The sequence below is a fragment of the Psychromarinibacter halotolerans genome (assembly GCF_029168315.1).
GTDB classification, from domain to species: domain Bacteria; phylum Pseudomonadota; class Alphaproteobacteria; order Rhodobacterales; family Rhodobacteraceae; genus Psychromarinibacter; species Psychromarinibacter halotolerans.
The window spans coordinates 340,463-394,718 of record NZ_JARGYD010000004.1 but is presented as its reverse complement, the minus strand read 5'-3'; the positions used below and the strand labels follow the sequence as shown (position 1 = coordinate 394,718).

Annotated in this window: 61 protein-coding genes (2 of these 61 cut by a window edge); 11 read left to right on the top strand and 50 right to left on the bottom strand. The window is 65.3% G+C overall.

All coding sequences use genetic code 11. The features are described from left to right. The 4 genes from P1K30_RS13035 to P1K30_RS13020 all read right to left on the bottom strand — a co-directional run. Window positions 1-759, bottom strand: partial view of a Hint domain-containing protein gene (locus tag P1K30_RS13035; RefSeq protein ID WP_275633181.1) — the 5' portion only. The gene continues 315 nt to the left of window position 1, outside the view; the window shows 759 of its 1,074 coding nt (coding positions 1-759); its start codon is at window positions 757-759; the stop codon falls past the left edge of the window. 284 nt (window positions 760-1,043) lie between these two features. Further along, window positions 1,044-1,298 carry a DUF7218 family protein gene (locus P1K30_RS13030; RefSeq protein WP_275633180.1) on the bottom strand — a complete coding sequence of 85 codons (255 nt, stop codon included), beginning with the start codon at window positions 1,296-1,298 and terminating at the stop codon, window positions 1,044-1,046. A 76-nt stretch (window positions 1,299-1,374) separates the two neighbouring features. Further along, window positions 1,375-3,093: a Hint domain-containing protein gene (locus P1K30_RS13025; RefSeq protein WP_275633179.1), complete on the bottom strand. Its 1,719-nt coding sequence runs from the start codon at window positions 3,091-3,093 to the stop codon at window positions 1,375-1,377. Between the two features lie 218 nt (window positions 3,094-3,311). Then, window positions 3,312-4,373 carry a Hint domain-containing protein gene (locus tag P1K30_RS13020; protein ID WP_275633178.1) on the bottom strand — a complete coding sequence of 354 codons (1,062 nt, stop codon included), beginning with the start codon at window positions 4,371-4,373 and terminating at the stop codon, window positions 3,312-3,314. A 189-nt stretch (window positions 4,374-4,562) separates the two neighbouring features. Between P1K30_RS13020 and P1K30_RS13015 the strand changes: the two genes are divergently transcribed. Both P1K30_RS13015 and P1K30_RS13010 read left to right on the top strand, forming a co-directional pair. Then, window positions 4,563-6,182 (top strand): peptide chain release factor 3, encoded by a 1,620-nt coding sequence (locus P1K30_RS13015; protein ID WP_275633177.1) that lies wholly within the window; start codon window positions 4,563-4,565, stop codon window positions 6,180-6,182. A 207-nt stretch (window positions 6,183-6,389) separates the two neighbouring features. Then, window positions 6,390-6,863: a copper chaperone PCu(A)C gene (locus P1K30_RS13010; RefSeq protein WP_275633176.1), complete on the top strand. Its 474-nt coding sequence runs from the start codon at window positions 6,390-6,392 to the stop codon at window positions 6,861-6,863. Window positions 6,864-6,909: 46 nt separating this feature from the next. Here the strand turns inward: P1K30_RS13010 and P1K30_RS13005 are convergent, their stop codons facing one another. Both P1K30_RS13005 and P1K30_RS13000 read right to left on the bottom strand, forming a co-directional pair. Then, window positions 6,910-7,413, bottom strand: coding sequence for a hypothetical protein (locus P1K30_RS13005; RefSeq protein ID WP_275633175.1), 504 nt, complete (start codon window positions 7,411-7,413; stop codon window positions 6,910-6,912). A gap of 74 nt (window positions 7,414-7,487) precedes the next feature. Beyond that, window positions 7,488-7,634: a hypothetical protein gene (locus tag P1K30_RS13000; RefSeq protein WP_275633174.1), complete on the bottom strand. Its 147-nt coding sequence runs from the start codon at window positions 7,632-7,634 to the stop codon at window positions 7,488-7,490. Between the two features lie 409 nt (window positions 7,635-8,043). On the opposite strand from P1K30_RS13000, the gene P1K30_RS12995 reads away from it, so the two are divergent. Together P1K30_RS12995 and P1K30_RS12990 are read left to right on the top strand one after the other, a co-directional pair. Next, window positions 8,044-9,492 carry a DEAD/DEAH box helicase gene (locus P1K30_RS12995; protein ID WP_275633173.1) on the top strand — a complete coding sequence of 483 codons (1,449 nt, stop codon included), beginning with the start codon at window positions 8,044-8,046 and terminating at the stop codon, window positions 9,490-9,492. 117 nt (window positions 9,493-9,609) lie between these two features. Then, the gene (locus P1K30_RS12990; protein WP_275633172.1) at window positions 9,610-9,930 is read left to right on the top strand and encodes a PilZ domain-containing protein; all 321 of its coding nucleotides are present in this window, start codon (window positions 9,610-9,612) and stop codon (window positions 9,928-9,930) included. A 442-nt stretch (window positions 9,931-10,372) separates the two neighbouring features. On the opposite strand, the gene P1K30_RS12985 is transcribed toward P1K30_RS12990, so the two are convergent. The 36 genes from P1K30_RS12985 to trhA all read right to left on the bottom strand — a co-directional run bounded on the left by P1K30_RS12985 (window position 10,373) and on the right by trhA (window position 42,322). After that, window positions 10,373-10,792, bottom strand: coding sequence for an OsmC family protein (locus P1K30_RS12985; RefSeq protein WP_275633171.1), 420 nt, complete (start codon window positions 10,790-10,792; stop codon window positions 10,373-10,375). Window positions 10,793-10,868: 76 nt separating this feature from the next. Further along, window positions 10,869-12,533 (bottom strand): ribonuclease J, encoded by a 1,665-nt coding sequence (locus P1K30_RS12980; protein WP_275633170.1) that lies wholly within the window; start codon window positions 12,531-12,533, stop codon window positions 10,869-10,871. After that, complete coding sequence (locus tag P1K30_RS12975) at window positions 12,530-13,303, bottom strand: type III pantothenate kinase (protein WP_275633169.1); 774 nt, start codon at window positions 13,301-13,303, stop codon at window positions 12,530-12,532. The genes P1K30_RS12980 and P1K30_RS12975 overlap by 4 nt, the downstream gene beginning before the upstream one ends. A 10-nt stretch (window positions 13,304-13,313) precedes the next feature. Beyond that, complete coding sequence (locus P1K30_RS12970; protein WP_275633168.1) at window positions 13,314-14,081, bottom strand: biotin--[acetyl-CoA-carboxylase] ligase; 768 nt, start codon at window positions 14,079-14,081, stop codon at window positions 13,314-13,316. Then, window positions 14,071-15,510, bottom strand: coding sequence for an NADH-quinone oxidoreductase subunit NuoN (gene nuoN, locus P1K30_RS12965; protein ID WP_275633167.1), 1,440 nt, complete (start codon window positions 15,508-15,510; stop codon window positions 14,071-14,073). Before nuoN ends, P1K30_RS12970 begins: the two co-directional genes overlap by 11 nt. A 3-nt stretch (window positions 15,511-15,513) precedes the next feature. Beyond that, window positions 15,514-17,082: an NADH-quinone oxidoreductase subunit M gene (locus P1K30_RS12960; protein ID WP_275633166.1), complete on the bottom strand. Its 1,569-nt coding sequence runs from the start codon at window positions 17,080-17,082 to the stop codon at window positions 15,514-15,516. 14 nt (window positions 17,083-17,096) lie between these two features. Then, window positions 17,097-19,217: an NADH-quinone oxidoreductase subunit L gene (gene nuoL / locus P1K30_RS12955; RefSeq protein WP_275633165.1), complete on the bottom strand. Its 2,121-nt coding sequence runs from the start codon at window positions 19,215-19,217 to the stop codon at window positions 17,097-17,099. 6 nt (window positions 19,218-19,223) lie between these two features. Then, window positions 19,224-19,529: an NADH-quinone oxidoreductase subunit NuoK gene (gene nuoK / locus P1K30_RS12950; RefSeq protein WP_275633164.1), complete on the bottom strand. Its 306-nt coding sequence runs from the start codon at window positions 19,527-19,529 to the stop codon at window positions 19,224-19,226. A gap of 179 nt (window positions 19,530-19,708) precedes the next feature. Then, window positions 19,709-20,269, bottom strand: a complete 561-nt coding sequence (locus tag P1K30_RS12945; RefSeq protein WP_275633163.1) for a hypothetical protein — start codon at window positions 20,267-20,269, stop codon at window positions 19,709-19,711. Beyond that, window positions 20,266-20,679 (bottom strand): hypothetical protein, encoded by a 414-nt coding sequence (locus P1K30_RS12940; RefSeq protein ID WP_275633162.1) that lies wholly within the window; start codon window positions 20,677-20,679, stop codon window positions 20,266-20,268. The genes P1K30_RS12945 and P1K30_RS12940 overlap by 4 nt, the downstream gene beginning before the upstream one ends. Before the next feature lie 23 nt (window positions 20,680-20,702). Next, window positions 20,703-21,317 carry an NADH-quinone oxidoreductase subunit J gene (locus P1K30_RS12935; protein ID WP_275633161.1) on the bottom strand — a complete coding sequence of 205 codons (615 nt, stop codon included), beginning with the start codon at window positions 21,315-21,317 and terminating at the stop codon, window positions 20,703-20,705. Continuing rightward, a complete protein-coding gene (locus P1K30_RS12930) occupies window positions 21,314-21,724 on the bottom strand; it encodes a carboxymuconolactone decarboxylase family protein (RefSeq protein ID WP_275633160.1) in 411 nt (136 codons plus the stop codon). The genes P1K30_RS12935 and P1K30_RS12930 overlap by 4 nt, the downstream gene beginning before the upstream one ends. Before the next feature lie 88 nt (window positions 21,725-21,812). Beyond that, window positions 21,813-22,307 carry an NADH-quinone oxidoreductase subunit NuoI gene (nuoI, locus tag P1K30_RS12925; protein ID WP_275633159.1) on the bottom strand — a complete coding sequence of 165 codons (495 nt, stop codon included), beginning with the start codon at window positions 22,305-22,307 and terminating at the stop codon, window positions 21,813-21,815. A gap of 61 nt (window positions 22,308-22,368) precedes the next feature. Then, on the bottom strand, window positions 22,369-23,406 hold the full coding sequence (gene nuoH / locus P1K30_RS12920; protein WP_275633158.1) for an NADH-quinone oxidoreductase subunit NuoH: 1,038 nt from the start codon (window positions 23,404-23,406) through the stop codon (window positions 22,369-22,371). An 8-nt stretch (window positions 23,407-23,414) separates the two neighbouring features. Further along, complete coding sequence (locus P1K30_RS12915; protein WP_275633157.1) at window positions 23,415-23,837, bottom strand: hypothetical protein; 423 nt, start codon at window positions 23,835-23,837, stop codon at window positions 23,415-23,417. Between the two features lie 10 nt (window positions 23,838-23,847). Then, window positions 23,848-25,866 carry an NADH-quinone oxidoreductase subunit NuoG gene (gene nuoG, locus P1K30_RS12910; RefSeq protein WP_275633156.1) on the bottom strand — a complete coding sequence of 673 codons (2,019 nt, stop codon included), beginning with the start codon at window positions 25,864-25,866 and terminating at the stop codon, window positions 23,848-23,850. Window positions 25,867-26,286: 420 nt separating this feature from the next. Continuing rightward, on the bottom strand, window positions 26,287-26,697 hold the full coding sequence (locus P1K30_RS12905) for a DUF5333 domain-containing protein (protein ID WP_275633155.1): 411 nt from the start codon (window positions 26,695-26,697) through the stop codon (window positions 26,287-26,289). A gap of 196 nt (window positions 26,698-26,893) precedes the next feature. Next, window positions 26,894-27,310: a hypothetical protein gene (locus P1K30_RS12900; RefSeq protein ID WP_275633154.1), complete on the bottom strand. Its 417-nt coding sequence runs from the start codon at window positions 27,308-27,310 to the stop codon at window positions 26,894-26,896. Between the two features lie 2 nt (window positions 27,311-27,312). Further along, entirely contained in the window at window positions 27,313-28,608 is a 1,296-nt protein-coding gene (nuoF, locus tag P1K30_RS12895; RefSeq protein WP_275633153.1) for an NADH-quinone oxidoreductase subunit NuoF, read from the bottom strand. Between the two features lie 6 nt (window positions 28,609-28,614). Then, window positions 28,615-28,845 carry a DUF5337 family protein gene (locus P1K30_RS12890; RefSeq protein WP_275633152.1) on the bottom strand — a complete coding sequence of 77 codons (231 nt, stop codon included), beginning with the start codon at window positions 28,843-28,845 and terminating at the stop codon, window positions 28,615-28,617. Window positions 28,846-28,853: 8 nt separating this feature from the next. Then, complete coding sequence (locus P1K30_RS12885) at window positions 28,854-29,636, bottom strand: hypothetical protein (RefSeq protein ID WP_275633151.1); 783 nt, start codon at window positions 29,634-29,636, stop codon at window positions 28,854-28,856. Window positions 29,637-29,674: 38 nt separating this feature from the next. Continuing rightward, window positions 29,675-30,922 carry an NADH-quinone oxidoreductase subunit E gene (locus P1K30_RS12880; RefSeq protein ID WP_275633150.1) on the bottom strand — a complete coding sequence of 416 codons (1,248 nt, stop codon included), beginning with the start codon at window positions 30,920-30,922 and terminating at the stop codon, window positions 29,675-29,677. Between the two features lie 9 nt (window positions 30,923-30,931). Further along, window positions 30,932-31,600 carry a hypothetical protein gene (locus tag P1K30_RS12875; protein ID WP_275633149.1) on the bottom strand — a complete coding sequence of 223 codons (669 nt, stop codon included), beginning with the start codon at window positions 31,598-31,600 and terminating at the stop codon, window positions 30,932-30,934. Then, on the bottom strand, window positions 31,597-31,749 hold the full coding sequence (locus tag P1K30_RS12870; protein WP_275633148.1) for a hypothetical protein: 153 nt from the start codon (window positions 31,747-31,749) through the stop codon (window positions 31,597-31,599). Before P1K30_RS12870 ends, P1K30_RS12875 begins: the two co-directional genes overlap by 4 nt. Beyond that, window positions 31,749-32,990 carry an NADH-quinone oxidoreductase subunit D gene (locus tag P1K30_RS12865; RefSeq protein WP_275633147.1) on the bottom strand — a complete coding sequence of 414 codons (1,242 nt, stop codon included), beginning with the start codon at window positions 32,988-32,990 and terminating at the stop codon, window positions 31,749-31,751. Before P1K30_RS12865 ends, P1K30_RS12870 begins: the two co-directional genes overlap by 1 nt. Next, a complete protein-coding gene (locus P1K30_RS12860; RefSeq protein WP_275633146.1) occupies window positions 32,987-33,592 on the bottom strand; it encodes an NADH-quinone oxidoreductase subunit C in 606 nt (201 codons plus the stop codon). The genes P1K30_RS12865 and P1K30_RS12860 overlap by 4 nt, the downstream gene beginning before the upstream one ends. Window positions 33,593-33,595: 3 nt before the next feature. Further along, on the bottom strand, window positions 33,596-34,129 hold the full coding sequence (locus P1K30_RS12855) for a NuoB/complex I 20 kDa subunit family protein (RefSeq protein ID WP_275633145.1): 534 nt from the start codon (window positions 34,127-34,129) through the stop codon (window positions 33,596-33,598). Next, window positions 34,120-34,485: an NADH-quinone oxidoreductase subunit A gene (locus P1K30_RS12850; protein WP_275633144.1), complete on the bottom strand. Its 366-nt coding sequence runs from the start codon at window positions 34,483-34,485 to the stop codon at window positions 34,120-34,122. The genes P1K30_RS12855 and P1K30_RS12850 overlap by 10 nt, the downstream gene beginning before the upstream one ends. Before the next feature lie 259 nt (window positions 34,486-34,744). After that, on the bottom strand, window positions 34,745-35,413 hold the full coding sequence (locus P1K30_RS12845; RefSeq protein WP_275633143.1) for a glutathione S-transferase family protein: 669 nt from the start codon (window positions 35,411-35,413) through the stop codon (window positions 34,745-34,747). A gap of 106 nt (window positions 35,414-35,519) precedes the next feature. Beyond that, complete coding sequence (locus P1K30_RS12840; RefSeq protein ID WP_338052363.1) at window positions 35,520-36,500, bottom strand: NAD(P)H-dependent flavin oxidoreductase; 981 nt, start codon at window positions 36,498-36,500, stop codon at window positions 35,520-35,522. Further along, a complete protein-coding gene (locus tag P1K30_RS12835; RefSeq protein WP_275633142.1) occupies window positions 36,497-37,204 on the bottom strand; it encodes a hypothetical protein in 708 nt (235 codons plus the stop codon). Before P1K30_RS12835 ends, P1K30_RS12840 begins: the two co-directional genes overlap by 4 nt. Window positions 37,205-37,302: 98 nt before the next feature. Next, the gene (locus tag P1K30_RS12830; protein WP_275633141.1) at window positions 37,303-38,118 is read right to left on the bottom strand and encodes an EcsC family protein; all 816 of its coding nucleotides are present in this window, start codon (window positions 38,116-38,118) and stop codon (window positions 37,303-37,305) included. Window positions 38,119-38,169: 51 nt separating this feature from the next. Continuing rightward, window positions 38,170-39,327 (bottom strand): acyl-CoA dehydrogenase family protein, encoded by a 1,158-nt coding sequence (locus tag P1K30_RS12825; protein ID WP_275633140.1) that lies wholly within the window; start codon window positions 39,325-39,327, stop codon window positions 38,170-38,172. 245 nt (window positions 39,328-39,572) lie between these two features. Beyond that, a complete protein-coding gene (locus P1K30_RS12820) occupies window positions 39,573-40,235 on the bottom strand; it encodes a DUF1236 domain-containing protein (RefSeq protein ID WP_275633139.1) in 663 nt (220 codons plus the stop codon). 180 nt (window positions 40,236-40,415) lie between these two features. Then, a complete protein-coding gene (locus P1K30_RS12815; protein WP_275633138.1) occupies window positions 40,416-41,627 on the bottom strand; it encodes a DegT/DnrJ/EryC1/StrS family aminotransferase in 1,212 nt (403 codons plus the stop codon). 47 nt (window positions 41,628-41,674) lie between these two features. Beyond that, window positions 41,675-42,322, bottom strand: a complete 648-nt coding sequence (gene trhA / locus P1K30_RS12810) for a PAQR family membrane homeostasis protein TrhA (RefSeq protein ID WP_275633137.1) — start codon at window positions 42,320-42,322, stop codon at window positions 41,675-41,677. A 305-nt stretch (window positions 42,323-42,627) separates the two neighbouring features. Here trhA and P1K30_RS12805 point away from each other — a divergent pair, with 305 nt between their 5' ends. After that, window positions 42,628-42,891: a YjhX family toxin gene (locus P1K30_RS12805; protein ID WP_275633136.1), complete on the top strand. Its 264-nt coding sequence runs from the start codon at window positions 42,628-42,630 to the stop codon at window positions 42,889-42,891. A 114-nt stretch (window positions 42,892-43,005) separates the two neighbouring features. Here the strand turns inward: P1K30_RS12805 and P1K30_RS12800 are convergent, their stop codons facing one another. The 4 genes from P1K30_RS12800 to P1K30_RS12785 all read right to left on the bottom strand — a co-directional run bounded on the left by P1K30_RS12800 (window position 43,006) and on the right by P1K30_RS12785 (window position 46,142). Then, the gene (locus P1K30_RS12800; RefSeq protein ID WP_275633135.1) at window positions 43,006-43,188 is read right to left on the bottom strand and encodes a zinc-finger domain-containing protein; all 183 of its coding nucleotides are present in this window, start codon (window positions 43,186-43,188) and stop codon (window positions 43,006-43,008) included. 145 nt (window positions 43,189-43,333) lie between these two features. Next, a complete protein-coding gene (locus P1K30_RS12795) occupies window positions 43,334-44,086 on the bottom strand; it encodes a hypothetical protein (RefSeq protein ID WP_275633134.1) in 753 nt (250 codons plus the stop codon). Between the two features lie 102 nt (window positions 44,087-44,188). Further along, complete coding sequence (locus P1K30_RS12790) at window positions 44,189-44,557, bottom strand: histidine triad nucleotide-binding protein (protein WP_275633133.1); 369 nt, start codon at window positions 44,555-44,557, stop codon at window positions 44,189-44,191. A gap of 7 nt (window positions 44,558-44,564) precedes the next feature. Beyond that, window positions 44,565-46,142 (bottom strand): DUF5928 domain-containing protein, encoded by a 1,578-nt coding sequence (locus P1K30_RS12785; protein WP_275633132.1) that lies wholly within the window; start codon window positions 46,140-46,142, stop codon window positions 44,565-44,567. A 148-nt stretch (window positions 46,143-46,290) separates the two neighbouring features. On the opposite strand from P1K30_RS12785, the gene P1K30_RS12780 reads away from it, so the two are divergent. Further along, entirely contained in the window at window positions 46,291-47,109 is an 819-nt protein-coding gene (locus P1K30_RS12780; RefSeq protein WP_275633131.1) for a sulfotransferase family protein, read from the top strand. Between the two features lie 120 nt (window positions 47,110-47,229). On the opposite strand, the gene P1K30_RS12775 is transcribed toward P1K30_RS12780, so the two are convergent. Next, entirely contained in the window at window positions 47,230-47,397 is a 168-nt protein-coding gene (locus P1K30_RS12775; protein WP_275633130.1) for a hypothetical protein, read from the bottom strand. Between the two features lie 267 nt (window positions 47,398-47,664). Here P1K30_RS12775 and P1K30_RS12770 point away from each other — a divergent pair, with 267 nt between their 5' ends. Further along, window positions 47,665-48,135 (top strand): NUDIX hydrolase, encoded by a 471-nt coding sequence (locus P1K30_RS12770; protein ID WP_275633129.1) that lies wholly within the window; start codon window positions 47,665-47,667, stop codon window positions 48,133-48,135. A 66-nt stretch (window positions 48,136-48,201) separates the two neighbouring features. Further along, complete coding sequence (locus tag P1K30_RS12765; protein ID WP_275633128.1) at window positions 48,202-49,677, top strand: inorganic phosphate transporter; 1,476 nt, start codon at window positions 48,202-48,204, stop codon at window positions 49,675-49,677. Window positions 49,678-49,690: 13 nt separating this feature from the next. On the opposite strand, the gene P1K30_RS12760 is transcribed toward P1K30_RS12765, so the two are convergent. The 3 genes from P1K30_RS12760 to P1K30_RS12750 all read right to left on the bottom strand — a co-directional run bounded on the left by P1K30_RS12760 (window position 49,691) and on the right by P1K30_RS12750 (window position 51,711). Continuing rightward, window positions 49,691-50,200, bottom strand: a complete 510-nt coding sequence (locus tag P1K30_RS12760) for a cupin domain-containing protein (RefSeq protein WP_275633127.1) — start codon at window positions 50,198-50,200, stop codon at window positions 49,691-49,693. 127 nt (window positions 50,201-50,327) lie between these two features. Next, on the bottom strand, window positions 50,328-51,119 hold the full coding sequence (locus P1K30_RS12755; RefSeq protein WP_275633126.1) for an SseB family protein: 792 nt from the start codon (window positions 51,117-51,119) through the stop codon (window positions 50,328-50,330). Next, window positions 51,112-51,711 (bottom strand): uracil-DNA glycosylase family protein, encoded by a 600-nt coding sequence (locus tag P1K30_RS12750; protein ID WP_275633125.1) that lies wholly within the window; start codon window positions 51,709-51,711, stop codon window positions 51,112-51,114. The genes P1K30_RS12755 and P1K30_RS12750 overlap by 8 nt, the downstream gene beginning before the upstream one ends. A 104-nt stretch (window positions 51,712-51,815) precedes the next feature. Between P1K30_RS12750 and P1K30_RS12745 the strand changes: the two genes are divergently transcribed. The 3 genes in view from P1K30_RS12745 to P1K30_RS12735 are tightly spaced (at most 32 nt apart) and all read left to right on the top strand, a layout consistent with a single transcriptional unit that may run on beyond the window. Next, window positions 51,816-53,246 carry an FAD-dependent oxidoreductase gene (locus tag P1K30_RS12745; RefSeq protein ID WP_275633124.1) on the top strand — a complete coding sequence of 477 codons (1,431 nt, stop codon included), beginning with the start codon at window positions 51,816-51,818 and terminating at the stop codon, window positions 53,244-53,246. 32 nt (window positions 53,247-53,278) lie between these two features. Next, window positions 53,279-53,623 (top strand): ArsR/SmtB family transcription factor, encoded by a 345-nt coding sequence (locus tag P1K30_RS12740; protein WP_275633123.1) that lies wholly within the window; start codon window positions 53,279-53,281, stop codon window positions 53,621-53,623. After that, window positions 53,616-54,256: the 5' portion of a permease gene (locus P1K30_RS12735; RefSeq protein WP_275633122.1), read on the top strand. The gene runs 406 nt beyond the window's last position; 641 of the gene's 1,047 nt are visible here — the first part of the coding sequence; it begins with the start codon at window positions 53,616-53,618; the stop codon falls past the right edge of the window. The genes P1K30_RS12740 and P1K30_RS12735 overlap by 8 nt, the downstream gene beginning before the upstream one ends.

The following is a 54,256-nucleotide window of genomic DNA, read 5'->3' as shown; positions in this document are numbered from 1 at the left end:
GTTCACGACGCAACCATCCAACAGCAAGCCGTGATCCGCCGTGACGTCCAGCGCGCGGACGGGAAGCCCCTGCCCCAGCGCACCTGCCGCGATCCGAACCGGCGCCATCTCTTGCGGCACCATTCCGATCCGGCGGCGCAGCGTCTGCCGGCCGACCCAAAGGACGCTGATCGCTCGACCATCGTGGGTTAGCACGATGTCACCCGGCGAAAGGTCTTCGACGGCACAGGCACCGTCGGGTGCCGCAATGGCAGTCCCGGCCAAGAAGCAGTCCGCGCTGCCGAGGGTCGAGAAGTCGGCGGGCGACACGACGGTGAACTCGGAAAGGCCGCCACCGTTCATGTTCGCCGTCCCGTTGACCGGCGCCGGATCACGCGTGGTCAGGCCCACATAGCTTGTATTTTCCGTGAACGCAGGACCACCTTCGCTTCCGACGTGGTCAATGATGGTCGTGTAACCGCCGTCACTGATGGCGACGCCAGTAAAGGTATAACTTCCGTTGTAGTAAATACTGTCAATAACCGAGGCCGCGTACTGGACGCCCGAAATAGCCGAATGCCCTATGACAAAGGATTGCCCCGGCAACATCGTATCGGGTACGCCCATGTAGTCGAACGTATTCCCGACGCCCGACGGTGATCCGGGCGTGTAGATCCACACATCGGAAACGTCGATTGTATCGGTTGTGCTGGTGTTGGTAACTTCGAAGGCGAACCGCCCAAACTCGTCAAAAACGATCTCTGTAATCAAGAGTGCCATGACCTGCTCGAACCTTTTTTGATTTCGGATATCAAATCGCTAGGGTCGAGCGGCACAGCCGTCAAATAGTTAAGAAAGCAATCAAAAAGGAAATTTCTGGAGAAGCCTTCGGGAAATATCCGCTTCCGACCGGAAGCGGGAAACTCGTCCTGCGACCACACGGCCTTTGATCCTTATGGAACGTTCAAAGGATGGCCGCAGGGCCACGACGACACAGTGCCATAGCCTTTCTTGCAGTAGCCCGGAATGCGCCAAAAATACCACGCGCACCCGTCTGGGGCTGCCTAATCCTCGCGCAGCGCCTCGATCAACTCGTCCTTCGTCATCTGCGAGCGGTTCTCGATCTCCAGCTCTTGCGCCCGGGAATACAAATCGTCTTTCGACCACTGTTCATACGGCGGCTGCTTGCCACCTTTCTTCGACGGATGCATGTCCGGGTTCGCCTTCGCGTTCGAGATGCGGGCGGCTTTCTCTTTGCGCATCCCCTCGTCGCGCAGGTCGTCGTAAAGCTTTTCGTTCTTGATGCTGGATCCAGCCATGAGTGGTCTCCTTTCGGAAACCGAACGCCCGGTCGCGCCGGGGGTTCCGTGGCACGGGTCCGGCGGGGCGCCGCCCCTACCCGCGACGCAACCGCATCGCCCCGGGCGCAAGCGGTAGAAGGCGGGCAGAGCCAAGCCGGGGCAGATCCATCTCGGGGATCGTGCGGGCGTCGCCGGGACGGGTGGACGGGCCGGCATAGCTTTCGGCGGGCGCGCCATTGGCCAGCAGCACCTCGTGCGCGTCGGTTTCAATGTGGAACACGTCGAACGCGGGCGGCAGGTCGGACAGTGGCACCCAGTCGATGCCCGGCATCCCCACCAGCGCGGACGCGACCACGATGACGTCGTCCAAGATCAGGCCGTGGTCCCCGGTCACGACAAGGTCGCGCGATGGCACGTCCTGCCCCAAAGCACCGGCTGCGACCCGCACCGGCATCGTTTCCGGGCTGGACCGCACCGATTGCCGCCCGACCCAGCGCAACGAGACGCCGCGGCCGTCCGCCGTCAGCACCCGGTCGCCGGGCATCAGCGTCTCGACCGGGACCGCGCCGTCCGGACAGGCGATGGCGGTTCCGGCGGCGAAGCAATTCACGTTGGTGTTTGCCGCCGACAGATCGTCTGCCGTCACCCCCGCCAACCGAAGCACACCTGCATCGCCGCCTTGCGACAGGTCGATTTCCAGCGTGTCGCCGTCCATCCCGGCGGCGGCCAGCAGATCGTCGAACGCACTGAAATGCGTGGACAGATCCACCACGTCCAGAGCCGCGTCGAAATCGGTGATCAGGTCGGTCGCGCCACCGCCGAACCCGGCGGACGCGAACCAGTCCGCCCCCGCCCCGCCGGTCAGGGTGTCGTCGCCCGCCCCACCGTCCAGCGTGTCATCGCCGTCTCCGCCGGACAGGAGGTCGTCGCCGTCGCCACCCGACAGGTTGTCGTCATTCACACCGCCATAGATGTTCTCGTGAAAGAACTGCCCTTGCACGGTGGTGTTGTCCGACCCGGCGGTCTGCGCCGACAAAAGCGTCATACGGGCGAAGTCGTCTGCCGTCCGCACATCGTCCCCGCTCAGACCTTCGATGGCGGCGGCGATGTCCGCATAATGCGGCGAGAACGCCGCCGACTGTACCTGCGACACGCCGGGGATCAGGCTGCCGCCGCCCGCCTCGAACACGCGCGAGGTCGCGCCGATGGCATAGGTCTCCGTCTCTCCGTCGCCGTCCGCGTCGTAGTCGATGAAGTTGCCGCCGCCGCTCATCCCGCCAACCACGTCAGCGCCTCGGATCATGAAGTACCCGCCCTCGTCCCCCGAGATCGTCTGCGACGAATACCCCAGCAGCGAGCCCGACGTCTCGTGAAGCGTGCCAGAGGTGTTATCCAGCGAGTCCTCGGCGTTGGGATAGCCGGTGATCGTTACTGCGCCGTCCAGATCCGAAGGATCGTTGGCGATCAGAAGCGAGATGGCCGGACCGTCGTAGAAGGTCCCGGTGCTGGTCAGCGGCGCGCCCACATGCATCCCGATGTCGAAGCCGGTGGCGATGTAGCCGGACTCGTCAACATATGGATCCCAGTCCGCCGGATCGGCGGGCAGAGTCACGTCGATCTCTGACGTCGCGTGGGCCTCGGCTTCGCCGTTCAGACTGCGCTGCGGCACGGCCGTATAGGCGCCACCCGCGTTCGGGATGTGGTTGGCGGAAAAGTAGATGCCGCCGCCGATGTGGATGCCGGAGAACTTGACGTCGACGGACGCAAGGTATTCGAGCCCGGTGGCGGCCGGGTCGACAATGGTGAGAGACATGGGGAAAACCTGCCCGGTACTCGTTGAAACGCGTTTCTAGGGCGGAAACCTAAAATTCGTCCTAACGATGTTAAAGACGCCCGGGGTCAAGGCGACGTAAGGGAACCTTGGAAAACAACCTTCTTAAGGTGCATCAGAGGCTTGGCGGGACCGCCAGGGTTGTGCCGAAGCGGGGGCCGGTCGCGCAGCCCCCGTTGCCGCATTTGCACGGTGCCGACTTAACCGGTCGCCTCCAGCGCCGAAACGTCGTCCAAGCCCAGCCGGTGCCGCAGGGCCGCTGGCAGCAACCGCGCCGATGCGATGCGCGGCATCCGCATCTCGGGTACGATCCTTTCGACGCCGAAGAGCTCAAGGTATTCCGCGTGATTATCGAATGCCACCCGCTCTGCCGCGTCAACGAAGGTCTCGGTCGGCGCGCCGTTGGCAAGGATCACCTCGTGGGCATCGGTTTCGACGTGGTAGACGGTGAAGGCACGCGGCAGGTCGGCCAGCGGAACAAGGTCGATCCCCGGCAGGCCCACCAGCGCGCCCGCGTTCACCACGCAGCCGTCCAGCACCATGCCGTGATCCGCCGTCACCCGCAGTTCGGCCAGCGGCAGCCCGCCGCCCAGGGCGCCGGCCGCGATCCGCACCGGGCGGCGTCCCTCGCCCATGCCACCGATGCCGCCACGCAGGGTCTGGCGGCCGATCCATTTCACCGCGACCGCCCGGCCGTCGGCCGTCAGGACCTCATCGCCGATGGCAAGCGTTTCGACCGCAACCGCTCCGCCCGGTACAGAAATGGCCGTTCCCGCGCAGAAGCACACGGCGGTGCCCAGCGTGTTGGTCGAGAAGGGTTGCGTAAGGGTGAATTCAGAGAGCGGCTCACCGCCGTCCGAAAAATTGCCGGTCGCGGCATCCCGGGTCGGGTCGCCCTGATAGGAGGAGTCCGCCACGAATGCCGGTCCGCCGTCGCCACCCACGTTGTCGACGGCTCCAAATGGCTCGTAGTCCAGAATAAACACGTTGTTATCTGTGGGGGCCAATTCGTACGCGCTCGAAAAGCCAGACGGGAAGTTGTAGTCCAGCCCCGGGATATCGCTATGGCCGACCGTGATCACTTCGCCCGCCGCGATCGTCCCGACCCCGGCACTGGATAAAGGCTGCCCGGTGGCAGACGCGTCTTCCCCCATGAATATGGGGTTATCGCCAATGTCGACTGCGATGCTTCCGGCATTCATAATCTCAAAGGCGGCGTAGCCTTCGGCTGTGAAGGCGATTTCGGTAATGATGATGGCCATTAGGTTTTCCGTAATTGAGAAGGGGACGACAAGACCAATCGAACGATTTGGGGACACCGTCCCTGCGCGCGATAGTTAACAAATGATGCTTTCCCTGTCTTCCCATTCAGGATCGCGCCAGCGCGGCGTGCCCTTCTCGCAACGCGCGCACGATTGCCCTTGGCCCCGCGCTCGCCTATATCCCGCGCCATGCTGGACCGTGCTCATAACGCCCCCGACCTGCCCGCCGAGATTGCCCGGCGGCGCACCTTCGCCATCATCTCGCACCCGGATGCGGGTAAGACGACGCTGACCGAGAAATTCCTGCTGTACGGCGGCGCGATCCAGATGGCCGGACAGGTGCGCGCCAAGGGCGAAGCGCGGCGCACGCGGTCGGACTTCATGCAGATGGAAAAGGACCGGGGCATCTCGGTCTCTGCCTCGGCCATGTCGTTCGATTTCGCCAGTGGCGACGCCAATTATCGCTTCAACCTTGTCGACACGCCCGGCCACTCGGACTTTTCCGAGGACACCTACCGCACGCTGACGGCAGTGGACGCGGCGATCATGGTGATCGACGGGGCAAAGGGCGTGGAAAGCCAGACGCAGAAGCTGTTCGAGGTTTGCCGCCTGCGCGACCTGCCGATCCTGACCTTCTGTAACAAGATGGACCGCGAAAGCCGCGACACGTTCGAGATCATAGACGAGATCCAGGAAAACCTTGCGATCGACGTCACCCCGGCCAGCTGGCCGATCGGCGTGGGGCGCGAGTTCGTCGGGTGTTATGACGTGCTGAACGACCGGCTGGAAATCATGGACCGCGCCGACCGCAACAAGGTGGCGGAATCGATCAAGATCGCCGGTCTGGATGACCCCAAGCTGGCCGATCACGTTCCCGCCCACCTGCTGGACCAGTTGCGCGAAGAGCTTGAGATGGCGAAGGAACTGCTGCCCAAGTTCGACGCGCAAGCCTTCCTTGACGGGACGCTCACGCCGATTTGGTTCGGCAGCGCCATCAACTCGTTCGGCGTCAAGGAACTGATGGACGGCATCGGCCGGTACGGCCCCGTGCCGCAGCCCCAATCGGCCGAGCCGCGCCACATCGGCCCGGATGAAAACAAGGTGATGGGCTTCGTGTTCAAGGTGCAGGCCAACATGGACCCCAAGCACCGCGACCGCGTAGCCTTTGTCCGTCTTGCCTCGGGTCACTTCACGCGCGGGCAGAAACTGACCCATGTGCGAACCAAGAAGCCGATGGCGATCTCGAACCCGGTGCTGTTCCTCGCCTCGGACCGCGAGCTTGCGGAAGAGGCGTGGGCGGGCGACATCATCGGCATCCCGAACCACGGGCAGCTGCGCATCGGCGACACCCTGACCGAGGGCGAGGCGATCCGCGTCACCGGTATCCCGTCCTTCGCGCCAGAGCTTTTGCAGAACTGCCGCGCGGGCGATCCGATGAAGGCCAAGCACCTTGAGAAGGCGCTGATGCAATTCGCCGAGGAAGGCGCGGCCAAGGTGTTCAAGCCGAACATCGGGTCGGGTTTCATCGTCGGCGTCGTCGGCGCGCTTCAGTTCGAGGTGCTGGCCAGCCGGATCGAGATGGAATACGGCCTGCCGGTGCGGTTCGAGCCGTCGCAGTTCACCTCAGCCCGCTGGGTGTCCGGCCCGAAGGCGGCGGTCGACAAATTCGTCAACGCCAACAAGCAGCACATCAGCCACGACAACGACGGCGACATCGTTTTCATGACCCGGCTGCAGTGGGACATCGACCGGGTGGAACGCGACTATCCCGAACTGACGCTGTCCGCGACCAAGGAAATGATGGTCTAAGACGGTGCCCGGCGGCGAAAGACCGCCGGTATCGTCCGATGCGCCGGACCGGGGCTTGCTTGCAAGGCCCCGCGTCATACCTGCTTGGGCCAAGGCCCGTGCGTGTACTGACATCTGCGGGCGTCCATTCACCCATGCGCCCGCGTCCCTGAACGGACCGCGCGGCGCCAGACCGGCCCGCGCCGACACGAGACACGGACGTTAACGATGCGCAAAACCGCCTTCCCGCTTCTTGCCCTGCCCTTCCTTGCCCTGCCGTTCTCGGCGCTGGCACAGGATACCGCCCCCAGCGTTTCCGAAGTCGACGGCGCACGCATCCTGCAGCCGTGGGCGGTTCTCGAGGATGGCGGGCTGCAGGTCTACATGCGGATCGAAAATACCGGCAGCGTCGGGCTGTTGCTGTCGGGCGGCGAAACCGCCGACGGCGCCAAGCTGACGCTGCAAGGCACCGAGATGAACGCGACGACAGCCGTGGCGATGGAGGAATTCCCGATCGCCCCTGGCGTGTCCATCGAACTGGAACCGGGCGCGATGTACCTTGGGATGACCGACGCCTCTGACGTATCCGAAGGGGATCGCATCGAGGCCCGCATCTTCCTCGACACCGTCGAGGACGTCGAAGTCGAGATCGAGGTTCTCGCCGCAGGGACAAAGATGCACCCGTCCGACGCGGAAGAGTAGGCCCTGCCACCGGTCGGGAAGTTAGTGCCCAAACCGTGCGACCGGGTCAGCAGCCTGTGGCGATCTCGAACGGGCCAGCCTGCGAGACTGCGCCGGTCTGATCCACCGCCTCGACCTTCAGAATGCCGGTGAAGGGCGCTTCTGTCGCCAAGCTTAGCACCACGCTGTTGCGGATTGCGCCCGGCACCTCGGGTCGGAACAGAACGCGGATCTGTTCGTCCCCCGGCCCACCGCCTTCCATCAGGGTAATATCGCTGCCCGCCGGGGTCATCTGCGTGCCGTCCGCCAAAGCGCCGGACCACGTCAGTCGGGCGCTGTCCAGCCCGTCGGCATCGTACAGGCTGACGCCGATCCGCGCGGGCCCGTCTGCCGTGCTGCAGCCGCGCATGGGCGCCGGGCGGCCTTCGGCATCTGGCATCGTGACGGCAATGGCCGGGCCATCCCCCCGCGCGCCCGGCGCAAGCCCGGACAGCAGCCCCTCACCCCCGCCGGAGCAAGCGGCCAACATCAGCGGCAGGACTGACACGAAGCGTTGCATGAGCGGCAGCATAGCATGGCGCCGTGTCTCTGGCGAGAATCGCGCAGGCTTCTGCGGTACCTGACCAAGGCGCCGCCGGAGCGATGTCAGAGTTCGGCGCCCTCTGCCTGTTCGCGGGCGGACAGCTGTTCGGCGCGGCCCGGACGTCGGGTCCAGAACACGAAGACAAGGTAGACGATCGCAAGCACGGCCATCGTCGCGGCGCCCGGCACAAGATAAGGGGAAAATTCCATGACATCCTCCGATTACAGTCTCACGATGCAATCATTGCGGGTATTCACGGCTATTATGTGTCGATTCTCTGCCCGAGAAGGGGTGACCCGCGTAACAACCACCCCCTAGAGGCGGCTGGAAGCAAGACTTGGCACCGTGCGAGAATCATCGCGAAGATCGCGTAACTTGCGCGATGACTTGCCAGTTCATGAACAGCGCAAGCATCCGCCAGAACGCCCGCCCGCCACGCAGCAACTGCATTGCCCTTCAAAGACGGAACGTCGAAACCGTTAATGCCTTTGGGGAAAACTTGACCATGTTGCCCGTTTCCCTTATGTCACGGCCTCGTCGAAGACAGGCAATCCGGCCTGTCGGGCCGCTCGAGTTACGCGGCCGTTGTCACAGCCGCACCAAACTCGAAAGGGCTACATGACCGACTTCTCCGAACTGGGGCTTTCCCCGAAAGTTCTTCGCGCCGTCACCGAAGCGGGCTACGAAAAACCGACTCCGATCCAGGCTGGCGCTATTCCGCCCGCGCTGAACGGCAAGGACGTTCTCGGTATCGCCCAGACCGGCACCGGCAAGACCGCCAGCTTCACGCTGCCGATGATCTGCAAACTGGCCCGTGGCCGTGCGCGCGCACGTATGCCCCGGTCGCTGGTCCTGTGCCCGACCCGGGAACTGGCGGCGCAGGTCGCAGAGAACTTCGATACCTATTCCAAGCACGTCAAACTGACGAAAGCGCTGCTGATCGGTGGCGTTTCCTTCAAGGAACAGGACGTGCTGATCGACAAGGGCGTCGACGTTCTGATCGCCACGCCCGGCCGCCTTCTGGACCATTTCGAGCGGGGCAAGCTGCTGCTGACCGGCATCGAGATCATGGTCGTCGACGAAGCCGACCGGATGCTGGACATGGGGTTCATCCCCGACATCGAACGCATCTTCTCGCTGACGCCGTTCACGCGCCAGACGCTGTTCTTCTCGGCCACGATGGCGCCCGAGATCGAGCGGATCACCAACACCTTCCTCTCCGCCCCCGAGCGGATCGAGGTTGCCCGCCAAGCCACCGCCTCGGAAACGATCGAGCAGGGCGTGGTGATGTTCAAAGGCTCGCGTCGCGACCGTGCCGCCAGCGAGAAACGCGCCGTTCTGCGCGCGCTGATCGAGGCCGAGGGCGACAAGTGCACCAACGCGATCATCTTCTGCAACCGCAAGGTCGACGTCGACATCGTCGCCAAGTCGCTGAAGAAGTACGGTCTTGATGCAGAACCGATCCACGGCGATCTGGATCAGTCGCAGCGGACCCGCACGCTGGACGCCTTCCGCGCCGGCTCGCTGAAGCTGCTGGTGGCGTCGGACGTTGCCGCGCGCGGCCTTGATGTGCCGTCGGTAAGCCACGTCTTCAACTACGACGTCCCCTCGCATTCCGAGGACTACGTGCACCGCATCGGCCGCACTGGCCGGGCCGGTCGCGATGGCAAGGCCGTCATGATCTGCGCGCCGTCGGACGAAAAGAACTTCGACGCGATCGAGAAGCTGATCAACCGAGAGATCCCGCGGATCGAGAACCCGGTGAAATCCCGCGCAGCGGACCCGAAGCCCGAGCCGAAAGCCAAGGCGAAAGCCGAACCGAAGGCAGAGGCCAAGGTCGACGCGCCGGTCGAGGACGCACCCGCCCAGCAGGCCGCCGAAGAAAAGCCCGCGCGCAGCAGCCGCAGCTCGTCCTCGCGGCGCAGCCGTGGTGGCAAGTCCGGTGGAAACTCGGGCAACGCCTCGGGCGGTCAGTCTTCGCGCCAGCGGGACGATGCCGTGGTCGGCATGGGCGATCACATGCCGCAGTTCATTGCGATGAGCTTCGAAGAGCGGCGCGCCAGCTAACGCGCCGCCGCGAGACCCCGGCCGCGTTCATATTGAAATGCGGCCGGTTTTAACGCGCCCTTCACCCCTGCCCCGCTAGAACCGCCCCCGAATTGGGTGTCAGGATTCAGTCAGGGCATGAAACTTAGCGACTTCATGGATGACCGGCGCGTACCGCTCGCGCTTTCCGCCCGCCTTGAAACCGGCGAAGGCGGCTATGATGCGACGGTCACCGACCTGTCCTATGGCGGCGCCTGTCTTGAGGCGCCGGACACACCCGAGGCTCTGCCAAAAGGCACCCTCTTTCTGACCATCGACGATCTTGGGACATTCGATGTCCTGTTCCGCTGGCGCAAAGACCGCCGCATCGGCGTGTCCTTCGTCCGCGAACACGATGCACGCCCCCGGCTGGAAGCGTTCTTCGCCAGCCGCGGGATCAGCCTTGGCGCGGGGGACTGACGCTCCACGGTGAATGACGCCCCAGGGCGGGCGCGCGGGCAGAAGGCCGCATCCGACATGCAACCGGCGTTGACTGGCCGGGGATTCCCGACCACCCAGGCGGGCCCCGTCCGGACACCTTGCCCGCCCAATCCGGCTGGCGCGCCGCAGGGTCCTGTTCGTCATCCCCTATCGGACGGACCAGACTGCGGCGCGCCGCCTTGTTCGGATCTTCCCAACGCGCGGACCGACCAATCCCGATTACACCACGAAAAAGGCCGACGCCCTGATGGCGTCGGCCAAAAACTCGTACTCTGATTTGCGCACACACGGCGCGCCAGCCTTGGACAAAACACGTAATTTGTTATCTTCTCACCGCAAAAGCGGACGTGTTCTTGTTCAAAGCCTGCAATCTATACGCCAGATCCGCCGCTCCGGATCACTTCCGGACCGGCGGCATCGCTTAGGCGAGCTTTGCGTCGAGCGTGATTTCCGCGTCGAACAGCTTCGACACCGGGCAGCCTTCCTTGGCTTTGCCGGCGGCTTCCTGAAACTTGGCGTCATCCCCACCGGGGATCGAGGCCGTCAGATCCAGATGAACCTTGGTGATCGTCAGGCTGCCGGGATCAAGCGTGACCTTGGCGGTCGTCTCGATGCTGTCGGCAACCATGTCGTAATCGCCAAGGATGTTCGACAGCGCCATCGAGAAGCACGCCGCGTGTGCCGCGCCCAGCAGTTCTTCGGGGTTGGTGCCCTTGCCGTCCTCGAACCGAGTGTTGAACCCATAGGGCTGGTCGCTGAGGACGCCCGTCTCTGTCGAGATAAAGCCCTTGCCGTCTTTCAGACCGCCGGACCATTTCGCGGAACCGGTTTTGTGGATCATGTCCATCCTCCTGTCATGTCGCCAAACAGGTAGGCTGGCGGGGGCGTTCGTCACCCCCGCCGCCGGGAATTTTCCGTCAGGAGATCCGGCTGAGGACGATGGTGACCTCGGGCTTCTTGCCGATCTCGTCCTGCGCCGTCTTGCGCACGATCCGGCGCATCGCCTCGTCCAGCTTGTCGTCGTTGCGCAGGGTCTTGGCATCGGCACGGTTCAGGAACTGGCTTAGGTCCTCTTCCATGACATCAACCAGCGGCGACCGGCTGATACCGGTTTCCGGCAGGCCCGTAACCTCGCACCACGGGTCGCCGACCGGCTCGTCATCCTCGAGGATGGCAGTCACCGTAACGTGGCCGTACAGGGCCATCCGGATACGGTCGCGGATGATGCCGTCCAGCGCACCGATCAGGACGATCCCGTCCTTATAGGTGCGTCCGGCCTCGACATAGCCCGCGATCTGGGGCGCGTCGCCGGTCAGATCCACCATCGTGCCGTTCGGGGCGATCACCCCCGGCAGGCCGGACTCTTGCCCCAGCGCGACATGGGCCCTCAGGTGGCGGTGTTCGCCGTGCATCGGGACCAGCATCTTGGGCTTGATCAGACCGTGGACGAAGGCCAGATCCGGCCGGTTCGCGTGGCCGGAAACGTGATACAGACCGCCGCTGTCATCGACCACGTCGACGCCCATCTCGCTGAAGGCGTTCACGATCTTGGCCACACCGCGTTCGTTGCCCGGAATGACCTTGGACGAAAACAGGAAGGTGTCGCCCTCTTTCAGTTCTAGACCAAGGTACTTGCCGCGCGACAGCTGCGCCGAGGCGGCGCGATGCTCGCCCTGGCTGCCCGAGGTCAGAAGCATCAGGTTCTCACGCGGGATCGACGCGGCATCTTCTGGGCTGACGACCGTGGGGAAATTGGTCAGCACGCCGGTCTCGATCCCGGCTGTCACCATGCGCCGCATGGCGCGGCCCAGCAGGACGATGGACCGCCCCGCCGCCTGCCCCGCCTCGGCCAGCGTTTTGAGGCGAGCGATGTTGCTGGCGAAGGTGGTCGCCGCGACCATGCCGGGCGCCGCCGCGACAAGGTCACGGATGGCGTCGGGCAGATCGGATTCCGACCGGCCCGGTTTAGGGCTGAACACGTTGGTGGAATCGCAGACCAGCGCCTGCACCCCGTCCTTCGCGATGTCGGCCCACATGTCGTCGTCGAACGGCTCGCCCACGCCGGGCGCGCGGTCCAGCTTGAAGTCGCCGGTGTGCACAACGCGGCCATGCGGCGTGTCGATCACCAGCCCCGAGCTTTCGGGGATCGAGTGCGAGATCGGCGCGAAGCCCACCGTGAACGGCCCAGCGGTCACGGTTTCCGGCCACGGCGACACGGTGATCACGTCTTCCGGGTCAAGCCCGGCCTCTTCCATCTTCATACGGCCAAGGTGCGCGGTGAAGGCACGGGCATAGACCGGCGCCTTGATCATCGGCAGCAGCATCGCCAGCGCGCCGATGTGATCTTCGTGCGCGTGGGTGATGAACACGGCCTCGACGCGGTCGGCGCGCTCTTGCAGCCATTCGACATCGGCCATGATCAGGTCGACACCCGGGGTGCTGTCCATGTCGGGGAACGTCACGCCAAGGTCGACGACGATCAGCCGTTCCTCGTCCTCGGGACCGACGCCGTAGACATAGGTGTTCATCCCGATCTCGCCGGCGCCGCCGAGGGGAAGATAGATCAGCCGGCTCTGGCTCATGCGTTTTCCTTGTTGTAGCGATGGATCACGGTCAGGCCGTGCATCGTCAAATCATCTTCAATATCGTCGAACAGCACCTCGCCGCTCGCGAACAGGGGCGCAAGCCCCCCGGTGCCGACGATCCGCATCTCGCGGTCGTATTCGCCCTTGATCCGGGCCGTAACCTCTCGGACCAGACCGATGTATCCCCAGAACACACCTGTCTGCATGCACGCAACCGTATTCGTGCCAATCACCTTCTGCGGCCGCGTCACGTCGACGTGCGGCAGGGCCGCCGCAGCCATGTGCAACGCCTCAAGCGACAGGTTCACACCGGGGGCGATCACGCCGCCGACATAGGCGCCGTCATGGGCCACCACGTCGAAAGTCGTGGCGGTGCCGAAGTCGACCACGATGATGTCGCCGCCATGCCTGTCGAAGGCGCCGGCCGTGTTCACCAGCCGGTCCGGCCCCACCTGCGTGCCCGCATCGACGCGCGGCTGAACCGGCAGCAAGCAGTCGGGCTTGCCCACCACATAGGGCCGCGTGTCGAAATAGCGATCGCACAGGACGCGCAGGTTGAAGACCACGCGCGGGACGGTGGACGACACGATGACGTCGCCGATTTCGATCGGAACGCCGCGATGTTCCATCAGCTGGCTGAACCAGACCCAGTACTGGTCCGCGGTGCGCTGGTGTTCCGTCGCGGTGCGGAAGGTGGCGACGAACTCGCTGCCGTTCCAGACCGAGAACACGGTGTTGGTGTTGCCGCAGTCGATGCAAAGAAGCATGGCCGCCTCCCTAGAAGAACACGTCGGCCGCCGCGATGTCGCGCGGTCCGGCGGAGGTTTGCAGGATCATATGGCCCGCGTCGTCGATACCAAGAAACCGCCCCGTCAGTTCCGTGTTCGGAAGACGCGCGGTCACCGTCTCGCCCATCCGCGCCGCGCGCTGCAGCCACGCGGTGCGGATCGGGCCGAAGCCGTAGGTGGTGAACTGATCCTCCCAGCGGGCGAAGGCCGGGGCCAGCGTGCCGAGGAAGGCCTGCGGCGGCACCAGCGTGTCGCACTCTTGCGCAAGGCAGACGGGCGGCGTCGCGCCGGGCTCGACCAGTTCAGCCGTCGGTGCCTGCGACAGGTTCACGCCGATGCCGATCGACAGGGCGCCGCCCGGAAGCGATTCCAGCAAGATGCCCGCAACCTTGCCGCCGTTCAGCAGCACGTCGTTGGGCCATTTCAGGGCGAACTGTCCCCGCGTGCCGCACCGCGCGACGAAAGCGTCGTGCAGGGCCAGCGCCGTGGTGAAGGACCTCAGCGCGGCTTGCGCGGGGTCGCCCGCGTGGGGAAGTACAAGGGTGGCCGCGAAATTACCGGGGGGGTGCTGCCAAGCGCGGCCGCGCCGACCGTGGCCCGCCGTCTGGTGGCGCGCCAGGATCCAGGCGGGTCCGGCCAGGTCGGGGGCGCGCCGCCGGGCCTCGGCCATCGTGCTGTCGGTTTCCTCCAGCAGCACGCGGTCGTATCCGTCGGGCCAGGCGCTGCCCGCCCCGACGGTGGCGGGATCAGTGGACAAGGGCCGCTGCCGCTGCCGCTGCCGGGCCCTCGATGCCGAAGAGGTTCACGACCCCCAGCAGCATCACCGCGGCCGCGATCATCAGCAGTGCCCATTGCGGGGCCGGCATCGCGCCGTCCAGCGCCTCGCCCTCTTCGCCGAAGTACATGTAGTACACGATGCGCAGGTAGTAGAACGCGCCGATCACCGAAGCGATCACGCCCGCGACCGCCAGCCACGCCATGTTGGCGTCGACCGCCGCGCGCAGCACATAGAACTTCCCGAAGAAGCCCACCAGCGGCGGCACACCCGCCATCGAGAACATCAGGATCAGCACCGCCAGCGCCTTCAGCGGCTCGCGTTTGGAATACATGTTCAGCGCGCGGATGTCGGTGACGATGCGGCCATCGCGTTGCATCGACAGGATGAAGGCGAAGGTGCCGACGTTCATGGTGATGTAGATCGCCATGTAGACCAGCATCGCCTGCACGCCGAACTCGGTGCCGGACGCAAGGCCGATCAGGGCAAAGCCCATGTGGGTGATCGACGAATAGGCCATCAGCCGCTTGATGTCGCGCTGGCCGATCGCCGCGACCGAACCAAGGAACATCGACGCCACCGCAAGGAACGCCACGATCTGCCCCCAGTCGCCGGTGGCAGAGCCGAAGGCGTCATGCACCAGCCGCGCGAACAGGGCCATCGCGGCCATCTTGGGCGCTGTGGCGAAGAAAGCGGTGATCGGGGTCGGCGCGCCTTCGTAGACGTCGGGCGTCCACATGTGGAACGGCACGGCCGAGACCTTGAACGCCAGACCAGCCAGAAGGAACACAAGGCCGAACAGCAGGCCCAGCGGCATCTCACCCTCGCCAGCGGCCTGGATGATGCCCGCGAATTCCGTGGTGCCCGAGAAACCATAGGTCAGCGACGCGCCGTACAGCAGAAGACCGGACGACAGCGCGCCCAGCACGAAGTACTTCAGGCCCGCCTCGGTCGACTTGACGCTGTCGCGGCGCAGCGAGGCGACGACGTACAGCGCCAGCGACTGCAGCTCCAGCCCCATGTACAGCACGATCAGGTCCCCGGCCGAGACCATGACGCACATGCCCACGGCGGCCAGCGCCACCAGCAGCGGATACTCGAACCGCAGCAGGTCGCGTTTCTGCATGTAGTCCTGGCTCATGACCAGAACGGCTGCGGCGGAGACAAGGATCACGATCTTCGAGAACCGCGCAAAGGCGTCGTCGCGGAACAGCCCGTCGAACGCAAGGTTCGCGCCCTCGCCGTTCAGGCCGATGTACAGGGCGAGGATCAGGAAGATACCCGCGGTGCCCCAGACCATCATCGGCGCGGTCTTGTCCTTGCCGGTGTAGACGGCGAACAGCAGGGCCGCCATCGCGAAGATCGCCAGGATGATCTCCGGCAGGAGGATCGAGAAATCGGCAGAGGTCATGGCTTAGTGCCCCGCTTCTACGTTGGCTGTGCTATCGGCGACGGCCGTGGTGCCGCCGTCCCAAGCCGCGACGGCGGCCTGGTTGTCGGAAATCAGCGCCTCGACCGAGGGGCCGATGATATCGGTGACAAGGCTGGGATAGACGCCCAGCAGCAGGGTCATCACCACGAGCGGGGCAAAGATCGCCTTCTCGCGGCGGGTCATGTCGGTGATCGAGCGCAGACTTTCCTTGATCAGGTCGCCCATCACGACCCGGCGGTACAGCCACAGGGCATAGCCAGCCGACAGGATCACGCCGGTACAGGCGATGACCGCGACCCAGGTGTTGGCCTGGAACATGCCCATCAGGGTCAGAAACTCGCCCACGAAGCCAGAGGTCCCCGGCAGGCCGACGTTCGCCATCGTGAACAGCATGAAGATCAGCGCATAGGCCGGCATCCGGTTCACCAGACCGCCATAGGCGTCGATGTCGCGGGTGTGCATCCGGTCATAGATCACGCCGACGCACAGGAACAACGCGCCCGACACGAAGCCGTGGCTGATCATCTGGAAGATGGCGCCGTCGATGCCCTGCTGGTTCGCCGCGAAGATCCCCGCCGTGACATAGCCCATGTGGGCCACGGACGAATAAGCGATCAGCTTCTTCATGTCCTGCTGCGCCAGCGCCACCAGCGACGTGTAGACGATGGCGATGGCCGACATCCAAAGCACCAGCGGCGCGAGCAGGTCGGAGGCCACCGGGAACATCGGCAGGCTGAACCGCAGGAAACCGTAGCCGCCCATCTTCAGCAAAATCGCCGCCAGCACGACCGACCCGGCGGTCGGCGCCTGAACGTGCGCGTCCGGCAGCCAGGTGTGTACCGGCCACATCGGCATCTTCACCGCGAAGCTTGCGAAGAAGGCGACCCAAAGCAGTGTCTGCAGCCCGCCCACGATCTGAACGCCCAGCAGGCTGAACGTGTCCGACCCGAAGTTATGCGCCAGAAGCGTCGGAATGTCGGTGGTGCCCGCGTCGACATACATCGCGATCATGGCCACCAGCATCAGGACCGACCCGAAGAAGGTATACAGGAAGAACTTGAACGACGCGTAGATCCGGTCCTTGCCGCCCCAGATGCCGATGATCAGGAACATCGGGATCAGGCCGCCTTCGAAGAACAGGTAGAACAGGATCAGGTCCAGCGCGACGAACACGCCCAGCATCAGCGTTTCCAGCACGAGGAACGCGATCATGTATTCCTTCACCCGGTGCGTGACGCCCCAGCAGGCAAGGATCGTCAGCGGCATCAGGAAGGTCGTGAGCATCACGAACAGCACAGAGATGCCGTCGACGCCGACCTTGTAGGTCAGGCCCACCAGCCACGCGTGTTCCTCGACGAACTGAAAGCCGGTGTCCGACGGATCGAACTGGGCGATCAGGAAGATCGAGATCAGGAAGGTGATCGACGTCGCGATCAGCGCAAGCCACTTGGCGTTCTTCTGCGCCGCTTCATCTTCCCCGCGCAGGAACAGCGCAAGGATCGCCGCCCCAAGGAGCGGGATGAAGGTGATCATGGAAAGAAGGTTGTCCATACCTCAGGCCCCGCTCAGCTCAGCACCATCCAGGTGATGAAGATGACAATCCCCAGCACCATCGTGAAAGCGTATGTAAAGATGTACCCGGACTGCGCCCGGCCCGCGAGGCGGGTAAAGAACGGCACCACGCCCATCGCCAGCCCGTTCAGCGCGCCGTCGATGGTGCCCTGATCGCCGCGCCGCCACAGCAGCCCGCCAAGGGCCTTCGCCGGGCGCACGAAGACGAAATCGTAGATCTCGTCGAAGTACCACTTGTTCAGCAAGAACAGGTACAGCGGGCGCTGGTTCTCGGCCAGCCGCTTGGGCAGCGAAGTGTCGCGGATGTAGAACAGCCACGCCCCGAACAGACCGATCAGCATCGCGATAAAGGGCGACACCTTCACCCAAGCGGGCGAGTGGTGCGCGTCGTCCATGACGTGATTGTCCGGCGCCATGTAGATCGCGCCAGCCGTCCAGCCGCCCGCAACCTCGTGGCCGCCCTCGCCTTCCGCGACCTCGCCGTGATCCTCGGCACTTTCGGCCGCGACGGCCTCTTCGCCGGTGGTCTCGGTTTCGGCCTCTGCATGGTCGTCGCCTGCCACGGTGTCTTCGTGGTGCGCCGGGATGCCGAAGAAGCGGTTCACACGGTCATGGTCGCCGAAGAACGGCCCGTACCAGACCATGCCGGCGAGCACCGCACCCACCGCCAGAACGCCGAGCGGGATCAGCATGACCTTCGGGCTTTCGTGCGCGTGTTCGTGCGTGTGCTTGTCGCCGCGCGGCGTACCGAAGAAGGTCAGGAACATCAGCCGCCACGAATAGAAGCTGGTGAACATCGCCGCGATGACCAGCATCCAGAAGGCATAGGTGCCGACGCCGGTATGCGCGCCGAACGCGCTTTCGATGATCGCGTCCTTCGACAGGAAGCCTGCAAAGCCGATGTGGGTCAGCGGGATACCGACGCCGGTGATCGCCAGCGTGCCGATCAGCATCGCGTAATAGGTGTAGGGGATCTTCTTTCGAAGCCCGCCATAGTTTCGCATGTCCTGCTCGTGGTGCATCGCGTGGATGACCGAACCGGCGCCAAGGAACAGCATCGCCTTGAAGAAGGCGTGCGTGAATAGGTGGAACATCGCCGCCGAATAGACGCCGACGCCCGCCGCCACGAACATGTAGCCCAGCTGCGAACAGGTCGAATAGGCGATCACGCGCTTGATGTCGTTCTGGACCAGCCCGACGGTCGCCGCGAAGAACGCGGTGGTCGCGCCCAGCACGACGATGAAGGCGGTCGCCGCGGGGGCGAATTCGTACAGCGGCGACATCCGGCAGACCAGGAACACGCCCGCGGTCACCATCGTCGCGGCGTGGATCAGCGCCGACACCGGGGTCGGGCCTTCCATCGCGTCCGGCAGCCACGTGTGCAGCAGCAGCTGTGCCGACTTGCCCATCGCGCCGATGAACAGCAGCACGCCGATCAGGTTGGCCGCGTTCCATTCTGTCCACAGGAAGGTCAGGTTGGTCTGCGCCAGTTCCGGCGCCATGCCGAAGATGATGTCCATGTCGACGCTGTCGGTCAGGAAGAACAGCGCGAAGATGCCCAGCAGGAACCCGAAGTCACCGACGCGGTTGACGATGAAAGCCTTCATCGCTGCCGCGCCCGCGCTGGGTTTGCGGAAGTAGAAACCGATCAGCAGGTAGGACGCGACGCCCACGCCTTCCCAGCCGAAGAACATCTGGATCAGGTTGTCGGCTGTCACCAGCGACAGCATCGCGAAGGTGAAGAACGACAGATAGGCGAAGAACCGGGGACGGTAGCTTTCGCCTTCCTTGAAGTTCTCGTCATGCGACATGTAGCCGAAGGAATACAGGTGCACGAGCGCCGACACGGTGGTTACGACGATCAGCATGATCGCGGTCAGGCGGTCCAGCCGGATCGCCCATTCGGTCGCCAGCGTGCCGCTTTCGATGAAGCGGAAGATCGGGATCTGCTGCGCCTCTCCGTCGAAGGACAGGAACACCGCCCACGACAGGATACAGGCCAGAAACAGCAGGAAGGTCGCGGTCCACTGCGCGGCGTACTCGCCGATCAGCCGCCAGCCGAACCCGCAGATGATGGCGCCCAGCAGGGGGGCGAACAGGATGATGGGTTCCATCGCGGATCAGCCTTTCATCACGTTGACGTCTTCGACGTCGATGGTGCCCCGGTTGCGGAAGAAGCAGACCAGGATCGCCAGCCCGATCGCCGCCTCGGCCGCGGCGACCGTCAGCACGAACAGGGTGAACACCTGCCCGACCAGGTCGCCCAGGTAGGACGAGAAGGCGACGAAGTTGATGTTGACCGACAGCAGGATCAGTTCCAGCGACATCAGCAGGATGATCACGTTCTTCCGGTTCAGGAAGATGCCGAAGATGCCGATGACGAACAGTGCCGCGGCGACCGCCAGGTAGTGTTCAAGTCCGACCATTGCGTCCCTCAAGTCTCTTTTTCTTTTCACGCCGCCGCCGGATGGCGGTGACGCACAGTGCCACCAGTCCCAGCAGAGGCAGAAGCGGAGCGAACTGGTTCATCACCCCGCCCCCCTTCGTGTCCTGCCGGCCGTCGCCGTCCCGTCGCGCCGCACGGACGCCGCCGGAACCGGCCGGATCATTTCGCCCCCGCCGAACCGGGGTAATACGCCTTGCACCCGCACCCAAGGTCGAACCGTCGATCGGACGGCGCCCCGTGGTTCGAGATGCCGATCGCCCGGCCCGAGACCGGTACGATCGCCGCATTTTTCAGTCCGCTTGCGCGCTCCACGATCTCGGTCAGTGGCAGCGGTGCCCCGGCGGCAGAGGCCGCTTCGACGGCGTTCTGCAGGTCTGTCCACTGGCCCGGCGGGATCGGGGCGGGAAATTCGATCAGGCCGGACGGCCCGAAGATCGCGGCCTGATCCGCGTTGCAGTCGACCACGATGGTGGTCTGACGCGCCGCGCAAGCGTGGCCGTCCCAATACACTTTCTGGACGTAGCCTTTGCCCAGATCCACGGCGGCAGAGACACCTTCGTCCTCGATCCCGTCGTCGAAATAGGTGATCCCGCAGGTGCCGAACCGCATATTCTCGCGGCCTTCCATGTACACCATCTCGCACGCCCCGGCAGCGCCGGCGACCAGAGCCGCAGCAGCCGCAAAGACCGGAAGGGTGACATTGAGGGCCGCAGCGGTCATTCCGCCCACCCCGCCATCAGATCGCAGGCACAATCACCGAACTCGTTGCGCGACATGCGGACGCCGGCGCCTTGCAGGGCCATCTCGTCGCCGATCTGGCGCATCGTGTACCGACCCGCGCCGAATACCATATCCTCGAACCGGGACCGCGCCGGTTGCTGGTCGCCCCGCGGCAGGACCACCAAAAGTTCGCTGCCAGAGCGGCAGTGCTGCAGCACGTAGCGATCCGGCTTGCCAGTGTCCGAGTGGAACACCTCGAGCACGGCGAAACCATCGCCAGCCTCGCTCAGGAAAGCCGGGTCCATCGTCGCCGTTTCTTGGCCAAGCGGCACGAACCGACCGGCCGCGCCGTCCCAATAACAGGGCGGCGGCGGCGCCAGCGCGTCCGCGGCGGTGGCCGCAAGGGCCATCAGGGATATGGAGGCCAGAAGCCTCAAAGGCCCTGCCCCGGTTTCACGTCGCGCACTTCCATCGCCTTGGCCGGGTCGCGGTACATCTGCGCCAGCACGTTCTGGCGCTTGACCCATGTGCGGTGGCGCAGTGTCAGGACGATCGCCCCGACCATCGCGACCAGCAGGATCAGGCCCGCAAGCTGGAACATCAGGATGTATTTGTCGTAAACCAGCGCGCCCAAGGCCGCGGTGTTGTGCAGTTCGGCCACGTCGGGCGCCACGGCGGCCCGCAGGCCCATCGCGCCATCGGCGAAGGTCCAGCTGCCGTAGACCAGCCCCAGTTCCATCAACAGGACGACGCCGATCAGCAACGCCAGCGGCATATAGCGCGCCATCTCGGCCTTGAGCTCGGCAAAGTCGACGTCCAGCATCATGACCACGAACAGGAACAGCACCGCCACGGCGCCGACGTAGACGATGATCAGAAGCATCGCCACGAACTCGGCCCCCAGCAGGACGAACAGCCCGGCGGCCGACAGGAACGCGAGGATCAGCCATAGAACCGAGTGCACCGGGTTGCGGCTGACCACGGTCATCAGGCCCGAGGCCAGCACCGCGATGGCGAACACGTAGAATGCGAAGTCGGCGACGGTCATGCTTGTCCCTCCTGCCCCGCGCTCATGACCTCGCGGGCGAGGTTCATCGCCTTGGTCATCGCGGGAACGCCGCCGAACATGCCGGCCAGCGAGATGGTCTCGGTGATTTCCTGCTCTGTCGCGCCGGCCTCAAGGGCATGGCGGACGGTCAGCCGGATCTGAGCCTCGGCCTGCGCGCCGAGGATGGTCAGGCCCTGAAGCGTCAGAAGCAGCTTGTTCTTCGCGCTCAGGCCTTCGGGATTCCATGTCTTGCCCCAGAACGCTTCCATCACGTCCTTGGGCATCACCGGCCACATCTTCTCGATCGCGGCGGGGGTGAAGGATTCCATGATCGGACCCATCGCCTTGGACCAGTCCTGCCCCATCTTCATGAGGTCCTCGAACGGGTTCTTCGGTCCGTCGGTCATGCGAAACCCTCCGTGACGCCTGCGACGGCGCCCGAATGCTCTGTGCAAATCCGCCGGCTGGCGCCGGGATATGTCAGGCCCCGGCGGGTCATCGGTAAGGTGCGTCCAGTTCCAGGTTGCGGGCGATCTCGGCTTCCCAGCGTTCGCCGTTCTCCAGCAGCTTTTCCTTGTTGTAGTAAAGCTCTTCGCGGGTTTCGGCGGCGAACTCGAAGTTCGGTCCCTCGACGATGGCGTCCACCGGGCAGGCTTCCTGACAGAAACCGCAGTAGATGCATTTCGTCATGTCGATGTCATAGCGCGTCGTCCGGCGGCTGCCGTCCTCGCGCGGTTCGGCGTCGATCGTGATCGCCTGCGCCGGGCAGATCGCCTCGCACAGCTTGCAGGCGATGCAGCGTTCCTCGCCATTCGGATACCGGCGCAGCGCGTGCTCGCCGCGGAAGCGCGGCGACAGCGGGCCCTTTTCGTGCGGGTAGTTGATCGTCTCTTTCGGCGCGAAGAAGTACTTAAACCCCAGCCGGAAGCCGGCGATGAAATCCGACAGCAGGAAGTACTTGGTGGCGCGGTTCCAGTCGATCTGGGTCATTGCAACCCTCCGGTCGTTTGGGCGGCAGCGACCGCCCGGAATTTAGCAAGCATCCGCATCCTCAGCCCCCGATCGCCCAGCGGGCATAGGCGCCGCCAAACCAGCCGAAGTGCGCGGCGAAGGACACGAACACCACCCAGCCCAGCGACAGCGGCAGGAACACCTTCCAGCCGATCCGCATCAGCTGGTCATAGCGGTAACGGGGGGTGATCGCCTTCACCATCGCGAAGAGGAAGAAGAAGAACAGCATCTTCGCGACCATCCACAGCGCGCCGTCCGGCAGGCCGGGGATCGGCGACAGCCAGCCGCCGAAGAACAGCAGCGAGGTCAGCGCGCAGATCAGGAAGATCGCAAAGTATTCACCGGCCATGAACAGCAGGAACGGCGTCGACGAGTATTCCACCTGATAGCCGGCGACCAGTTCCGATTCCGCTTCCGGCAGGTCGAACGGCGGACGGTTGGTTTCGGCAAGGCCAGAGATGAAGAACAGGAAGACCATCGGCAGGTGCGGCAGCCAGAACCAGCTGAACAAGCCAAAGCTGCCATCCTGCGCCGCGACGATCTCGCCAAAGTTCAGCGACCCGGCCGAGATGACGATGCCGATGATGATCAGGCCCAGCGACACCTCATAGCTGTTCATCTGCGCGGCGGACCGCAGCGAGCCGAGGAATGGGTATTTCGAGTTCGACGCCCAGCCGCCCATGATCACGCCGTACACTTCCAGCGACGAGATCGCGAAGACGTACAGGATGGCGACGTTGATGTCCGACAGCACCCAGCTGGTGTTGAACGGGATCACGGCCCACGCGGCCATCGGCAACGCGAAAGACAGGATCGGGGCGATGAAGAACACCGCCCGGTCGGCGCCCGCGGGCACGACAATTTCCTTCAGGACCAGCTTGAGCATGTCGGCGGCCGACTGCAGCAGCCCCCAAGCCCCCACCACGTTGGGACCGCGGCGCATCTGGACGGCGGCCCAGATCTTGCGGTCCGCGTAGAGGATGAAATAGGCCGACAGAAGCAGGAAGACCGCCATCAGCAGGCACTGCGCCAGGATGATGATCGTTATGCCAAGCCCGGTCGAAAAGAAGTCTGCCATATGTCCACTCACACCGTCGGTATGCCGGTTTCCGCGCAGTTCGCCACCGTGACCTCTGCGTCTATGGTACTGAGTCCGCGCGGTAGTCCGGGTGAGACGGTGTAAACCGCATCTCCCTTCCAAACGCCACCCTCTTCGGCGACATTTGTGCGGACATGCCGCGCAAAGCCGAAGCCACGGATCAATGCGTATTGTGCCGCGGCACAGTCGGCGTAGGCCGTCACGTCCTCGCCGGTCCGCGCGCCGCGCATGGCGACTTGGAACTCGACAAGGTCATCCTCCAGAAGCCGGGTCTCGATGCCGCGGTATTCGGGGTTGAACGGAGCGCGGTCGACGGTCTCGGGGCGCGGCCCGTCCCCGGTCGAGGCACCGGCACAGGCGGCAAGCCCGCCCAGCCCGATGACCCCTGCTATGACCCTTGCGCCGACCACCGTCCCGGCCCTATTCCGCCGCCACCGCCGTGGTGGCACGCGCCTTGGCCCGCGCGCTTAGCTCGGCCATCAGCGCCGAGGCCCGCGCGATCGGGTTGGTCAGCCAGAAGTCGCGGATCGCCGGGCGGAAGCTGGCATCGCCCAGCTTGCCCTGCTCGACCGCCTGCCATTCGTTGGCAGGGACTGCACCCACGGTTTTCAGCACCGGCGCCGCCTCGATCAGTGCGCGGCGCAGTTGCGCCAGACTGTCGTAGGGCAGCGTCGCGTCCAGTTCTGCCGACAGCGCCCGCAGGATGGCCCAGTTCTCTTTCGCCTCGCCCGGCGGGAAGCTGGCGCGCATCGCAAGCTGCGGCCGACCCTCGGTGTTGACGAACAGGCCGTTCTCTTCGGTATAGGCGGCGCCCGGCAGGATGATGTCGGCGCGGTGCGCGCCCCGGTCGCCGTGGCTGCCCTGGTAGATCACGAAGGGACCGTCGGCGATCTCGACCTCGTCCGCACCAAGGTTATAGACCACCTCGGCCCCGTCCAGCGCGGCGTCCATGCCGCCTTCGGTCACGGCACCCACGTCCATCGCGCCGACACGGCCAGCGGCGGTGTGCAGCACCATGAACTTCGACTCGGTCAGTTCGGCGACCTTCATCGTGGCGCCCAGCACGGCAGAGCCGTCAGCCTCGGAAAGCGCGCCCTGGCCGATGATGACCACGGTGTCCTTGCCCTTGGCGTTCTTGTGGTCCTTTTCGACCAGCGCCTGCAGGTCGGACCGCTGATTGCCGTAATGGGTGTAGTCATAGGTCAGGTCGGCCGCCTCGCCCACCATCGCAACGCGTGCGCCGTTCAGCCACGCCTTGCGGATGCGGGCGTTCAGCACCGGCGCTTCCTCGCGCGGGTTGGTGCCGATCAGCAGGATGACGGCGGCCGTGTCCACATCCTCGATCGAGGCGGTGCCCACATAGCCGGACCGGTTGCCCGCCGGAAGCTTCGCGCCGTCGGTGCGGCACTCGACGTTGCCGCCCAGCCCCTCGACCAGACCTTTCAGCGCAAAGGCGGCCTCGGCCGGGGCAAGATCGCCCACAAGGCCCGCGACCTTCTTGCCCTTCATCGCGGCGGCGGCTTTCGACAGCGCCTCTCCCCACGTGGCGGGGCGCAGCTTGCCGTTCTCGCGCACATAGGGCTTGTCCAGCCGCTGGCGGCGCAGGCCGTCCCAGACGAAGCGGGTCTTGTCGCTGATCCACTCTTCGTTGATGCCGTCGTGGTTGCGCGGCAGGAACCGCATCACTTCGCGGCCCTTGGTGTCGACCCGGATGTTCGACCCCAGCGCGTCCATCACGTCGACGCTTTCGGTCTTGGTCAGTTCCCACGGGCGGGCGGTAAAGGCATAGGGCTTCGACACCAGCGCGCCCACCGGGCACAGGTCGATGATGTTGCCCTGCATGTTGGAATCGAGCGTCTGGTTCAGATAGCTCGTGATCTCGGCATCCTCGCCCCGGCCGGTCTGGCCCATCTGGCTGATGCCCGCCACCTCGGTGGTGAAGCGGACGCAGCGGGTGCACGAGATGCAGCGCGTCATATGCGTTTCGACCAGCGGGCCGAGGTCCAGATCGTCCACCGCGCGCTTCGGCTCGCGGAAGCGGCTGAAGTCGACGCCGTAGGCCATCGCCTGATCCTGCAGGTCGCATTCGCCGCCTTGGTCGCAGATCGGACAGTCCAGCGGGTGGTTGATGAGCAAAAACTCCATCACCCCTTCGCGGGCCTTCTTCACCATCGGCGAATTGGTCTTGATGACAGGCGGCTCGCCATCCTTGCCGGGGCGCAGGTCACGCACCTGCATCGCACAGGATGCGGCCGGTTTCGGGGGTCCGCCCACCACTTCGACAAGGCACATCCGGCAGTTGCCTGCGATCGACAGCCGCTCGTGATAGCAGAACCGGGGGATCTCGATCCCGGCCTGTTCGCAGGCCTGGATCAGCGTCATCGCCGGATCGACTTCTATCTCGTTGTCGTCAATGATGATTTTCCGAAGATCGGTCATGGGTTGGTTCCCTTCGGATCGGCCTGCCGCTGCAGCGACTAGCTTATCGGTTGGTGCGAGACGCACGGCCCCGCCATTCTGCCTTTGGCTATTTCCTCCAGCCCGGTATTGCAAGACCTTAGCGCCCGTGATCGCCGCAGCGCAGCGCCCAAAAGCACCAACTCCGTCGCGGAAGCCGCGCTTTCGGGCTATCCAAAGAAACTTGCCGTTTCATGAAGGAATGCCGCTTCCAAGCTCCGTTGACCGCAGCAAAGGCGCCGCCCCGCGGTCAGGGCACCAAATCGCGGCGGTCGACGCGACGTCGCAACGGGGTTCAAGATGCCGGGCACCCGAACGCGACTCGGCCGCCTCGCGTCATGCGGGCGGCCGGTCGCTTAAGAAAATGTGATGAAGGGCGGCGGCCCCGGGACGCGGTGCGGGTCAGTTCGCGCGCAGCAGGTATCCCGTCAGGGTGTTCTTCTCGATCTCTGCCAGTCCCAGCCGGCAATAGCTTTGCGCGTCGCCCTCTGTGACGCCGTTCTTCGCAAGGTAGGCATCGCGCATTTGCTTCAGCTTTTCCTTGGCTTCCGGGCTTTTGCGCATCGCGGTGATGTCGTCCTGCGAATAGCCCAGTTTCAGGGCATAGCTTTCCAGCTCTTTCACCCGCACCACAACGCGAAACATCCGCGCGCTGATCGAAGGGCAGTTGTTCCGGATCTCGTCGCCCACGGCGGCGGCGAAGAACTCGCGCACGACGCGGGGATCGTCCTCTAGCGGCGGCAGGGCCATCGCGGCGCCCGCGCTGGCCGTGACAAGGACGGCGGCAAGGGTTGTCTTCAGGATCTTCTGCATCGGTCTACTCCGGGCCTGTACGTACCACACGCCCCGCAGGACGTTGCCTGCACTCCGGTTCGGACGGGGCGGTCGGATCACTAGGCCCGACTTCCCCCATCCGGTCCAGACACGAGGGCTTGAACGATAAGGTTGGGCGGCACGTCGCCGTTTTCCAGCCCTTCCGGCCCACAATCGATCACGAAAAGTTACGCAATCAGCGTGCCGTACACGATCCGCGCAAGGTCACCGAGTCGTCGGTGATCGGAAGTTGGTCCAGCGGTGTGTCGGGGCCGATGGCCCACGCGGTCTCGGAGCTGCCGAACCGGCGCAGGCAATAGACCGTCGCGCGGTAGCGCCCGGCTTCCAGTGCCATTTCGGGGTCGGCCCGGAACGGCCGCACCGTGATCGTCAGATCGCGCCGCGCCTCGCCGTCGATGTCCAGCCGCGACCGATAGGTCACGCCGTTCACCTCTAGCCGGTTGGACCCGCGCGCGCTGGCGCTGCCGATCCCGACCGCGCCGCCGACATTGCGGGCAACACCGCAGCCAGCCACCGCGACAAGAAGCGAGCCGATGACAAGGCCGCGCACAAGGCGACCGGCGGCGGGCGAACTGATCGTCTTGAAGGTCATGCTTACTCCGCCGCGACCGCGCTGACGCGTCCGGTTTTCTTGGCCTTGATGCGATCCTCGATCTCTTCGCGGAAGTGACGGATCAACCCCTGGATCGGCCAGGCCGCCGCATCGCCAAGCGCGCAGATCGTGTGGCCCTCGACCTGCTTGGTCACGTCGAACAGCATGTCGATTTCTTCGATCTCGGCGTCGCCTGTCACCAGACGGTCCATCACGCGCATCATCCAGCCGGTGCCTTCCCGGCAGGGCGTGCACTGGCCGCAGCTTTCGTGCTTGAAGAACTTCGACAGCCGCCACACGGCCTTCACCACGTCGGTCGACTGGTCCATCACGATCATGCAGCCGGTGCCGAAGCTGGACTTATTCTCGCGCATCCAGTCGAAATCGAAGATCGCGTCGTCCAGCGCCTCTTTCGGCAGGACCGGGCAGGACGCGCCGCCGGGGATGATGGCCTTTAGGTTGTCCCAGCCGCCGCGGATGCCGCCGCCGTGGGTTTCGATGATCTCGCGCACGGACATCGACATCGATTCCTCGAACACGCAGGGCGTGTTCACATGCCCGGTCAGGCCCATCAGCTTGGTGCCCGCGTTGTTCGGACGGCCAAAGCTGGAAAACCAGTCCGGCCCGCGCCGCAGGATGGTCGGCACGACGGCGATGGATTCCACGTTGTTCACCGTGGTCGGGCAGCCATACAGGCCCGCGCCCGCCGGGAACGGCGGCTTCATGCGCGGCATCCCCTTGCGGCCTTCAAGGCTTTCCAGCAGCGCCGTTTCCTCGCCGCAGATATAGGCGCCCGCGCCGTGGTGCAGGTACAGGTCGAAATCCCAACCCGAGCCGGCTGCGTTGCCGCCCAGAAGGCCGGCTTCGTACGCCTCGTCGATGGCAGCCTGCAGCGCCTCGCGCTCGCGGATGTATTCGCCGCGAATGTAGATATAGGCCGCGTTCGCCCCCATCGCGAAGGACGCGATCAGCGCCCCCTCGACCAGCGTGTGCGGATCATGGCGCATGATCTCGCGGTCCTTGCAGGTCGCCGGCTCGGATTCGTCCGCGTTGATGACAAGGTAAGCCGGGCGACCGTCGCTTTCCTTCGGCATGAAGGACCATTTCAGGCCGGTCGGGAAACCCGCCCCGCCCCGACCGCGCAGGCCAGAGGCCTTCACCTGGTCGATGATCCAGTCCCTGCCCTTCTGGATGATTCCCGCAGTGCCGTCCCAGTGACCGCGCTTCTTCGCGCCGTCCAACGTGCGGTCGTGCATCCCGTAAAGGTTGGTAAAGATGCGGTCCTTGTCGGCAAGCATGTCCGGTTACCCTTCGTTGTCCCGGCGTTTCCGCCAGATCTGATACGTCACGATGAATGCCCACAAAAAGGCGGCAAGCGCCAGCAGGTCGAACAGCAGGACGGTGCGGGCCGTCAGCCCGAACCGCGCCCCTGCGAACTGGGCGCCCATCCACAGCACGAGCGTCGCGATGATCACCACCGCCACCGTCCGAGACTGTCTTGCCTGCGCCTTCTGCCTGCCCGTGGGCTCTGTCATCGTCACTCCTAGTAGACCTCGCCCTTGTCGACGCGGCTAGAGAACTCTGTGTCTCCGCCCGCGGCGAGGATCTTTGCCTGTTCCACCCAGTCATCGCGGCTGACGCGGCCACGAAACCCTTTCAGGTTCTGGTCCATCCATGCGACCTGGGAAGGTCCCCAGCCCGCGATCTGGTCGAAGTGATAGACACCAAGCGAGTGCAACAGCTCTTCCAGCTTGGGGCCTACACCCTTGATTTCCTTCAGGTTGTCCGCACCGCCATCGCGCGGGGCCGGCATCATCTCGGGCTGTTCGCCCTCTCCCTCGTCCGCCGGGTCCGCCGACGTCTTCGGGCTTTTGTCCAGTGGCGCCTCGGCCGGGGCCGTGGCGACGGTCTGTTCCGGCGCGGCCGAAATCGGTTCCGGCGCAGGCTCGGGGTCGGGCTCCGGCGCGGGCGCGGGCGCGGCTTCGGGCGTTGGCGCAGGCTCTGGCGTCTTCTCCGGCTGGGCGGCGCGGAACGGCGCGGGATCTTCCGCCATCGCGTTCAGGCCGGTGCCGGCGCCCGTGCTGTCGGTCTGCGGACCGGACGTGCCGGACGACGCCGGGGCGGCCGTGGCGCTGTGCGCCGTCGTGCCGCCGTACCCGTAGTACAGGATCAGGAACACCATGCCCCCGACGACCAGCCCCATCAGCAGCGCGCCGATGAAGGCGTGGGTCACCAGCAGCCAGAGGCCCAGCAACACGAGCAGCCCAACAACGCCGGAAATCACCAGCATCGCTTCGGTAGAAAGTCCTTTACGTCCGTCAGCCATATCGTCCCTCTCCCATGTCGCGTTACGCGTGCATGGGATCAGTATTTAGCGCGTTTCGAGAATTCTGTCTCTCCCCCGGCGGCAAGCACCTTGGCCTGCTTGACCCACTGGTCGCGGGTCACGCGGCCTTTGAACCCTTCGAGGTTGTCGTCCACCCACGCGATTTCCTCGGCGGTCCAGCTGGCGACCTGATCGTAGTGGTAGAAGCCCAGCGAGTGCAGAAGCGACTCGAGCTTGGGGCCTACGCCTTTGATTTTCTTCAGATCGTCCGCCTTGCCCTCGCGGGCGCCGTCCAGTGCTGCCGGGCGCTTCGCGTCCTCGGGCTTGACCTTCTTGGCGGCCTCGGTCACGGCATCGGCCTCTGCATCGGTGTCAGCAGGAGACTCCGACGGGGTCGCCGCGCCCGGAGCCTTGGTGTTCGGCACGTTGCCGGACACGTCGGATTCGGGCTTGGCCGCGCTATCGTCGCTGGAAATCTCGCGCGCGTCGACGCCGGTTTCGTCGGCGGGGACGTCCTCGGACGGGCGCGGATGCGTGGTGGCTTCCTTCTGCGCCTCGATCTCGGCGTCGGTGGTGTCGTTGCGGCGCCACGGCGTGGTCAGCGGCACCTCGGTCCCATCGATCCGCTTGACGGTATCGCCGATCTCAAGCGCCAGCGCGACCGAGGCGTTGTGCGCCTCGCGGTTCTCGGCATACTCGGTCAGCACGTTCGGCCCGCCCTTCGCCTCGGACGAGAAGCGGCCGTTCTGCGGGCCCGGCGTCGGAACGCGGCCTGCGGCGAACTCGTCAAGGATCTTGCCGAAGCTCTCGGCCGTCAGATCCTCGTAATAGTCCTTGCCGATCTGGGCCATCGGCGCGTTCGAACAGGCGCCAAGGCACTCGACCTCTTCCCACGAGAACTTGCCGTCCTCGGACACGGCGTGCGGCTGGGCGGCAATCTTGTCGCGGCAGACGGCCATCAGGTCTTCTGCGCCGCAGATCATGCAGGACGTGGTGCCGCAGACCTGAATATGCGCAACGCTGCCAACCGGTTGCAGCTGGAACATGAAGTAGAAGGTCGCCACTTCGAGCGCGCGGATATAGGCCATGTCCAGCATCTCGGCGACCGCCTCGATCGCGGGGCGGCTCAGCCAGCCTTCCTGTTCCTGCGCGCGCCACAGCAGCGGAATGATCGCCGACGCCTGACGGCCTTCGGGATACTTGCTGATCTGGCCCTCGGCCCAAGCCTGGTTGGCCGGCGTGAAGGCGAAGCTTTCGGGTTGGTCGTGATAGAGACGGCGGAGCATGGTCTGTCCTTATCCGTTGCAGTCCGAGAGGCTGACCGTCATGTCCGCCTCGTCAACAGTGAGTTCGCCGGACGTCACCAGCGTCTCGAACACCCCGGCCAGCGCCACGTCGACCGGCGCGCGAGCGGCGGCTTGATCGGCAACGCCCAGCCCGTCGAGAACCGAAACGACGATGTCGCCCTGCGCGGCCATCTGGTCCGAGAAATCCACGGTGCAGCCCGACTCTGTGAAGTGCGTCCGCACCAGGTCTGCCAGTTGGGCATCGGTCACCACGCCAACACCGGGCACGGTATGTCCGGCGATGTCGGGGGTGCAGTCCTTCAGGCGCACGACGCCGGCCTGAATGTCCGGGTCGATCAGGCCGCCTTTGACCATCGCAAGCGAGACGGGCTGGATACGATCCTGAAGATCGTCATGCAGCACCTCGGCCTCGTCCACCGACAGGCCCAGCGCGGCGCCGAAATGCGACATGATCCGGCGATCCGTCGCCTCTTCGTCGACCATGCTCAGTTCGCAACCGCTGGCCCGAAACAGGTCGGTAAACAGCGCCTCGATCCGGGTTTCGGGCATCTCCGCGATTTCGGACCGCAGCGTTTCGATCCGCGCGTCATCGGCCGCAGCCGCCGCGTGGGCCGACAGCAGGCAGATCAGCGCGATCCCCGCGCCCGCCCGTCTCATGCCCGGCCTCCGCCCAGTAGGCCGATCAGCCCCATTGGTGCGGCGCCGGGAAACGGCACCGGGCTGGCCATCACAGCGGCGCCAGACGCGGGCGCGTGGAAGCTGTTCGGCAATAGCGCCAGCAGCAACACCAGAACCGTCACCGTCATCAGCGGTCGACCTCGCCGAACACGATATCCATCGTACCGATGATCGCCGCGACGTCCGCAAGCTGGTGGCCGCTGGCCACGTAGTCCATCGACTGCAGGTGCAGGTAGCCCGGCGCGCGCAGCTTGGCCTTGTACGGCTTGTTGGTGCCGTCCGACACGATGTACACGCCGAACTCGCCCTTCGGCGCCTCGACCGCGGCGTAGGCTTCGCCAGCCGGGACGTGGAACCCTTCGGTGTACAGCTTGAAGTGGTGGATCAGGGCTTCCATCGACTGTTTCATGTCGCCCCGTTTAGGCGGGGTCAGCTTGCCGCGCGCCAGCACGTCGCCCTGCCCTTCCGGCGCCGACAACTTCTCGATCGCTTGCCGGATGATCTTCACGCTTTCGCGCATCTCCTGCATCCGGACCAGATAGCGGTCATAGCAATCGCCGTTCTTGCCGACGGGAATGCCGAATTCGAATTCGTCGTAGCATTCGTAGGGCTGGCTACGGCGCAGGTCCCATGCAAGACCCGACCCGCGCACCATGACGCCGGAATAGCCCCAATCAAGAACATCCTGTTCGGTGATGATGCCGATGTCCGCGTTGCGCTGCTTGAAGATCCGGTTCTCGGTCAGCAGGCCGTCGATGTCGTCCAGCAGCTTCTCGAACGGATCACACCACGCGTCGATATCCGCCAGCAATTCGGGCGGCAGGTCCTGGTGGACGCCGCCGGGGCGGAAATAGGCCGCGTGCAGGCGGGCGCCGCAGGCACGTTCGTAGAACACCATCAGCTCTTCGCGGGCGGTAAAGCCCCACAGCGGCGGCGTCAGCGCACCGACGTCCATCGCCTGCGTGGTCACGTTCAGAAGGTGGTTCAGGATGCGCCCGATTTCCGAGAACAGCACCCGGATCAGGCTGGCGCGGCGCGGCACGACGGTGCCGGTCAGCTTTTCGATCGCCATGCACCAAGCGTGTTCCTGGTTCATCGGCGCGACATAGTCGAGACGATCCAGGTACGGCAGGTTCTGCAGGTAAGTGCGGCTTTCCATCAGCTTCTCGGTGCCACGGTGCAGCAGGCCGATATGCGGGTCCACACGCTCGACGATCTCGCCGTCAAGTTCCAGCACCAGACGAAGAACGCCGTGTGCCGCAGGGTGTTGCGGGCCGAAGTTGATGTTGAAGTTGCGGATCTTCTGTTCGCCCGTCTGGGTGTCGACAGACCCGTCGTCGTACTTGTGGGGAACGGTGCCGTCCATCATTTCGCGGCCTCCTTCTCGTCACCCGGAAGGATATAGTTCGCGCCTTCCCACGGGGACATGAAATCGAACTGCCGGTATTCCTGCACCAGCTTCACCGGCTCGTAGACCACGCGCTTCTCGGCCTCGTCGTAGCGGACCTCGACATAGCCGGTGGTCGGGAAATCCTTGCGCAGCGGGTGACCGCGAAAGCCGTAGTCGGTCAGCAGGCGCCGCAGGTCCGGGTGCCCGGTGAACAGGATGCCGTACATGTCGAACACCTCGCGCTCGAACCAGTTCGCGGCGGGGTAGACTTCGACGATCGAGGCGGCTTTCTCGTCCTCGCGCACGGCCGCGCGGATGCGGATGCGCTGGTTCTGGTACATCGACAGGAAGTGATAGACGAGGTCGAACCGCGCCTCGCGCTCGGGGTAGTCGATGGCGGTGATGTCCACCAAGGTCGAGAACCGGCAGGTTTGGTCGTTCTTCAGGAATTCGACGAAGCTGACGATCGAGGACAGCGAGACCTCGACGTTCAGTTCACCGAAGGCGACGTTCCATCCCAGTACGCAATCGGGGCGCTTCAGCTCGATATGCTGGCCCAGTTCCTTCAACGCATCCGACATGGCTTACCTCGCGATCGTTCCGGTGCGGCGGATCTTGCGCTGCAACGCGAGGATCCCGTACAGCAGCGCCTCGGCCGTCGGCGGGCAGCCGGGCACGTAGACATCCACCGGCACGATCCGGTCGCAGCCGCGCACCACCGAATAGCTGTAGTGATAGTAGCCGCCGCCATTGGCGCAGGATCCCATCGAGATCACATAACGCGGTTCCGGCATCTGGTCGTAGACCTTGCGCAGCGCGGGGGCCATCTTGTTGGTCAGCGTGCCCGCGACGATCATCAGGTCCGACTGGCGCGGACTGGCGCGCGGCGCGGTGCCGAAGCGTTCGATGTCATAGCGCGGCATCGAGGTCTGCATCATCTCGACGGCGCAGCAGGCAAGCCCGAAGGTCATCCAGTGCAGCGAGCCGGTGCGCGCCCAGTTGATGATGTCCTCGGTCGAGGTCAGCAGAAAGCCCTTATCCTGCAGCTCGCGGTTCAGCGCCTGAGTCGCAACCTCGCGGTCGCCCCCGGCGTCGTTCAGCGCGGTGCTTACTCCCATTCCAGGGCTCCCTTCTTCCACTCGTAGGCGAAGCCCACCGTCAGCACGCCAAGAAAGACCATCATCGACCAGAACGCCGTGTCCGACATCCCGTTGAACGACACGGCCCATGGGAACAGGAACGCGACTTCGAGGTCGAAGATGATGAACAGGATCGAGACGAGGTAGAACCGCACGTCGAATTTCATGCGGGCGTCGTCGAAGGCGTTGAAACCACATTCATAGGCCGACACCTTTTCAGGATCCGGGTTCCTGACGGCCAGCAGGGCCGCGGACAGGATCAGGACCAGCCCCAGCCCGACGGCCACGGCGATGAAAAGGAGGATCGGAAGGTACTCTGTAGCGAGAGATTGCACGTACTGGCTCCTTCACATGGCGGGCAAGTGCACTTGCAGCACAGCCATAAACCCGCCCCCCCGAAGGGTCAACCGACAGCCGGATGACCCGTTTGTGAGAAGCGGGGATTCTGTCATCCCCTCCCTAGCCTGCGCCGCCGGGGGTTTCCAAGGGCTTAAGCGCCGCACCCGACGTGCTTGCCGCGACGCCCATGCCGTCTTTCGCGGCCCGTCGGGCCACATCCCCGGCGCGCAATCGGCGGCGGTGCGGGTTCCGGCGCTAGGCCTCCCACGGTTCGTAGAAGTCCCTCTCGTACAGCAGGTCCACCCCGACGGGAGGCAGTGCCGCCTGAAACGCGGGGCGTTCGGCAAGGCGTTCGTACCAGCGGGTCAGTTCGGGGAAATCGTCCGTCCGGGCGAAATGCCGCCCCATGTAAACCGCCTGCCCCACCCCGATATCCGCAGCAGAGAAGCCTCCGGTCAGCAGGTGATCGCGGTTTTCCACCGGCGTCGACAACCGGCCTTCGATGGCGGCATAGCATTTCTCAAGCCGCATCTTCTCCAGCTTCATGACGACAGGCGACCGCATCGAGTCGTCGTACAGCGCGACATGCTGCTGGGTCAGCGCGGCGGTATGCTGGCTGACCGTTTCAGCAAAGTGCAGCCATGTCAGATACTCGGCCCGGTCCAGCGCGCCGACCGGACGGCCAAGCCCGGCCTCGGGGAACCGTTCGCACAGATATTCGGCAATCGCACCGCTTTCGAACATGACGTCGCCGTCGATCTCCAGCGCGGGAACACGGCCGGCGGGGTTCAGGGTGCGGTACTCGGGCGACCGCAGGGTGCGGTCGAACGGGTAGACCACCAGTTCGAAGTCCACGCCAAGTTCATTCAGCAGCCACAAGCTGCGCATCGAGCGTGTCTGGTGACAATGGTGCAACCGGATCATCCGTGCTCTCCTTCGGGATCAGTCGGGATCTATCAAGGCCGGGCGGCCGCACCCTGATGGGCCGACCCCTTCGGTAGATTGTGGCGCACGCGGCGCAAGGCAAGGGTCAATCGCGCCGCCAACCGCCGCCCAGCAGCGTTTCAGCCTCGCGGGTCATCGCCGCGACGATGTCGGCGGCAGGCTGGACTGAACCGATCATCCCCGTCGCCTCGCCCACGAAGGTATTGGCGACAGAGACGTCGCCAGCCTCCCACGCCGCGACCCACTGCGGCGCGACCGTGTCCGCGGCGGCGACAAGACCGTCCAGGTCATCGTGCCAGCGGTCGGTGAACGGGTTCTTCAGCACCCGGCAGGAATAGCGTCCCGGCCACGGCAGCCGCCGCGCGACGTCCATCACGGACGTGCGGATCGTGTCGTCGCCCGTGGCCTCCACCGCCGCCGCCAGCATCGACGGATGCACCAGCGCCTCGCGCGTGGCCCACAGGCGCGAGCCCACAACCACACCGTCGGCGCCCAGCATCAGCGCGGCGGCAAGCCCGCGTCCATCCGCAATACCACCCGCCGCCAACAGCAGGGTGTCCGGCGCGTTCTTCGCCAGCCAGTCGGCAATCTCGGGAACCAGCGTCATGGTCGCGCGTTTCTCGCCGTGACCGCCCGCCTCGGCGCCCTGCGCCACGATCACCTCGGCCCCGGCCTCGGCGGCGCGCCGGGCATCGCGCAGCGTCTGAACCTGCACGATCATCGGCACACCCGCCGCATGGATCTTGTCCGCGAAGGGCATCGGATCCCCGAAGCTGAGGAAAACCGCCGTCGGGCTTCGGTCCAGCACCCGGTCCAGCAGGTCCGGCGCGGTCTTCAGCGCATCCGACAAGGCCCACGTGATGAAGCCGCAGCCAACCGTGGCGTTTCCCGCCTTGGCAAACTGGTCGTCTATCCACGCGGCGTCGCAATAAGACCCGCCGATCAGCCCCATGCCACCGGCACCAGCCACCGCCGCGGCCAGCCTGCCCCCGGCGACCTTCGCCATCGGGGCCAACACAATTGGCGTTTCAAGGCCGAACCGCCGGGTCAGTCGCGTCTCGATCACTCGCACCATGCTCCTTCGCCGACGGGCTGCACGATTCCAGCGCTCAGCATCGCGGATGCCACGTCGTTGCCGTCCGCCACTACGCGCAGGCGTCCCGCAGGCACGGGCTCGGGTGCTGGCGCCGCCTCAGCGGCTTCGGGCGCCTCCTCGCCGGACGTATCGGCAACATCTGCGGGCAAGTCTTCATCGGTTTCGGCGGCGTCGTCCTCCGGCGGCGCATCGGCAACCGGCACCACCGATCCCGGCCCCCGCAACTCCACCACGTCCGCCGCGAACAACAGCTTGCGTAACTCGAGACTGGCAACGAAAGCAGAGCTGAACTCGGCCCAGCAGCCCGGCGCCAGCATCGACGGCGCATCGTAACCCGCCACCGTTTCCGGCAAGGCCGCGCCATCCGGGCAGGCGGTGACCAGCCGACCGGCATCAAGCACCACGCGCACGGCGCAACCGCCCTCGGGCGCCTTGGCAAGACCGTTGGCAAAATCCGCGCCCGGCCCAGCCAGCCCAAGGATCACGGCCACAGCGATGACAAACCGCAGCAACCGGCCCACGACCGAACGCCGCCGCGGCGGCCGCGACCCGCGCCCGCCACCACCGCCAGACGCCTGCGACGGCGCGGTACGGTAGTCGGGGCGCCAGTCCTTGTATCGGCTGTGTTCCCACGTCTTGCCTGCCGGACCCGAAGGTCCCTTGCCGCCGCTCATTCCGTCCTCCCGGGGCCCATTCGGCCCCAGCCTCTACCTTAGGACGATCGAGTGCAAGGCGGGATCCGCCGTCGCGATCCGCACCACGGCAACCCGTGTCAGGCCGAGGCCGACTCGGGCGGCGGCAGCATCCGCCGCGCCATCAGCCAGCGTTGCCGATAGGCATACCGCGCGGCCCGCGCCACATCGGCCTGGAACGAGGCATTGACCGTCGCCGCGACAAGGCCGCCGACGATGGGAACGATCTGCCCGGCCTTGCGGGCGGCCAAAGACAGGCCAAGCTGCCGGGCGACCCGCTCGATCAGCTTGTCGGTCACCCACTTGCCACCCTTCTCCAGCAGGATCTTCGCCTCGGGCGAGGACAGTTCGCGCGCCAAGGCGTTCAACCCGTCCACCGCCTGCTCGCGGTTCTCGCTCGCCATAGAGGTCGCGACCTCCAGCACCATCAGCCGGAAGGCCCGCTCTCCCTCGTCGTCGCCATAAAACCCATAGGCGGCGCCGGTCGCGCGCACGCAGCGCGCTGACAGCGCCACGGTGGCGGGCACGTCGACCGCAAGGCCAGCCGCGCCGAACCACCCGGCGGCGCCGCCGGTGGCAGCGCTGCCGCCCTGCGACCACGACTGCACCCGCAACGCGGCGCGGTCGCAGGCAAGGATGTCGTCGGTGTCGTGCCGTTTCAACTCGCCCGGGATCGTCAGGCCCGCCGCCCGATCCGCCTGCCGCAGCGCATGCCGCACGACTCCCGCCGGGATCATCCGGCCAATCACGCCGCTGACCGGCGCCGTCAACCGCTCGGCCCCGCGCCCCAGCCGGGTGGCCCGGCGCTTTTCAAACTCGCGCTGCGCGTCGATCGCCTGCCGCACCGCCTCGGGGATGCCGCCCGGCCCCGCCGGCGGTTTCCGCTGGTCCGTCATGCTGCCGCCCTCTGTTCACCGATCATGGCCGCACCTCCATGCGTCTGCCCTTTAGATGGCCATCAGCTCGCGCCCGATCAACATGCGGCGGATCTCGCTGGTTCCCGCGCCGATCTCCATCAGCTTGGCATCCCGGAAGATCCGCGACACCGGGCTGTCGTTCAGGAACCCCGCGCCGCCCATCGCCTGCACCGCCTGATGCGCCTGTTTCATCGCCTCTTCCGAAGCATAAAGCACGCAGGCCGCCGCGTCCTGCCGCGTCGCCTCGCCACGGTCGCAGGCCCGCGCCACTTCATAGACATAGGCCCGCGCCGAATTCATCGCGGTGTACATGTCGGCGATCTTCCCCTGCATCAGCTGAAAGCTTCCGACGGGCCGACCGAACTGCTTGCGCTCGCGCATGTAGGGCATGACCTCGTCAAGGCATGCGGCCATGATGCCGGTGCCGATGCCCGACAACACGACGCGCTCGTAATCCAGCCCCGACATCAGCACCTTGACCCCTTCGCCCTCCTGCCCCAGCACGTTCCCGAACGGCACCTCGCAATCCTCGAACACCAGTTCGGCCGTGTTCGACCCGCGCATCCCCAGCTTGTCGAAATGCGCGCTGGTGGAAAACCCGGCCATGTCCTTCTCGACAAGGAAAGCGGTGATGCCCTTCGCGCCCGCGTCCGGATCGCTTTTGGCATACACCACCAGCACGTCCGCATCCGGGCCGTTGGTGATCCAGTACTTCGTCCCGTTCAGGCGGAAATGATCGTTGTGCTTGTCTGCGCGCAGCGCCATCGACACGACATCCGACCCGGCCCCGGCCTCGGACATCGCCAGCGCGCCGACTTTCGCGCCCGACACCAGCCCCGGCAGATAGGCCTCCTTCTGCGCCTGCGTGCCGTTCAGCCGGATCTGGTTCACGCACAGGTTGGAATGCGCCCCGTAGGACAAAGCGACCGAGGCCGAGGCCCGCGCGATTTCTTCCACCGCGACCACGTGGGCAAGATAACCCATCCCGGCCCCGCCAAACTCTTCGTCCACCGTGATGCCCAGAAGGCCCAACTCGCCCATCTCGCGCCATAGCGCGGCGGGAAAGTCATTGTCCGCGTCGATCTGCGCGGCCATCGGCTTTACCCGCTCCTGCGCCCAGCGATGCACCACCTCGCGCAGCGCATTCACGTCCTCGCCAAGGTCAAAGCGCATGGACCCGTCGAACATGGCCATTCCTCCCAAAAGCCTGCCTGTCCGGCACTGCACCACGCGGCGGCGCGCCTGTCCACCGCCGTGACTTGCCTGCCGCCGCCCTTCCCTTCCCGGCGTCGACACCGGGCCTGCTTCTTCTCTTTCCAAATACCTCGGGGGAGTCGCGAAGCGACGGGGGCAGAGCCCCCACACCGTCCCCCTCAAACCGAAAAAGCCCGGGCAAAGCTGCCCGGGCCCTTCCGTCGCGCGTGTCGCGTCGATCAGAAATCGGCGATATACACGATCTCGCGGCTGTCCGGCTGCACCAGCACGTAACGGCCGTTCAGGTTGATGTACTCATAGTCCGCGTCCGGCACCTGATAGGCGGTGACTTCGCCGGGCACCGTGGCGCCCATCACGACCTCGCCGTTCACGAACACCGGCTCCACCGGGTTCTGCTGGATGTAGGTCACGGTCTTTTCTTCCGGCGACAGGGTCGCGCCGGTCGCCGCACCGACGATCAGACCGCCAACGATGGCAGCCGGGCCGCCGATGGCCAGGGCACCCACACCGGCGCCGATCGAGCCCAGCGCCAGCGCACCTTCTTCGCGGGCGGTCTCGTCATAGGTGACGACGGTCGTTTCGGTGGCCTGCATGTTCGGGTAAACGGCCACGTACTCGCCGTCCAGTTGCGTGGCAAGGTAGTCGCCATAGGCCCAGCCCTGCTCGCCGTTGTAGGACACCTCGCACCAGTTGCTCGCTTCAAGGCAGCCCAGAACGGTGACGTCGGCTTCGGCGTCGATCACGTTGTTGATCGCGTAGTTCGGGCCGGGACCCGCACGCAGGTTCAGGTCCGTGGCGGCGGTCGCCATCGTTTGCGCAGAGGCACCGGTGGCGATCATCATCGCGGTGGCGGAAACGCCGAGAATGGCCTTGTTGAACATCAGTCTTCTCCTTCGTTTTTCACTACCCTGCCGCCCTTCGGCTCGATGGCCGTTGATCGGGAAGCGGGGGGCGGACACCTCATCCGCCCGGCTGCCCCAACAACCCGGCGACCGCGGAAAAGGTTTCGGAAAAGATTCGACAACAGGCTGAAAGTTGGCGGTTTTCCGCCGGAGCGCGTGTCAGACGGCGGCCGAAACCGACTGGAACTGACGGGTCACTTCCTGCCGGATGATGCTGGCAATCAGCGCGCAGTCTTCCCGCGAAAAGGTCAGCGGAATCCGCATATCCATGAGCCCTGCCAGAACCCTGTCCGTCGCGGGCAGATGTTGCGGTTTCGCATAACGCCAGCTGTCATATCGCGACGTGAAGGCCACCGGCTCGGCGGCGCCGAACCACTTCAGTTCCACCCCCCGTTCGGCGCACCGCGAAACCACCGCCAGAACGTCGTCGGCGGACCAGTCCCGAAGCAGGAACTGGATGGATGATCCGACCGGGGTTTCACGGTCCGGACGTTCGATGACCGTCAGGCCCGGCGTGTCCCTCAGTCCGTTCTCGATTTCGAAATAACGCTCGTTCCACCGGGCGCATTGTTCAGCCAGCCGAGGCAGCTGCGACCGCAGGATTGCCGCCCTTAGGTTGTCCATCCGCCCCGACATGTTCGGCGTCTCGTACCGCGCATCGGCGAACGCCTCGGGTCCGGGTGCGGCCAGGTGGCGGCCGAACAGCATGTAGGACCCCGACAGCATCACCGCCCGCGCCATGACGTCGGCGTCGTCGGTGATCAGAAACCCACCCTCGCCGGAATTCATGTGCTTGTAGGTCTGCGTCGAATAACACGCGGCCTTGCCGTGGCGCCCCGACGGCACCCCGTCCCACGCCGCGCCCATCGTGTGGGCACAATCCTCGATCACGGTGACCCCAGCGCCGTCGCAGATCGCCATCAGCGCGTCCATGTCGCAGATATGGCCCCGCATGTGGCTGAGCAGCAGGTAACGCGCGCCGCTTTCGGCGATCTTCGCCCGCAGGTCATCAAGGTCCAGAACCAGCCCCTCGGTCACCTCGACGAAGACCGGCACCGCACCCACATTGGCGATCGCCCCCGGCACCGGGGCCAGCGTGAAGGCGTTCGACAGCACCTTGTCGCCCGGCGCGACGCCAACCGCCCGCAAGGCGCAGGCCATCGCGTAACCGCCCGAGGTGACGGCAAGGCAGTACTTCGCGCCTGTGAAGGCGGCAAAGTCCTGTTCCAGCAGGGCGGCCTCGCCCTTTTCGTCGCCGGCAAGGTTATAGCGGTGCAACCGCCCGTGACGCATGACCTCGACCGCCGCCGCGATGCCGTCGTCGGGGATCGGTTCCTGCTGGGTGAAGCTGCCCGTGAATCTCTCGTCCATGCGGCGCACATTGCGGCGCGCCCCAGTCGGCGTCAATCGGGCGCCGGTCAGATGGCGCTATGCGCCGAGTGCATGAAGATCGCGACGAAGAACACAACCGACGCGGCGACGACGAAGACGTGCCAGATCGTGTTATGAAACCGCAGCCGGTCCCACATCAGGAAGAAGGTGCCCAGTGAATACAGCGCCCCGCCGACCACCATCAGCACGATGACCGAGGTCGGCAGTTCCGCGATCAGGTCCTGCCCGCCCACGACCACCGCCCAGCCCATCGCAAGGCAGATGCCGATGCCCAGCAGCGCCGGGCGGCGCGGCAGCACGAAATTGCAGACCGAGGCGATGACCGCCACCGCCCAGATCGCCGCAAGCAGACCCCGGCCCGCGCCGCTCATCAGCGAAAACGGCGTATAGGTGCCCGCGATCTTCATGTAGATCGCCGACTGGTCCAGCTTGAGCAGCAAGCGTTTCCAGTCCGGCCTCGGGATATGGTTATAGGCCAGCGAAGCGCCCAACATCACGATCAGCGTCGCGCCGTACAGCGAAACGCCCAGCACACTAGGCGCCGCGCCGTGCCACACGGCGGTCAGCGTGATCAGCACCGGCACCGCGCCCATCGCCAGCACCAGCGCCGCGATATGCACCACCGCATCGCTGATCAACTCGGGACGCGAATAGACCGGGCAGTCGTCGGCCATGGGACGACCCGCTATGTCCGGGACTCGTGTCATGATCCAACCCTAAACCTTGGGCGGACATATGCGAAGTAACGATCCCGCAGACACAGTGTTCGCGCCGCGGCGTCACGAAATGCCGCACACCCTTGACGCAGGGGACACCGCCCCCCTAGGTGCCGGTCACATCCTTACGAGGAATTGTAGATGTTGGAGCTTGTCACGAACCACTGATCCCTGCCGCACACGGCAAGGGGATCACGCACACGGGGGCGCGGCCGCAGGTCGTCGGCGCCCCGTATCTGCATGGTTCACGCACAGGCCAACCTATGAATATCTCTAAAATCGAACAGCGCGTGCTGCACGTGCTGGCTCAGGGCGGATTGATCCGCTTCGAACGCGCCTCCAACGGTCGCCTGACCGATGTCGACTGCTTTACGCATGACGGCTCGGTTCTTTCGGACTGCAATCTGGAGATCGTCAGGAAACTGAAGCGAAAGCGGCTGATCGAGTCGCGCAACTCCGGGCCCTACCGGATCTCGGACCGGGGCCGCCGTTCGGTGCGCGCCCAGCCCGACAACCGCACCGGATGACCGGACGCGGATGAAAACCGAATGTCCCGCCGCGCGCGGGGCATTCTACCGCATTTTTAGGAAAGGATTTTTATAACAGGAGCTTGCGGAAGACACCGCCGCCGCAACAGACCGCTAGTGCGCGTCCTTCGCGTCCTCGGCAAGGACGTACCGCTTGTCGCAATAGCCGCATTCGACCCAGCCCTTTTCCGGCGAGATCGACAACCACACGCGGGGATGGCCCAGCGCGCCTTCGCCGCCATCACAGGCAACGCGGGTGGTGTGGACGGTTTCCGTTTCGGGCGCTTCGATGGTCATGGCAGGTGCTCGTTCATCTGGCGGTTTCGCCGACAAGATACTAGCGATCGCGGGCGCTTGGGCAAGCGTCTTCACACGGGATCGGCTGATCTGACGCAGGAGACGCGCCACTTACCCCGGTGTCATGCGCCTGTGCGCGCTGGCGTCACCCCTCTTTGGCGACAGCCTCGCGCGCGGTGCGGATGATCGCGCGGTCCGCGCGTCCCTTCACCAGCCAGCTGAGCGAGAAGGCCCAGACGCCCACGGCCTCGAACCAGAACACCAGCTGGTGTTCGATCACGAAGGCGGACTGCTCGGGCGTGCCGATCTTGCGAAGACCGGCAGCGACGATGGTCGCCACCGTGGCCGCAAGGATCAGCCACGCGCAGGCGACGTAGACGGCGCGCCTGCCCGGATTGGCGGTGCGGGCGAACTTGAAATAGCACAGGTAGGCCATGCTTAGCAGGAATACCAAGGCCGCAAGATGGTGGGCCGCGTCGCATAGGACGACACCGAACAGATGCTGGGTCAGCGCCTGTGGCTCCAGCGAGGTATTCAGCGTTCCCCGGTTCGGAATGAACGCCGCCGCCAGCGCCGCGACCCCCGCCAGCGTGGTGACCAGATCGTCCGAGAAACGCTCGGTATCGTCGCGTCGGAACCCCGTGTAGCAGATCAGGAAAACCCCGATCGCCGTCAGGATGCCGACGAACACATCCCGGCTGAGCGTGTGGTAATAATCGCTGATCGACGGCTCTGCCTCGTCAAAGGCGATCCCGAGGATCAACAGTATGACGGGCAACAGCAGACCCAAGACGCCCAGCGCCCGCCTTACCCGGTAAAAGTTGTCAACGATCTCCTCGCGCGCCTCGACATAGTCCACGACCAGCCCCCATCCGGCGCCCCACGCGCCCGTCCCCAATTAGGAACGGCAGGCACGACTCCGTCAAGCCGATCAGCCACTTGGCACACTCGCACGGCGCGTAGGATGGGGTTTCACCCCATCTAACGCGACAAGGCGAGGCTACGCCTTTTCCAGCATCCGCCCCAGCCCACGCCCTGCAAGGATATGGACATGCAGGTGCGGCACTTCCTGCACCGCATCCGCACCGGCGTTCGAGATCAGGCGCCAGCCGTCCGCCTCCAGCCCGAGGTCGGCGCAGATCTTGCCCACGGTACGGACGTAATCGACGATCTCGGCATCCGACGCCTCTTGCGCGAAGTGGTCGAAGGTCACGTAGGGCCCCTTCGGGATCACCAGCACATGCGTCGGCGCCTGCGGCGCGATGTCGTGGAAGGCGAGACAGTGCTCGGTTTCCATCACGGTGTTGTTCGGGATCTCGCCCCGAAGGATCTTCGCAAAGATGTTCTGGTCGTCGTACTGGTAGCCCATAGGTCCCTCAATCTACGAAGAGATAGCCGGTTTCCGCGATCTCGCGCGCCCTGTTCTCGGGGATATCAAGAAACCGCGCAAGGGCCAGCAGGTTGTCGTCGGGCGAGCCGCTTTCGCGCAGGCGATAGACATGCTCGAACCCGGCGTCGCGGATCTGGTCGCTTTCATAGACGAAATCCGCCCGGATCGTCGGCAGCAGTTCCTCCAGCGTGTCGGGCGGCGTTCGATCACCGGCAAGGCCCACGCGCTTGGCATGGCCGACAAGGTACTCGTCCGAGAAATCGCACAGGATTTCCAGCATCTTGGTGCCCGAGCGGTCCGAGTAGAAATCGCGCATCAGGTCGATGGCGCTTGGGTCGAGGCACATCACCAGCCGGTCGCTGTCGTGGTAATCGAACAGCATCCGCATCAGCGAGCGCCGGTGCCGCGTCCGTTTCTCGACCGTCGACTGGATGCCGCCAAGGTCCGGCAGCGGGCAACTGTCTTCGTTGAACAAGTATTCGACACAGGGAATGCCGGTGACCGTGCGGATGCGGTCGAGGATGCGCTTGGCGACGTGCCATTTCTTGCACACGACGATCATCAGCTCGCGCTCGCGGCCCAGCGTCGATTCCGTTTCCCAGAACCTCGGGCTGTACCGGCGCCCCACCCTGCCCCGGCCGACCACGAAGCTGAACAGGCTGCGCCCCTCGTTCGAGATCTGGAACGTCGCCTCGTCGCTGGCATACAGCTGGCCAAGGCGTTCCTTCAGTTCCAGCGCGCCGGGGCTGATCTTGCGGGCGAACAGATAGTCCTGCGACAGCAGCAGGTCGTAGTGATCATTATAGAAGGTGACCGGCATCCCGTAGTCGGTGAACATCAGGAAGGTCAGCGTGCGGGTGCGGATTTCGGACTGCGGCACAAGGTGCGGCACCAGCGTCTGGAAGAACGTCTCGTCCGGGATCCATGTCGTGCGGAAGAACCGTATCACGTCCGGCCGCGCCTGAATGAAGTCGAGAATCCATTCGATCGTGCGCCGCCGCAGGCACCACCATTGCGAGCCGATCATCACCTGCACGTCGGACGGAACCTGCCGCGACAGGCGCAGCTTCTTCTGCACCTTGTGGCTGGCGTAGAACAGGAACTTGTTCTTCCGTTCGTTGAACCAGTGCCGATAGTGCAGCCGGTCCCCTTTCATCCCGGTCTTGATCCAGTCGCTTTCGAAGAAATCGAAACTTTCGATATAGTCGACGTCTTCGGCGTCCAGAAAAGCGTGGGCATAGGCGGCGGACTTGATCGACATGCAGTCGCCCGACAGCATGTAGAAATGCGTGGCCCGCGGGAACTTCTCGACCGCCGCCATCACCGCTTGCAACGTCGCCTCGACAAGGCTCCACTCGCCCCAGCCGCATTTCATCCGGCGCGCCGCGAAGGCGACCGAAGGGTTGTCCTTCAGCGCGGCGCGGATCGTGTCGTAATGCTCTTTCGAAGCGCGGCCGTCGAAATGGATCGAAATATAGTCGCCGCGCGCGGTCAGCCGTTCCGCCTGCGCGATCACCGACGCGGGGTCCTTGTGACACAGGAGGATGAACGCGATTTTTGCCATTTCGGAAACGGTCTGCCTGCTGCCCGGCTGTTGGCAGCCTTCATATCGTGAACACCCATTGAAAAGACAGCCCGGGTTTGCTCTTTTCTAACGCGACACGGCCAGGGTGGGCAGCGGACGATCCACCCGGCAGCAGGAGGCGGAAAATATGGGGTTTCCAGGGACCTGGATGACCGAAAGCGAAAGCATGGTCTATCGGGTCGTTCCCAAGTGCGCCTGCTCGACCATCGGGCAGATCATGTACTATTCGGACCACGGGCGGTTCTTCGACGGCGACATTCATGACTCGACCGAAGGCCTGCACAAATGGGCGCAGGACGCCAGTCAGCCGAAGATCGAGGCGAACGTGCTGAAGCACGCAAGCTATTCCTTCACCTGCGTGCGCAACCCGTACACGCGCATTCTGTCGTCGTTCTTCGACAAGATCTGCGGCATCCAGCGAAATGGCCGCCGGTATCGGGGCAACCTTGTGCCGCTGCTGATCCAGAAATACGGGATCGACGTCGGAGGCGACGACGGCAAGCAGGAATTCGATCAGATCCGAAGCTTCCGGCGGTTTCTTCTGTTCGCGCGCGACACCATCCGCTGGCGCCGTCCGATGGACCCCGACATCCACTGGTCCGCGATGTCAGGCCATGTCTCGACCTTCATCGTGAACGGCGGCACCTACGACAACATCTTCTTTACCGAGACATTCAACGAAGGGATGCAATCGGTGCTGGACGCGGTCGAGGTGGCGCATCCTGTCGATCTGGCGTCCATCCCCCGGTTCAACGAATCCGAAGGACACGGCCCAAAACGCGCGCATCCGGTCGCGGATTACTTCGACGACCTGTCGATGCACCTCGTTTATGAGATGTACAAACGCGATTTCGAGGTCTTCAAATACGATTTCGAAGATCCGTCGAACAAGATGCCCGTGGGCGAGATCGATCTGGACGAGGTTCACAAGAAGCTGGGCGACTGAGGCGATAGAAACGGGCCTGCGTGGCGACGGCTGGAGCACGGTCTTTTCGGCGCTCGATCGGGTGCAGGGGCTGTCTTGCGACGGCGCGATCTTGGCGAGCGACGCCACCATGAAAGACGGTCAGTCGCCCAGATAACCCTTTTCGCGCAGCAGTTCGATCAGCGCGGCACGGACGGCCTGCGGGCGGCTGAGTCCCGGCTCTGGATGATCCCGCGTGTATTGCGTCAGCGCCGCGAGAACGGGCGCGGACAGACGGACGGTCACTGGAAGTTCCCTTTCGTTCGGCATCTATTTTCTTTCCCTGGGCTTCGCACCGGAATTATGGCGAATGCGAGGGGCGGTTGATCGCCCCGGTCGACGGGTGGAGATATAATAAGTGAAGCAACTTGGAACAGTGCCAATTTAACGCATAGTTAATCAAATGCACGGCATAATGCGTCGGGATCAATAGGTTGCAGCCCGCCGGACAGGCTTTCCGTAGCGTCCCTTGCCAGCCTTCATTGAAAATTGTATCTCGGACATATATACAAAAAAGAAAGACCGGCAGGTAAGAGCATGATGGAATTCGCACGCAAAACGTGGCGCAACGTGATTGCGCCCACAATCCGACGTCCGGTGGACGTCCAGTTCGGCGCGCTGTGCTACCGGCGCGTCCCGGACGGGATCAGCGTGCTTCTTGTGCAAAGTTCGCGCGGACGCTGGCTGCTTCCGAAGGGCTGGCCGATCGACGGCATGGACGGCGCCGAGACCGCGATGCAGGAGGCCTGGGAAGAGGCGGGCGTGCGCGAAGCGCAGGTCGAACGCGAACCCGTCGGCAGTTATGAGACGACGAAGCGGTTCGACAATGGGCTGGAAGTGCCCTGCGTGATCCACATCTATCCGGCGGAAGTGACGCGGCTGTCCGAAGACTTCCCGGAATCCGACCGGCGCGAGGTTTTGTGGACCTCGCTGGACGATGCCATCGCGCGCGCGGACGATCCCGGTATCGCCGAGGTTCTGACAACCTTCCGCGAACGGTTCGCCTGACCACCCGGGCTTGTCATTCTCGTCCTTCCACCGTAATCCGGCGCCCCGTCATAGGCAGCTTTCCGGATGAGTCAGAACAAACCGTCCAGTGACTGGCACACGCTTGACAAGGATCTCGGGCGTATCGGCCAGCTTGAATACGCGGCGCAGCGCGTGTCGCGGCCCCTTGTCGGGGTCGGGGTCGCGCTTGCCTTCGTTCTGGTGACCGGATTCGTCGCCGCGCTGGTGATCGGCACCGGCCCTGCACAGCTGACCGTCGTCGCCGCGGCGGTGCTGGGGGCCTACATGGCGCTGAACATCGGCGCCAACGACGTTGCCAACAACATGGGCCCCGCGGTGGGCGCACGGGCGCTGTCGATGACCGGCGCCATCATCATCGCCGCCGTCTGCGAAAGCGCCGGCGCGCTGCTGGCGGGCGGCGACGTTGTGTCCACGATCTCGAAAGACATCGTGTCGCCGGAAAGCATCGCGGACACGCAGGTCTTCATCTGGGCGATGATGGCCGCGCTGCTGTCGTCGGCGCTTTGGGTGAACCTTGCCACATGGCTGGGCGCGCCGGTATCGACCACCCACGCTGTGGTGGGGGGCGTGCTGGGCGCCGGGATCGCCGCCGCCGGGTTCGGCGCGGTGAACTGGGCCACGATGAGCGCCATCGCCGCCAGCTGGGTGATTTCCCCGTTCCTCGGTGGCGTCATCGCCGCCGCCATCCTCGCCTTCATCAAGGCGAAGGTGATCTACCGGGACGACAAGATCGCCGCCGCGCAGGTCTGGGTGCCGGTGCTGATCGGGCTGATGGTCGGCACCTTCGCGACCTACCTTGCGATGAAGGGCCTGCGACGCGTCGTGTCCGTCAGCCTTGAGGTGTCGCTGCTGATCGGGGCCGGGCTGGGCCTGCTGAGCTGGCTGGCCAGCATCCCGCTGGTCCGCCGCCAATCGCGCGGGATGGAGAACCGCAACAAGTCGCTGAAGGCGCTGTTCTCGGTGCCGCTGGTGTTCTCGGCGGCGCTGCTATCCTTCGCGCACGGCGCCAACGACGTGGCGAACGCGGTGGGTCCGCTGGCCGCGATCGTGCACGCAGGATCGGTTGGCGATTCTGGCACCGTCGTCGCGATCCCGCACTGGGTCATGGTGATCGGCGCCTTCGGGATCTCGTTCGGGCTGATCCTGTTCGGACCGCGCCTGATCAAGGTGGTCGGCAGCCAGATCACCAAGCTGAACCCGATGCGCGCCTATTGCGTCGCCCTGTCGGCGGCGGTAACGGTCATCCTTGCCAGCTGGCTGGGCCTGCCGGTGTCGTCGACCCACATCGCGGTGGGCGCGGTGTTCGGCGTCGGCTTCTACCGCGAATGGTACATGGAACGCCGCCGCCCCGGGCGCACCAACCCGGACGAGGTTCGCGTCGCACGCGAGGAACGCCGCCGCCGGAAGCTGGTGCGCCGGTCGCATTTCCTAACCATCGTCGCCGCGTGGGTGATCACCGTCCCCGCCGCCGCCACGATGTCGGCCGTGGTGTTTCTGGCGCTGTCCTCGGTCTTCGGCTGAGGCCCGCGCGGCGTCAGCCCCGCCAAGCCCGCATCAACGGCCCGTCCGCACCGAACACCGGATCGGTGTCCGGCAGCGGCACGGTCGCGATCCCGGCCACCCGCGCCCGCCCCTCGCCCGCGCGGCAGGTCGAATAGCTTTCTTGCCCCTTGGGATAGGCGCCGCACACGGCGAAATCCGCGCTGGACGACAGCCGACAATGGCCGGTGCCTGCGGGCAGCACGAGCGTATCGCCGGCCACGACGCGGAACACCTCGCCCCCGGCGCCGCCCAGCATCAACTCGGCCTCGCCCGAGGCGACGCACAGGGCCTCGTGCGCGTCGGGGTGCCAGTGGTGATAGTCGAACACCGACCACACCCAGTTGCCGCCCCAGCCATTGCCGCGCTGGATCGCGTGGATCTCGTCCGGCGACAACGTCGGGTCGAGCGCCGCCTTCAGGATCACCACCGGCAGCGCCGGGTTGTTCGGGATCTGGCCGTCGTCTTCGAAATATCGAGTGATGGGGTCGGGTGTGGTGTGCATGATGTCCTCCGGGTGGTGACGTAGCACGACGCGGAGATGGGTGAAGGGTGAAGGGGGCTCCGCCCCCGGTCGCCTTCGGCGCCCTCCCCCGAGGTATTTTGAAAGAGAAGAAGCAGGCGCCGCGCGATCAGCGCAGCTTTGGCGGTTTCGCCGGGTCCATTCCGGGGGCGCCAGGCGCGAGGGTCTGGACCACTTCGGGTTCGGGCAGGTCGATGCGAAGGCCGTGGCGCGCAAGGGTCGCCGAAACCGGATCGGAGGCGGCAAAGAAGCCGACGTCGAGCGCACCGGCCTCGAGCCCCGAGAAGGTGAGCGCCTCGCCCACCGCCTGCGCCAGCGCGCCTTCGGAGCCTTCGGCGGCATCGACGAAGGCCAGCAGGTGGCCGCGCGCGCCGCCGCGATAGGTCACCGAGGCGAGGTAGGCGAAGGGCGCCAGCCCGGCGGCGCTGACCAGCTTCTGGTCGAGCGCCTGCAGCAGCAGGTCGGGCACACCCTCGGGGCGGGCGATGTCCTCGGGGTGTTCGGCGACCTCGGCGGGACGGCGGCCCAGCGTCTCGGCCAGCCAGTCCACCGCCGCGTCGGGGATCAGGATCGACGACGGCGCGACCTCGAGGTTCAGGCCCAGCCCGATCCCCTGCCCCGCCAGCATGCCGGCCAGCGCCCGGCCCGACAGCGCCGCATAGGGCGCCGTGCGGCCGACGAAATCCGCCAGCCGCTGTTCGCTGTCGAACGCCAGCACGAAGCGGCCGCCCTGCACCTCGAACAGTTCGGGTTCCACGTTGTCGCCGTCGGCGTCCTTGGCCAGCAGCAGAACCAGCTCGGCATCGGCCAGCCGTTCGTAGAACCGCAGGCGCACGGCGTCGTCGCCCGGAGCGGCGTCCATCGCGGCGTGGGCGCGGTCGATCGGCGTGTGTTCAGTCATCCAGTACCTCCGATACCCGTGCCTTCAGATCGGGCAGCAGATCCGCCTCGAACCACGGGTTCTTCTTCAGCCACCCCGTATTCCGCCACGACGGGTGCGGCAAGGGGAAGACCCGGGGCGCGTGGTCGCGCCAGCCCGCGACGGTTTCGGTGACGTTTGCACGGGTGCCCATGTGCCAGCGGTGCGCGTAGCCGCCCACCAGAAGGATCAGCCGCACCTCGCCCAGCGCCTGCATCAGCCGGGGGTGCCATGTTTCGGCGCAGATCGGGGGCGGCGGCAGGTCGCTGCCCTTGGCGTCGTAGCCGGGGAAGCAGAACGCCATCGGGATCACCGCGACGCGGGACTGGTCGTAGAACGTATCGCGCCCGATCCCCATCCAGTCGCGCAGCCGGTCGCCCGAGCGGTCGTCGAAGGGAATGCCCGACTGGTGCACGCGCAGGCCCGGCGCCTGTCCGGCCACCAGCACCTGCGCGCCGGGGCGGAACCACGCGACGGGGCGCGGCGCGTGACGGGTGGCGGTCGTGGCAAAGCGCCCGGCGCACAGCGTGCAGCCGGTGATGTCCTGCCTGAGACGGTCGAGAGGATGCGCCATTCGCCCCACATAGGCGCGGCGGGGACGCAGCGAAAGAGCAGCCCGCGCTTGCCCCCTGCACGCGCGCTGCTGCATTACGTGGGTCAGAACAACCGGAGATCGTCGTGCCCCATTTCGACCTAGCCATCACCGGCGCCGGCATTGCCGGGCTGAACGCGCTGTTCGTCGCGGCGCAGTACCTGCGAAAGGGGGCGCGCGTCGCGCTGATCGACCGGCACGACCGGCCGGGCGGCATGTGGACCGAGGCCTACGCCTATGTCCGCCTGCACCAGCCTTATGCGATCTTCACCGCGGGCGACCTGAAGTGGCGCCCGCCGCACGCCCCCGGCTATCTTGCGCGCGGGGACGAGGTGCAGGCGCATATGGCGGACTGCCTGACGCGGCTGCGCGGGCATTTCGAGCTGACCGAGTATTTCGGCCGCAGCGTCGACCGGCTGGACGAAGACGGCGACGGCGCGCGGCTGGTGCTGGACGGCGGCGAGGTGTTGACCGCCACCCGTGCGATCCACGCGCCGGGCTTCGACGTTCAGCCGGTCGCGCCGCTGGCGTTTTCCAGTGCTGCCGTCACCTCGACCACGCCCGAGCGGCTGGCGGACGAGGATGACCCGTCGCACCCGGTGGTGGTGGTCGGCGGTGGCAAGACCGGGATGGACACGGTGCAGCGGCTGGCGGCGGTCAATCCGGGGCGGACCATCTGGCTGGTCAACGGGCGCGGCACGCTGTTTCTGAACCGCACGAAGCTGTTTCCGCGCGGGGCCGCCCGCTGGTTCCGGGCGCCCTTGCAGATGACGGCGATCCGCGACTGCGCGCTGCGGTTCGACGGCACGAACGAAGACGCGGCGTTCGACTATTTCCGCCGGACCTACACGGTCTCGCCCACCGGCGGCGGCGAGCAGTTCCTGCTGGGCATCCTGTCGGAAGAGGAATGCGCGGCCTTGTCGGACGCGATCACCGAAACGATCCCCGGCTATCTCGACGACGTGGCCGACACGCCCGAGGGGCCGGTGATGCGGATGCGCGACGGCAACGCCCATCCCGTGGCGCCCGGCACGGTGTTCGTGAACTGCACCGGCCACCTGCTGAAAACCGCAGGCGAGGCCCGGCCCCTGCTGTCCGGCAACGGCGCGATCCTGACGGTGACGCCGCAGGCGCCCGTTCACTTCCTGTCGAGCCTGTCGAGCTATTTCTCCAGCCACCTGTTTTTCCTGGGCAAACTGGCCGAGACGCCGTTGTGGACGCTGGATATGCCCGAGCTGATCAAGCACGGTCGCAAGGCATGGTACCTTGCCTTGCTGAACCACGGCTTTCTGAACACGATGCTTCTGGCCGACGCGCTGCCGATCAAGGCGCTGAACCAGTGCGGGCTGGACCCCGACCGCTGGTTCCCCCTGCCCCGCAGGCTGGCGTCGGCGCTTCATGTGATGCGGCACAAGACGGCCTATGTCGCGCAGTGCAAGGCCACCCTGACCACGGTGCGCGACCGGTTCGGCGTGGATTGCGGGCCGCACCGGGACGGGACCGAAATCTCCGCTTGACTCATTTCGACAATTCTAGAAATGTCGAAATCATGAAAGCACATCGCGACACCGCCCTTTCTCCGGTCATCGCCGCCTCGACCTTCGCGGCGCTGGGGTCCGAACAGCGCCTTCTGGTGCTGAACACGCTGGTCCGTGCCGGCGCCGACGGGCTGACCATCGGCGAGTTGGGCGAGCGGACCGGCATCACCGGGTCCACCCTGACCCATCACCTGAAGATCCTGACGCAGGCCGACCTTGTCACGCAGGAACGCAAGGGCCGGTCGATCATCTGCGCCGCGCCGCGGTTCGAGGTGGTCGAGGCGCTGTCGCGTTACCTGCTGTCGGAATGCTGCGCCGATGCGGACACCTGCCACAAGGACCACGATCATGGCTGACCTTACCCAACGCCCGCCGTCCTTCCCGGCCCTGTGGAAGCGCATCGACAAGGCGTGGCTGGTCATCGCCGCGATCCCGCTGCTGCTGGCGATCTTCGACCCGTCGCAGGTCGTGCCGACGCTGACCTTCGCGGCGGGGGCCATCGGCCATACCGGTATCTTTATCGTCGTGGCGATCTCGCTGGTGGCCTACGTCAAGGCGACCGGTGCCGAGACGCTGCTGGCGAAGGCGTTCGAGGGCAGCCAGCCAAGGATGATCGTGCTTGCCGCGCTGCTGGGCGGCCTATCGCCCTTCTGTTCGTGCGAGGTGATCCCCTTCATCGCCGCCCTGCTTGCCGTCGGCGCGCCGTTGTCTGCGGTGATGGCGCTGTGGCTGGCCTCTCCGCTGATGGACCCGGCGATGTTCACCATCACATGGGGCACGCTGGGGCTGGACTTCGCGATCGCCAAGGCCGTGGCCGCCGTGTCGCTGGGCCTGCTGGGCGGCTTCGTCACGATGACCTTCGCGAAAAGCGCGGTCTTCGCGGACCCGCTGCGTGAAAAGCCGCAGGTCGGCGGTTGCTGCGGCGTGAAAAAGCCGTTTCAGGGCAAGCCGGTCTGGCGGTTCTGGCACGAGGCCGACCGCCGCGACAC

What these genes read in the sequence shown, in the direction of transcription:
- P1K30_RS12880 (WP_275633150.1), bottom strand. Translation starts at nt 30,922, where the DNA reads ATGCTCCGCCGTCTCTATCACGACCAACCCGAAAGCTTCGCCTTCACG.
- nuoL (WP_275633165.1), bottom strand. Translation starts at nt 19,217, where the DNA reads ATGGAACCCATCATCCTGTTCGCCCCCCTGCTGGGCGCCATCATCTGC.
- P1K30_RS12960 (WP_275633166.1), bottom strand. Translation starts at nt 17,082, where the DNA reads ATGGACAACCTTCTTTCCATGATCACCTTCATCCCGCTCCTTGGGGCG.
- P1K30_RS13030 (WP_275633180.1), bottom strand. Translation starts at nt 1,298, where the DNA reads ATGGCTGGATCCAGCATCAAGAACGAAAAGCTTTACGACGACCTGCGC.
- P1K30_RS12900 (WP_275633154.1), bottom strand. Translation starts at nt 27,310, where the DNA reads ATGACCTTCAAGACGATCAGTTCGCCCGCCGCCGGTCGCCTTGTGCGC.
- nuoN (WP_275633167.1), bottom strand. Translation starts at nt 15,510, where the DNA reads ATGACCTCTGCCGATTTCTCGATCCTCCTGCCGGAGATCATCCTGGCG.
- P1K30_RS12740 (WP_275633123.1), top strand. Translation starts at nt 53,279, where the DNA reads ATGAAAGCACATCGCGACACCGCCCTTTCTCCGGTCATCGCCGCCTCG.
- P1K30_RS12800 (WP_275633135.1), bottom strand. Translation starts at nt 43,188, where the DNA reads ATGACCATCGAAGCGCCCGAAACGGAAACCGTCCACACCACCCGCGTT.
- P1K30_RS12860 (WP_275633146.1), bottom strand. Translation starts at nt 33,592, where the DNA reads ATGTCGGATGCGTTGAAGGAACTGGGCCAGCATATCGAGCTGAAGCGC.
- P1K30_RS12865 (WP_275633147.1), bottom strand. Translation starts at nt 32,990, where the DNA reads ATGATGGACGGCACCGTTCCCCACAAGTACGACGACGGGTCTGTCGAC.
- P1K30_RS12870 (WP_275633148.1), bottom strand. Translation starts at nt 31,749, where the DNA reads ATGACGGTGACGGTTCTGGTGTTGCTGCTGGCGCTATTGCCGAACAGC.
- P1K30_RS13005 (WP_275633175.1), bottom strand. Translation starts at nt 7,413, where the DNA reads ATGCTGCCGCTCATGCAACGCTTCGTGTCAGTCCTGCCGCTGATGTTG.
- P1K30_RS12985 (WP_275633171.1), bottom strand. Translation starts at nt 10,792, where the DNA reads ATGATCCACAAAACCGGTTCCGCGAAATGGTCCGGCGGTCTGAAAGAC.
- P1K30_RS12845 (WP_275633143.1), bottom strand. Translation starts at nt 35,413, where the DNA reads ATGATCCGGTTGCACCATTGTCACCAGACACGCTCGATGCGCAGCTTG.
- nuoK (WP_275633164.1), bottom strand. Translation starts at nt 19,529, where the DNA reads ATGGTCGGACTTGAACACTACCTGGCGGTCGCCGCGGCACTGTTCGTC.
- P1K30_RS12935 (WP_275633161.1), bottom strand. Translation starts at nt 21,317, where the DNA reads ATGACCGTCGCCGACTTCGCATTCTACGTGTTCGCCATCGCGGTGCTG.
- trhA (WP_275633137.1), bottom strand. Translation starts at nt 42,322, where the DNA reads ATGGCCGACGACTGCCCGGTCTATTCGCGTCCCGAGTTGATCAGCGAT.
- P1K30_RS12835 (WP_275633142.1), bottom strand. Translation starts at nt 37,204, where the DNA reads ATGAGCGGCGGCAAGGGACCTTCGGGTCCGGCAGGCAAGACGTGGGAA.
- P1K30_RS12775 (WP_275633130.1), bottom strand. Translation starts at nt 47,397, where the DNA reads ATGCCGAACGAAAGGGAACTTCCAGTGACCGTCCGTCTGTCCGCGCCC.
- P1K30_RS12825 (WP_275633140.1), bottom strand. Translation starts at nt 39,327, where the DNA reads ATGTTCGACGGGTCCATGCGCTTTGACCTTGGCGAGGACGTGAATGCG.
- P1K30_RS12790 (WP_275633133.1), bottom strand. Translation starts at nt 44,557, where the DNA reads ATGGGCTACCAGTACGACGACCAGAACATCTTTGCGAAGATCCTTCGG.
- P1K30_RS13020 (WP_275633178.1), bottom strand. Translation starts at nt 4,373, where the DNA reads ATGGCCATCATCATTACCGAAATCGCCTTCACAGCCGAAGGCTACGCC.
- P1K30_RS12975 (WP_275633169.1), bottom strand. Translation starts at nt 13,303, where the DNA reads ATGCTTCTTTGCATCGACTGCGGCAACACCAACACCGTGTTCTCGGTC.
- nuoH (WP_275633158.1), bottom strand. Translation starts at nt 23,406, where the DNA reads ATGGCAGACTTCTTTTCGACCGGGCTTGGCATAACGATCATCATCCTG.
- P1K30_RS12750 (WP_275633125.1), bottom strand. Translation starts at nt 51,711, where the DNA reads ATGGCGCATCCTCTCGACCGTCTCAGGCAGGACATCACCGGCTGCACG.
- P1K30_RS13015 (WP_275633177.1), top strand. Translation starts at nt 4,563, where the DNA reads ATGCTGGACCGTGCTCATAACGCCCCCGACCTGCCCGCCGAGATTGCC.
- P1K30_RS12785 (WP_275633132.1), bottom strand. Translation starts at nt 46,142, where the DNA reads ATGGCAAAAATCGCGTTCATCCTCCTGTGTCACAAGGACCCCGCGTCG.
- P1K30_RS12770 (WP_275633129.1), top strand. Translation starts at nt 47,665, where the DNA reads ATGATGGAATTCGCACGCAAAACGTGGCGCAACGTGATTGCGCCCACA.
- nuoI (WP_275633159.1), bottom strand. Translation starts at nt 22,307, where the DNA reads ATGACCCAGATCGACTGGAACCGCGCCACCAAGTACTTCCTGCTGTCG.
- nuoG (WP_275633156.1), bottom strand. Translation starts at nt 25,866, where the DNA reads ATGACCGATCTTCGGAAAATCATCATTGACGACAACGAGATAGAAGTC.
- P1K30_RS12805 (WP_275633136.1), top strand. Translation starts at nt 42,628, where the DNA reads ATGAATATCTCTAAAATCGAACAGCGCGTGCTGCACGTGCTGGCTCAG.
- P1K30_RS12780 (WP_275633131.1), top strand. Translation starts at nt 46,291, where the DNA reads ATGGGGTTTCCAGGGACCTGGATGACCGAAAGCGAAAGCATGGTCTAT.
- P1K30_RS12875 (WP_275633149.1), bottom strand. Translation starts at nt 31,600, where the DNA reads ATGAGACGGGCGGGCGCGGGGATCGCGCTGATCTGCCTGCTGTCGGCC.
- P1K30_RS12820 (WP_275633139.1), bottom strand. Translation starts at nt 40,235, where the DNA reads ATGTTCAACAAGGCCATTCTCGGCGTTTCCGCCACCGCGATGATGATC.
- P1K30_RS12855 (WP_275633145.1), bottom strand. Translation starts at nt 34,129, where the DNA reads ATGGGAGTAAGCACCGCGCTGAACGACGCCGGGGGCGACCGCGAGGTT.
- P1K30_RS13010 (WP_275633176.1), top strand. Translation starts at nt 6,390, where the DNA reads ATGCGCAAAACCGCCTTCCCGCTTCTTGCCCTGCCCTTCCTTGCCCTG.
- P1K30_RS12930 (WP_275633160.1), bottom strand. Translation starts at nt 21,724, where the DNA reads ATGACCGACGGACCGAAGAACCCGTTCGAGGACCTCATGAAGATGGGG.
- P1K30_RS12990 (WP_275633172.1), top strand. Translation starts at nt 9,610, where the DNA reads ATGAAACTTAGCGACTTCATGGATGACCGGCGCGTACCGCTCGCGCTT.
- P1K30_RS13000 (WP_275633174.1), bottom strand. Translation starts at nt 7,634, where the DNA reads ATGGAATTTTCCCCTTATCTTGTGCCGGGCGCCGCGACGATGGCCGTG.
- P1K30_RS12945 (WP_275633163.1), bottom strand. Translation starts at nt 20,269, where the DNA reads ATGACCGCTGCGGCCCTCAATGTCACCCTTCCGGTCTTTGCGGCTGCT.
- P1K30_RS12755 (WP_275633126.1), bottom strand. Translation starts at nt 51,119, where the DNA reads ATGACTGAACACACGCCGATCGACCGCGCCCACGCCGCGATGGACGCC.
- P1K30_RS12760 (WP_275633127.1), bottom strand. Translation starts at nt 50,200, where the DNA reads ATGCACACCACACCCGACCCCATCACTCGATATTTCGAAGACGACGGC.
- P1K30_RS12940 (WP_275633162.1), bottom strand. Translation starts at nt 20,679, where the DNA reads ATGGCCCTTGCGGCCACCGCCGCGGACGCGCTGGCGCCGCCGCCGCCC.
- P1K30_RS12765 (WP_275633128.1), top strand. Translation starts at nt 48,202, where the DNA reads ATGAGTCAGAACAAACCGTCCAGTGACTGGCACACGCTTGACAAGGAT.
- P1K30_RS12885 (WP_275633151.1), bottom strand. Translation starts at nt 29,636, where the DNA reads ATGGCTGACGGACGTAAAGGACTTTCTACCGAAGCGATGCTGGTGATT.
- P1K30_RS13025 (WP_275633179.1), bottom strand. Translation starts at nt 3,093, where the DNA reads ATGTCTCTCACCATTGTCGACCCGGCCGCCACCGGGCTCGAATACCTT.
- P1K30_RS12830 (WP_275633141.1), bottom strand. Translation starts at nt 38,118, where the DNA reads ATGACGGACCAGCGGAAACCGCCGGCGGGGCCGGGCGGCATCCCCGAG.
- P1K30_RS12890 (WP_275633152.1), bottom strand. Translation starts at nt 28,845, where the DNA reads ATGACAGAGCCCACGGGCAGGCAGAAGGCGCAGGCAAGACAGTCTCGG.
- P1K30_RS12995 (WP_275633173.1), top strand. Translation starts at nt 8,044, where the DNA reads ATGACCGACTTCTCCGAACTGGGGCTTTCCCCGAAAGTTCTTCGCGCC.
- P1K30_RS12815 (WP_275633138.1), bottom strand. Translation starts at nt 41,627, where the DNA reads ATGGACGAGAGATTCACGGGCAGCTTCACCCAGCAGGAACCGATCCCC.
- nuoF (WP_275633153.1), bottom strand. Translation starts at nt 28,608, where the DNA reads ATGCTTGCCGACAAGGACCGCATCTTTACCAACCTTTACGGGATGCAC.
- P1K30_RS12905 (WP_275633155.1), bottom strand. Translation starts at nt 26,697, where the DNA reads ATGCAGAAGATCCTGAAGACAACCCTTGCCGCCGTCCTTGTCACGGCC.
- P1K30_RS12980 (WP_275633170.1), bottom strand. Translation starts at nt 12,533, where the DNA reads ATGAGCCAGAGCCGGCTGATCTATCTTCCCCTCGGCGGCGCCGGCGAG.